This is a genomic window from Streptomyces sp. NPDC002032 (assembly GCF_042890765.1).
In the GTDB taxonomy this organism is placed as follows: Bacteria; Actinomycetota; Actinomycetes; order Streptomycetales; family Streptomycetaceae; genus Streptomyces.
Genome location: NZ_JBIASM010000015.1, coordinates 53,422 through 110,309 on the forward strand (window position 1 = coordinate 53,422; position 56,888 = coordinate 110,309).

At 72.9% G+C, this 56,888-nt stretch carries 48 protein-coding genes and 1 pseudogene (2 of these 49 only partly in view); 20 read left to right on the forward strand and 29 right to left on the reverse strand.

The features are described from left to right. Positions 1-1,605, forward strand: the 3' portion of a protein-coding gene (locus ACFYYT_RS28225; protein WP_351826819.1) for a methyltransferase. The gene continues 240 nt to the left of window position 1, outside the view; the window shows 1,605 of its 1,845 coding nt (coding positions 241-1,845); its start codon lies beyond the left edge, outside the window; it ends in the stop codon at positions 1,603-1,605. A 23-nt stretch (positions 1,606-1,628) separates the two neighbouring features. Here the strand turns inward: ACFYYT_RS28225 and ACFYYT_RS28230 are convergent, their stop codons facing one another. From ACFYYT_RS28230 to ACFYYT_RS28240, 3 genes are all read right to left on the reverse strand, one after another. Beyond that, positions 1,629-3,206, reverse strand: a complete 1,578-nt coding sequence (locus ACFYYT_RS28230) for a carbohydrate binding domain-containing protein (protein WP_388609678.1) — start codon at positions 3,204-3,206, stop codon at positions 1,629-1,631. A gap of 237 nt (positions 3,207-3,443) precedes the next feature. Then, the gene (locus tag ACFYYT_RS28235) at positions 3,444-3,647 is read right to left on the reverse strand and encodes a hypothetical protein (RefSeq protein WP_351826820.1); all 204 of its coding nucleotides are present in this window, start codon (positions 3,645-3,647) and stop codon (positions 3,444-3,446) included. Positions 3,648-3,914: 267 nt separating this feature from the next. After that, positions 3,915-4,169, reverse strand: a complete 255-nt coding sequence (locus tag ACFYYT_RS28240; protein ID WP_351826821.1) for a hypothetical protein — start codon at positions 4,167-4,169, stop codon at positions 3,915-3,917. A 691-nt stretch (positions 4,170-4,860) separates the two neighbouring features. On the opposite strand from ACFYYT_RS28240, the gene ACFYYT_RS28245 reads away from it, so the two are divergent. Continuing rightward, complete coding sequence (locus ACFYYT_RS28245; RefSeq protein ID WP_351826822.1) at positions 4,861-5,466, forward strand: hypothetical protein; 606 nt, start codon at positions 4,861-4,863, stop codon at positions 5,464-5,466. 12 nt (positions 5,467-5,478) lie between these two features. Here ACFYYT_RS28245 and ACFYYT_RS28250 read toward each other — a convergent pair whose 3' ends face one another. Beyond that, positions 5,479-6,060 (reverse strand): TetR/AcrR family transcriptional regulator, encoded by a 582-nt coding sequence (locus ACFYYT_RS28250; protein WP_351826823.1) that lies wholly within the window; start codon positions 6,058-6,060, stop codon positions 5,479-5,481. An 87-nt stretch (positions 6,061-6,147) separates the two neighbouring features. On the opposite strand from ACFYYT_RS28250, the gene ACFYYT_RS28255 reads away from it, so the two are divergent. Further along, positions 6,148-7,062 (forward strand): hypothetical protein, encoded by a 915-nt coding sequence (locus ACFYYT_RS28255; RefSeq protein WP_351826824.1) that lies wholly within the window; start codon positions 6,148-6,150, stop codon positions 7,060-7,062. 30 nt (positions 7,063-7,092) lie between these two features. Here ACFYYT_RS28255 and ACFYYT_RS28260 read toward each other — a convergent pair whose 3' ends face one another. The 9 genes from ACFYYT_RS28260 to ACFYYT_RS28300 form a co-directional block, all read right to left on the reverse strand. Beyond that, positions 7,093-7,959 carry a hypothetical protein gene (locus ACFYYT_RS28260; RefSeq protein WP_351826825.1) on the reverse strand — a complete coding sequence of 289 codons (867 nt, stop codon included), beginning with the start codon at positions 7,957-7,959 and terminating at the stop codon, positions 7,093-7,095. Between the two features lie 124 nt (positions 7,960-8,083). After that, on the reverse strand, positions 8,084-10,714 hold the full coding sequence (locus tag ACFYYT_RS28265) for a DUF6493 family protein (RefSeq protein WP_351826826.1): 2,631 nt from the start codon (positions 10,712-10,714) through the stop codon (positions 8,084-8,086). Then, positions 10,711-12,138 carry an SWIM zinc finger family protein gene (locus ACFYYT_RS28270; protein ID WP_351826827.1) on the reverse strand — a complete coding sequence of 476 codons (1,428 nt, stop codon included), beginning with the start codon at positions 12,136-12,138 and terminating at the stop codon, positions 10,711-10,713. The genes ACFYYT_RS28265 and ACFYYT_RS28270 overlap by 4 nt, the downstream gene beginning before the upstream one ends. A gap of 156 nt (positions 12,139-12,294) precedes the next feature. Beyond that, complete coding sequence (locus tag ACFYYT_RS28275; RefSeq protein ID WP_351826828.1) at positions 12,295-12,813, reverse strand: hypothetical protein; 519 nt, start codon at positions 12,811-12,813, stop codon at positions 12,295-12,297. 52 nt (positions 12,814-12,865) lie between these two features. Beyond that, positions 12,866-13,693 (reverse strand): hypothetical protein, encoded by an 828-nt coding sequence (locus ACFYYT_RS28280; protein WP_351826829.1) that lies wholly within the window; start codon positions 13,691-13,693, stop codon positions 12,866-12,868. A 158-nt stretch (positions 13,694-13,851) separates the two neighbouring features. Beyond that, a complete protein-coding gene (locus ACFYYT_RS28285) occupies positions 13,852-14,514 on the reverse strand; it encodes a glyoxalase (RefSeq protein ID WP_351826830.1) in 663 nt (220 codons plus the stop codon). A gap of 5 nt (positions 14,515-14,519) precedes the next feature. Beyond that, complete coding sequence (locus ACFYYT_RS28290) at positions 14,520-15,029, reverse strand: helix-turn-helix transcriptional regulator (RefSeq protein WP_351826831.1); 510 nt, start codon at positions 15,027-15,029, stop codon at positions 14,520-14,522. A 91-nt stretch (positions 15,030-15,120) separates the two neighbouring features. Further along, positions 15,121-15,531, reverse strand: a complete 411-nt coding sequence (locus tag ACFYYT_RS28295; protein ID WP_351826832.1) for a VOC family protein — start codon at positions 15,529-15,531, stop codon at positions 15,121-15,123. Positions 15,532-15,618: 87 nt separating this feature from the next. Then, on the reverse strand, positions 15,619-15,825 hold the full coding sequence (locus ACFYYT_RS28300; RefSeq protein WP_351826833.1) for a hypothetical protein: 207 nt from the start codon (positions 15,823-15,825) through the stop codon (positions 15,619-15,621). A 202-nt stretch (positions 15,826-16,027) separates the two neighbouring features. On the opposite strand from ACFYYT_RS28300, the gene ACFYYT_RS28305 reads away from it, so the two are divergent. After that, the gene (locus ACFYYT_RS28305) at positions 16,028-16,327 is read left to right on the forward strand and encodes an antibiotic biosynthesis monooxygenase (protein WP_351826834.1); all 300 of its coding nucleotides are present in this window, start codon (positions 16,028-16,030) and stop codon (positions 16,325-16,327) included. 36 nt (positions 16,328-16,363) lie between these two features. On the opposite strand, the gene ACFYYT_RS28310 is transcribed toward ACFYYT_RS28305, so the two are convergent. Further along, positions 16,364-17,953, reverse strand: a complete 1,590-nt coding sequence (locus ACFYYT_RS28310; RefSeq protein ID WP_388609688.1) for a molybdopterin-dependent oxidoreductase — start codon at positions 17,951-17,953, stop codon at positions 16,364-16,366. Positions 17,954-18,320: 367 nt separating this feature from the next. Between ACFYYT_RS28310 and ACFYYT_RS28315 the strand changes: the two genes are divergently transcribed. The 5 genes from ACFYYT_RS28315 to ACFYYT_RS28335 all read left to right on the forward strand — a co-directional run bounded on the left by ACFYYT_RS28315 (position 18,321) and on the right by ACFYYT_RS28335 (position 25,077). Next, on the forward strand, positions 18,321-18,731 hold the full coding sequence (locus ACFYYT_RS28315) for an ATP-binding protein (RefSeq protein ID WP_351826835.1): 411 nt from the start codon (positions 18,321-18,323) through the stop codon (positions 18,729-18,731). Between the two features lie 739 nt (positions 18,732-19,470). Continuing rightward, on the forward strand, positions 19,471-20,058 hold the full coding sequence (gene sigK / locus ACFYYT_RS28320; RefSeq protein ID WP_385324564.1) for an ECF RNA polymerase sigma factor SigK: 588 nt from the start codon (positions 19,471-19,473) through the stop codon (positions 20,056-20,058). Next, positions 20,055-20,810: an anti-sigma factor gene (locus tag ACFYYT_RS28325; RefSeq protein ID WP_351826836.1), complete on the forward strand. Its 756-nt coding sequence runs from the start codon at positions 20,055-20,057 to the stop codon at positions 20,808-20,810. The genes sigK and ACFYYT_RS28325 overlap by 4 nt, the downstream gene beginning before the upstream one ends. A gap of 338 nt (positions 20,811-21,148) precedes the next feature. Beyond that, positions 21,149-22,615 (forward strand): RICIN domain-containing protein, encoded by a 1,467-nt coding sequence (locus ACFYYT_RS28330; protein WP_351826837.1) that lies wholly within the window; start codon positions 21,149-21,151, stop codon positions 22,613-22,615. A 239-nt stretch (positions 22,616-22,854) separates the two neighbouring features. Beyond that, complete coding sequence (locus tag ACFYYT_RS28335; protein WP_351826838.1) at positions 22,855-25,077, forward strand: helix-turn-helix domain-containing protein; 2,223 nt, start codon at positions 22,855-22,857, stop codon at positions 25,075-25,077. 49 nt (positions 25,078-25,126) lie between these two features. Here the strand turns inward: ACFYYT_RS28335 and ACFYYT_RS28340 are convergent, their stop codons facing one another. Beyond that, the gene (locus tag ACFYYT_RS28340) at positions 25,127-25,834 is read right to left on the reverse strand and encodes an ALF repeat-containing protein (protein WP_351831117.1); all 708 of its coding nucleotides are present in this window, start codon (positions 25,832-25,834) and stop codon (positions 25,127-25,129) included. 136 nt (positions 25,835-25,970) lie between these two features. On the opposite strand from ACFYYT_RS28340, the gene ACFYYT_RS28345 reads away from it, so the two are divergent. Beyond that, a complete protein-coding gene (locus tag ACFYYT_RS28345; protein WP_388609694.1) occupies positions 25,971-26,390 on the forward strand; it encodes a CAP domain-containing protein in 420 nt (139 codons plus the stop codon). Between the two features lie 12 nt (positions 26,391-26,402). Here the strand turns inward: ACFYYT_RS28345 and ACFYYT_RS28350 are convergent, their stop codons facing one another. The 5 genes from ACFYYT_RS28350 to ACFYYT_RS28370 form a co-directional block, all read right to left on the reverse strand. Beyond that, positions 26,403-28,106 carry a SpoIIE family protein phosphatase gene (locus ACFYYT_RS28350; RefSeq protein WP_351831120.1) on the reverse strand — a complete coding sequence of 568 codons (1,704 nt, stop codon included), beginning with the start codon at positions 28,104-28,106 and terminating at the stop codon, positions 26,403-26,405. Positions 28,107-28,308: 202 nt separating this feature from the next. Then, positions 28,309-30,246, reverse strand: a complete 1,938-nt coding sequence (locus ACFYYT_RS28355; protein WP_351831121.1) for a serine/threonine-protein kinase — start codon at positions 30,244-30,246, stop codon at positions 28,309-28,311. Positions 30,247-30,430: 184 nt separating this feature from the next. After that, positions 30,431-32,644 (reverse strand): serine/threonine-protein kinase, encoded by a 2,214-nt coding sequence (locus tag ACFYYT_RS28360; RefSeq protein ID WP_351831124.1) that lies wholly within the window; start codon positions 32,642-32,644, stop codon positions 30,431-30,433. Between the two features lie 5 nt (positions 32,645-32,649). Continuing rightward, the gene (locus ACFYYT_RS28365) at positions 32,650-34,917 is read right to left on the reverse strand and encodes a PQQ-binding-like beta-propeller repeat protein (RefSeq protein WP_388609699.1); all 2,268 of its coding nucleotides are present in this window, start codon (positions 34,915-34,917) and stop codon (positions 32,650-32,652) included. 124 nt (positions 34,918-35,041) lie between these two features. Further along, a complete protein-coding gene (locus ACFYYT_RS28370; RefSeq protein WP_351822059.1) occupies positions 35,042-37,042 on the reverse strand; it encodes a PQQ-binding-like beta-propeller repeat protein in 2,001 nt (666 codons plus the stop codon). Positions 37,043-37,291: 249 nt separating this feature from the next. On the opposite strand from ACFYYT_RS28370, the gene ACFYYT_RS28375 reads away from it, so the two are divergent. After that, a complete protein-coding gene (locus ACFYYT_RS28375; protein ID WP_351822057.1) occupies positions 37,292-38,326 on the forward strand; it encodes a helix-turn-helix domain-containing protein in 1,035 nt (344 codons plus the stop codon). A gap of 27 nt (positions 38,327-38,353) precedes the next feature. Here ACFYYT_RS28375 and ACFYYT_RS28380 read toward each other — a convergent pair whose 3' ends face one another. From ACFYYT_RS28380 to ACFYYT_RS28390, 3 genes are all read right to left on the reverse strand, one after another. Beyond that, entirely contained in the window at positions 38,354-38,950 is a 597-nt protein-coding gene (locus ACFYYT_RS28380) for an NAD(P)-binding domain-containing protein (RefSeq protein WP_351822054.1), read from the reverse strand. An 85-nt stretch (positions 38,951-39,035) separates the two neighbouring features. Next, complete coding sequence (locus tag ACFYYT_RS28385) at positions 39,036-39,854, reverse strand: 3'(2'),5'-bisphosphate nucleotidase CysQ (protein ID WP_351822051.1); 819 nt, start codon at positions 39,852-39,854, stop codon at positions 39,036-39,038. A 167-nt stretch (positions 39,855-40,021) separates the two neighbouring features. Beyond that, positions 40,022-41,530, reverse strand: coding sequence for a GMC family oxidoreductase N-terminal domain-containing protein (locus ACFYYT_RS28390; protein WP_351822048.1), 1,509 nt, complete (start codon positions 41,528-41,530; stop codon positions 40,022-40,024). A gap of 390 nt (positions 41,531-41,920) precedes the next feature. Here ACFYYT_RS28390 and ACFYYT_RS28395 point away from each other — a divergent pair, with 390 nt between their 5' ends. From ACFYYT_RS28395 to ACFYYT_RS28410, 4 genes are all read left to right on the forward strand, one after another. Further along, the gene (locus ACFYYT_RS28395; RefSeq protein WP_351822045.1) at positions 41,921-42,679 is read left to right on the forward strand and encodes an AAA family ATPase; all 759 of its coding nucleotides are present in this window, start codon (positions 41,921-41,923) and stop codon (positions 42,677-42,679) included. A 194-nt stretch (positions 42,680-42,873) separates the two neighbouring features. Further along, positions 42,874-43,377 (forward strand): N-acetyltransferase, encoded by a 504-nt coding sequence (locus ACFYYT_RS28400; protein WP_351822042.1) that lies wholly within the window; start codon positions 42,874-42,876, stop codon positions 43,375-43,377. A gap of 69 nt (positions 43,378-43,446) precedes the next feature. Continuing rightward, positions 43,447-43,905, forward strand: a complete 459-nt coding sequence (locus ACFYYT_RS28405; RefSeq protein ID WP_351822039.1) for a glutaredoxin domain-containing protein — start codon at positions 43,447-43,449, stop codon at positions 43,903-43,905. Between the two features lie 138 nt (positions 43,906-44,043). Continuing rightward, a complete protein-coding gene (locus tag ACFYYT_RS28410) occupies positions 44,044-44,649 on the forward strand; it encodes a hypothetical protein (protein WP_351822037.1) in 606 nt (201 codons plus the stop codon). A 113-nt stretch (positions 44,650-44,762) separates the two neighbouring features. Here the strand turns inward: ACFYYT_RS28410 and ACFYYT_RS28415 are convergent, their stop codons facing one another. The 3 genes from ACFYYT_RS28415 to ACFYYT_RS28425 form a co-directional block, all read right to left on the reverse strand. After that, on the reverse strand, positions 44,763-45,134 hold the full coding sequence (locus ACFYYT_RS28415) for an STAS domain-containing protein (protein WP_351822035.1): 372 nt from the start codon (positions 45,132-45,134) through the stop codon (positions 44,763-44,765). After that, positions 45,131-46,483, reverse strand: coding sequence for a GAF domain-containing SpoIIE family protein phosphatase (locus ACFYYT_RS28420; RefSeq protein ID WP_351822033.1), 1,353 nt, complete (start codon positions 46,481-46,483; stop codon positions 45,131-45,133). Before ACFYYT_RS28420 ends, ACFYYT_RS28415 begins: the two co-directional genes overlap by 4 nt. 435 nt (positions 46,484-46,918) lie before the next feature. Then, a complete protein-coding gene (locus ACFYYT_RS28425) occupies positions 46,919-47,221 on the reverse strand; it encodes a hypothetical protein (protein WP_351822030.1) in 303 nt (100 codons plus the stop codon). Between the two features lie 40 nt (positions 47,222-47,261). Here ACFYYT_RS28425 and ACFYYT_RS28430 point away from each other — a divergent pair, with 40 nt between their 5' ends. From ACFYYT_RS28430 to ACFYYT_RS28440, 3 genes and pseudogenes are all read left to right on the forward strand, one after another. Beyond that, positions 47,262-47,723, forward strand: coding sequence for a MarR family transcriptional regulator (locus ACFYYT_RS28430; RefSeq protein ID WP_351822028.1), 462 nt, complete (start codon positions 47,262-47,264; stop codon positions 47,721-47,723). Between the two features lie 79 nt (positions 47,724-47,802). Next, positions 47,803-49,161 (forward strand): annotated as a pseudogene (locus ACFYYT_RS28435) (MFS transporter); the annotation flags it as partial. 23 nt (positions 49,162-49,184) lie between these two features. After that, entirely contained in the window at positions 49,185-49,478 is a 294-nt protein-coding gene (locus ACFYYT_RS28440; RefSeq protein ID WP_351822025.1) for a DUF1330 domain-containing protein, read from the forward strand. A 1,484-nt stretch (positions 49,479-50,962) separates the two neighbouring features. Here the strand turns inward: ACFYYT_RS28440 and ACFYYT_RS28445 are convergent. Together ACFYYT_RS28445 and ACFYYT_RS28450 are read right to left on the reverse strand one after the other, a co-directional pair. Continuing rightward, positions 50,963-51,352 carry a hypothetical protein gene (locus tag ACFYYT_RS28445; protein WP_351822022.1) on the reverse strand — a complete coding sequence of 130 codons (390 nt, stop codon included), beginning with the start codon at positions 51,350-51,352 and terminating at the stop codon, positions 50,963-50,965. A 585-nt stretch (positions 51,353-51,937) separates the two neighbouring features. Further along, complete coding sequence (locus tag ACFYYT_RS28450) at positions 51,938-52,666, reverse strand: peptidylprolyl isomerase (RefSeq protein WP_351822019.1); 729 nt, start codon at positions 52,664-52,666, stop codon at positions 51,938-51,940. A 221-nt stretch (positions 52,667-52,887) separates the two neighbouring features. Here ACFYYT_RS28450 and ACFYYT_RS28455 point away from each other — a divergent pair, with 221 nt between their 5' ends. After that, entirely contained in the window at positions 52,888-53,316 is a 429-nt protein-coding gene (locus ACFYYT_RS28455) for a hypothetical protein (RefSeq protein ID WP_351822016.1), read from the forward strand. A 769-nt stretch (positions 53,317-54,085) separates the two neighbouring features. Continuing rightward, the gene (locus ACFYYT_RS28460; RefSeq protein ID WP_351822013.1) at positions 54,086-55,408 is read left to right on the forward strand and encodes a hypothetical protein; all 1,323 of its coding nucleotides are present in this window, start codon (positions 54,086-54,088) and stop codon (positions 55,406-55,408) included. Between the two features lie 16 nt (positions 55,409-55,424). Here the strand turns inward: ACFYYT_RS28460 and ACFYYT_RS28465 are convergent, their stop codons facing one another. Next, on the reverse strand, positions 55,425-56,888 hold the 3' portion of the coding sequence (locus ACFYYT_RS28465) for an MFS transporter (RefSeq protein WP_351822010.1). It continues 153 nt past the right edge of the window; the window shows 1,464 of its 1,617 coding nt (coding positions 154-1,617); the start codon falls outside the window, past its right edge — the gene reads right to left on this strand; its stop codon occupies positions 55,425-55,427.

Genomic DNA, 56,888 nt, shown 5'->3' on the forward strand with positions numbered 1-56,888 from the left:
CTCGCCGCGCACTGCCGGTTCGCCCACGTGGGCATCCTGCTCTTCCCGCCGGACGCACGGCACCTGCGAGGTCAGCTCGCCGACTGCGCGCTGGCCGCGGACACCCCCTCCCACCCCAGCGTCGTCGTACGGGACCGGCTGGCCCGGCGGCACCGCCGCGACCCGGCCGAGCTCGACGTCCGCATCCTGCGCCCCCGCGTCCACGGACGGGCGGGGGAGCGCCGCGCCGTGGAGGTGTTCGCCCTCATGGTGCCCGACCGGTCCGACCTGGAGCCGGTCGCGGCGCACGAGCGCGCCCTCGGCCACGAGGCCCATGTGGCCTTCGAACTGGAACGCCCGGACCCCCTGGTACTGCGCGGCCTGTGCGCGGTCCTCACCCGATACGGGGCGCGGCCCGACGGCGGCGGCTACAACCCGCACGAGGACGGCACCGTCCTGTACTTCACCACCCCCGCGGACGCGACGTGCGGTTACCGGCGCCTGGAGCTCTACGCGCCCGGCGACCACCGCGACGCCCTCGCCGCCCACACCGAACGCCCGGCCGTGAACCGGCCCGCCGAAACGCTCCTTCACCTGCTCACCGGTGCCTGGACCACCCAGGCCATCGCCACGTTCGCGCACCTGCGCGTGCCCGAAGCCATGGAGACCGCCGACGTCACGGACACCCGGGAGCTGGCCCGGCGCACCGCCACCCACCCCGACGGCCTCGCCGCGCTCCTGCGCTACCTCACGATGCTCGGCATCGTCGCCGAGGACGATGATGCCGCCGTCGGCCAGGACGGCTTCCGCCTCACCCCGCTCGGCGCCCTGCTCCGCGCCGACCACCCGGACACGATGCGCCCCCTGGCCCTGATGTACGCGGGCCCCTTCTACCGTTCCTTCGCCGCCCTCGACCACACCGTACGGACCGGGCAGCCGGCCTTCGACCACCTCTTCGGCGAGAACCACTTCGACCACTTCGCACGCGACCCGGCACTCGCCGACCTCTTCGACCGGTCCATGGCGGCGAGTTCGCGCATGTTCCGTCCGGTCCCGGCCCACCCGGTGATCACCGCGGCGGCCCAGGCACCCACCACCCGGACCGTCGTCGACGTGGCGGGCGGGAACGGGGAACTCCTCGGACGCATCCTCACCGCGCACTCCGGGCTGCGCGGGGTGCTCCTGGAACGCCCCCACGCGATCGAGGCCGCCCGCCGCGCGCTCGACGCCTTGGGCTGTGGTGCCCGCTGCGACTACCGCGGCGGCGATTTCGCCGACGTACCCCACGGCGGTGACGTCTACCTCCTCTCCCGCGTCCTGCACGACTGGGACGACGACCGGTGCGGCGAGATCCTGCGGTACTGCGCCCGCGCGATGCCGGACCACGCCGATCTGCTGATCGTCGAGCGGCTCCTGCCCACGGACGGTTCCCCCTCCCTGGCCACGGCCTGGGACCTCCACATGAGGTGCAATGTCGGCGGCCGTGAACGCGGCGCCGAGCACTACGCCCGACTGCTCGCCGACGCCGGACTGGAGCTCCTCGACCGCACGCCCCTGCCCCTGGAAGCCCACGTCCTGCACGCCCGCAAGGCGCCTGCCGGACGGGTACCGGCCGGCCGGCCGTGATCCGGTAGCCGGCCGGTGGAACGTCAGCGCCCCTGGAGGGACCTGACACCGTCGCCGAAGGACCAGCCCTTCGAGCCGTCCCAGTTGACCGACCAGGTCATGAGGCCCTTGAGCGAGCCGCCGAACGCGTTCCACGACTGGCCGATGAGGCCGGGCGCCATGTAGCCGCCACCCGCGCCGGGCTGGGCGGGCAGGCCGGGCACCTGCTTGTCGTAGGGCACCTTGACGGTGGTGCCCTGGATGGTCAGACCGTTGTTGAGGCAGGCGGTCTGCGCGGTGAAGCCCTGCACCGTGCCGGCCTCGTAGGAGTCGCCGGAGCAGCCGTACATGCTGCCGTTGTAGTACTGCATGTTGAGCCACCACAGCCTGCCGTTGTCGGCGTACTTCTTGATGATCGGCAGGTAGGAGCCCCAGATGGATCCGTAGGTGACGCTTCCGCCGGTCACGTAGGCGGTCTCGGGAGCCATGGTGAGACCGAAGCCCGCGGGCATCTGGGCGAGGACTCCGTCGATGATGCGGATCAGGTTGGACTGGGACGCGGACAGGGTGTTGATGTTGCCGCTGCCGGAGAGTCCGGTCTCGATGTCGATGTCGATCCCGTCGAAGTTGTACTTCTTGAGGATCGGGACGACGGTCGCCACGAACTTGTCGGCGACGGCGCTGGAGCTCAGGTCGATCCCCGCGGCGGCCCCGCCGATCGACATCAGGACGGTCGCTCCGGCCGCCTTGGCCCGGCACATCTCGGCGGGGGTGGCTACCTTGACGCCGGCGTCCATGCCGTCCTGCCACAGGACCGTGCCGTCCGAAAGGATCACGGGGAAGGCGGCGTTGATCACGTTGTACCCGTGTGCGGCGATCCGGCTGTCCGTGATGGGGATCCAGCCCATGCCGGGGTGGACGCCGTTCGATGCGCCGTCCCAGTTCTCCCAGTAGCCCTGGAGGACCTTGCCCGTCGGCCTGGGCTTCGTGGGACAGGTCTCACCGGTCGGAGGCGGCGTGGTGGGCGGTGGCGTGGTCGGGGGAGTGGCGGTCGGCGTGGGAGTCGGGGTCGGGGTCGGGGTGGGCGTCGGAGTCTGGGTGGGCGTCGGGGTCGGCGTGGGGGTGCCGCCGCCGGGCCCGGCGAGCGACACGTCGTCCGCGTAGTAGGCGGGCTGTCCGTACCACCCGTGCAGGTAGACGGTCACCGAGGTGGTGCTCGGACCGGTGGTGAAGCCGACGCTCAGGCGGCTGTACGACGGGCTGCTCGCCGTCCAGGTGGACTGGGCACCGCCGAGGCCCGTACCGGACGCCCCGAGGTAGACGTAGCTGCCCTGGACGTAAGCACTCAGCGTGTACGAGGAGTTGGGCTGCACGCTCAGGGTCTGGGAACACTGGGCGTTGTCGGAGCCGCTCGGCGTGGCCTTGAGCGCGCCGGCGCCGGAATGGACCGGACTGCCGACGGCGGCGCCGGAGCCGCCGGAACACGTCCAGCCGGACAGCCCGTTCTCGAAGCCGGAGTTGGCCACCGGCTCGGCGGCGGCGGCGCCGGCCGACCCGGTGCCGGACACCGCCATCCCGGCCGCGATGAGGGCGGCGGTCCCGACCCCGGCCAGGGAACGCACCAGGGCGGAGGCCCCGCGGCCGGAAACCTCGGGTGGACGGGGATCGCCCGTGGGGCGTGGAGTGCGTGAGCGCCGACGGAGCATGTGGTGCTCCCTTCCCGCTGGGCGTCATGGGCATGACGGACGCATGGGGATGCGACGCCCGGCTCCGGGTGAGGTGAGGTGGGGGGACAGGTGGGGCTGTGCCGGTCCGGATCGTATGAGGGGCGGAGGGGGCGGTCAATAGGTATGGACCAATCACCGCGAGGGCGGACCGGCGGGCGCGGCGGTGACCGCCGGCCGCACCTGGGTCAGCAGCAAGTCCAGGAACCGCTCGGGCCGTCGGAATGCCGCGAAGTGGCTGCAGTCCTGGAAGAGGAAGAAGGGGATCTCGAACCGCGTGCCGTCCGCCCAGTCGTCGAACCCGGTGGCGCCCTCGGTGATCTGCTCCGAGAAGGTCATGCCCGCGACGAAGCGCCTCGGTTCACGCAGCGAGTGCAGCGGCGAGAACCACAGGGACCCCGATGACGACCTTCGTCGTCGTCTCCGGCAGCTTGGTGTGCGTCGCGCGGTCGCGGGCGGTCCACTGCTCCTTGCCGGGGCCGAGCGCCTGCACCGCCTCCAGGTCCCCGCGCTTTCCGGCCGTGCGCAGCCGGGTGAGCAGGGCCTGGTGTACGGAGTCGTCGCGGTCGGAGACCTAGATGGCGTCGGCGTGTATCCGGTCGAAGGTCATCGCGCCCTGCCCCTGCGCACCGCTCGGCCGAGCGTTTTGAGGGTCCCGCGCATGTCCCAGCGGACGACGGTGAAGTGCTTCTCCCATGATCTGGTGCGCGGCCCGAAGAACGCGGTCGAGGCCCCGGGGCCGCCGTGCAGTTCCAGAGCGACCGGGTTGGCCAGGTCCTCGCCGCGCACCGAGATCCACTGCTCGACGCCGATGCGGACGAAGCCCTGCTCGTCCACGCCCTGCGGGCTGTCGATCTTCATCAGGGAGGCGTTCGGCGTCACCGCGATGGCGCTCTACCGGTACGTTCCCGGCAAGACGGAGCTCCTCGACCCGATGGTCGACCTCGCGATCGGCCCGCCGCCCTCGATCGCCGGCATCCCCGGCGGCTGGCGCCCCCAGCTGACGGAATGGGCACGGCAGTGTCTGGCGAGGTACCGCCGCCACCCCTGGATCCCGACGGCCACCGCATGCGCCGCCAGATCATGGGCCCCCATCAGCTGGGATGGCTCGACGCGGCACTGGCGGCGCTCGCCGGGACGGGACTGCCGGCCTCCCGGCAGCACGACACGTTCCTGCTGCTCGTCGGTCATATCCACAACACCGCCCAGCAGTACGCCGACCATGACGACGCGGCGAGCGCCGACTGGGCGCAGCTCACGGCCGGGATCCTGGAGCGTCACGCGGAACGCTTTCCCGCCGTCGCGGCGGCGGTCGCCGCAGGCGCCTTCGCCCCCGCAGGACCGCGATCCGCTGGACCACGGCCTGGAGCGGATCCTGGACGGGGTCGCGGCCCTCGGGCCGTCATGACGCCCGCGCCCGTCGAAGCCAACCGGCAGGGGAGTTGGGTAGCTCTTCCGTGGATTTCGGCCCGCGCTCAGGTGCGGCTGCGGCATGGTCGGAGCCGGGCGCGTCCAGTGGGACCCGCCGGCGATCGGGTGGCGGGAGGGTGTCGTGGACGGTCGGGATACGTGGACGACGGAAGAGTTCGGCGCCTCGCACGAGGGCTGGGTCGGTGTGCTCCTGGAGGACGGGAGCGTCCCGGGCCCGGTGTACTTCGACACCGGCTCGGCTTCGGCCGGCCACTCGGTGACGCAGTGGAGCGTCTACGACGGCCGCTCCCCGCGCATCCCCCGGGCCGCCGCGCTGCGCGCCGTGTGCTCCTGCGGCTGGACGGGGCCGGAGCACCGTCTCGACTGGGCGTTGATCGGTGGCGAGGACCTGGAGGAGGCCGGGGACGAGCAGGCGGACTCCTGTGACCGGGACTGGGACGGCCACACCGCCCGGGTCGAGGCGGGCGCGGTCCCGCTGCCGGAGTCGGTGACGGTGCTCCTCGAACAGCTGGAGCAGGAGATCGACAGGCTGACCGGCACCTCCCCGGTCGCCGCGGTGCGCGCGGCCCGCCGGTTGGAGGTCACCGCGGAGCGGGCCGGGTACTGGGCCGCCCGGGGCACCCGCGCCGACCTGACCACCACCCAGGCCGCGGCCGCGCTCGGCCTGGACGAGAAGGCCGCGATCCGGCTGATGGCCCGCTTCGGCCGGTGGAGCCCGTACTCCTGAGCCCGAGGTGGCCTACGGGCCCCCCGCGCCGGTGTGGTCGTCGACGAGCGCGCGGAAGGTGTCGACGGGATCGGCTTCGAGCGGCGGGAGGCTGCCGCTGAGCTGGAGGGTGGCGAAGCCGTGGGCCAGCGACCAGGCGGCCAGCGCGGTGCGCGGGGCATCGGGGCCGCGCCTGGCGGCCGGGAGGCCGTCGACGCCCGAGTGGAGCGCGCGCGAGGCGCGTTCCTTGGCGGCGGCGAGTTCCGGATCGTCGCGGTGGAGCAGCCCGGGCTGGAACATCACCTCGAAGTGGGCCGGATGGCCCAGGGCGAACTCCACGTACCGCGCGCCCATTTCGCGCAGTCGGTGCGCGTCGCCGGCCGGCACCGTGGTCACGGCGGCGGCCAGCAGGTCGAACCCCTCCGTGGCGATCGCGGTCAACAGCCCTGCCTTGTCCTTGAAATGGTGCGCCGGGGCGGCGTGCGAAACCTCGGCGCGGCGGGCGAGGTCGCGCAGGCTGATCGCGGCGACACCGTCGCTCCGGATGACCTCGATCGCCGCCGAGAGGACGGCTCGGCGCAGATCTCCGTGGTGGTAAGTGCGTGGGGTGGCCATGAACAGCAGGCTACCCCGGATCTTGTCAATGCCAAGTAGTCATTGACAAGATGATCGGGGTGACGGAATCTTGTCACTGTCAGGTTCATGGGGAACGCGCGCCGCGACAGCGAGGGAAACAACGTGAAGCACGACCTGAGCACGGTCCGGCAGATGTGGCAGTTGCTGGAGCCGGTGCATGCCACGCTCTACTACGCGACGGAGGCTTCCGAGGAGGCCGCGAGCCTCGGCTACGCCACCCACGAGCGCTGGCCGAGCTACTTCGCCTACCGCGCCGCGCCACTCGGCCCGGTCGGCACGCAGGTGGTGAACGCCCTCTTCTACAGCTTCAGCCCGCAGATGGTGCGGCACCACGCCACGCCGGCCTGGCGGACCGCCGCGCCCGAACGGGTCCTGACGGCCCGGAGCACGGCGGTGGACCGCGCACTGCGCAGGCTCCTCGGCCACCGGATCGGCTCGCCCGAGCTGCGCGAGGCCGCGGAGCTGAGCCGTCGCACCGCCGAAGCCGCGGACACCGCGGGCCGCCCCATGGCCGCTGCCAACGCCGCCCTGCCCTGGCCCGACGAGCCCCACATGGTGCTCTGGCAGGCCGCCACGATCCTGCGCGAGCATCGCGGCGACGGTCACATCGCCGCCCTCCAGGCCCATGGCCTCGGCCCCGCCGAGTCCCTGGTCTCGCACGCCGCCGTCGGCGCCGCACCGGAAGAGGTCTTCGGCAGCAGGCAGTGGACCGGCGAGGACTGGACGGCCGCCCGCGAACGCCTCGCCGCCCGAGGCCTGGTGGAAGCCGGCGGCAGGGCCACCCCGCAAGGGCTCCGGGTCCGTAGCGCGGTCGAGAAGCTCACCGACGAGCTCGCGGCCGGCCCCTGGGACGCGCTCACTCCCGATGAGACGGCCCGGCTGGCCGAACTGCTCGTACCGCCGGTCCTCGACATCGTCGCCACCGGGCTCCTTCCGTCGCAGAGCACCCTCGGCATCGGCCTGGAGTACGACCACGGGTGAGGGCCCGGGGACAGGGCGCCGGCCCGACGGTCAATCACACCGCCACGTACCGTGGCGCACGTCGAGCGTCACCGTCACGTCCCGCCGCGCCGGGAACGCCACGTCAAGCCGCCACCGCTCGGGGAGGGCGGCCAGCTCGATCGTCACCAGCTCCTCGGTGACCGTGCCCAGGGCTCCCATCCAGTGGGGCGAAGCAGAGATCAGTCGCTCGGTCAGCCATCCACCGGGCTCGGGGACCTCCACGGAGTCAGCTCCGTCACCGCGTTCGGTCAAGGCCGAACCGGCCAACAGGGCCAGCAGGCGGGCCAGGACCGCGCCCGGCAGGGAGGGGTCTCGGGTTTCCAGCCACAGATAGCAGTCGTCGTGGCCGGAGAACCAGATCCGGGACGAGCCCCCCAGGCGGCCGAGGAGCGGCTCGTCGTGGCTCGTGCTCATGCTCGTTCCGATGGTGAGCGCGAGCTCGTCGAGCTGCTCCGGGCCCGTGTCGGCGGGCACATCGATCAGTGCCAGTTCGTAGGGCGTCCAGGTGCCGTCGAGCAGATCGGACAAGCGGTCGCGGTCGACCACGATCAGCTCCTCCCCGAGGCCGTGGGTGCCGGACACCCAGGAGCCGAGGGGGTGGATGCCGCACGGCACGCCGAGCTCGGCCGCGATCAGCGACGGCCGCAGCGTCTGCCAGTCCTCGGTGAGGAAGGAGTTCGACTCCAACGACACCACCGCGACAGCGTCGTTCGCCACCGCCACGAGGAGGTCTGTCAGTTCGGCGGCCTGAGCCGCGCCGCCGGTCACGCTGAAGACGCCCTCGGCTTCGCCGACGCTGAAGCTCAACGGGAACGGCCGGCCCTCCAGACCGACGCTGTTGACGCTGAAAGCGCCGTCACACTTCACCTCGACCACTGCCCGCCCCCGACGCCCCACGGGGCGCCGCCACGGCGCCCGCACCCCATTGTCGCCGCCCAGCGCAGCGGCCGCCGCCACGGCCGGCGGCCCCGGGCCGGGACAGCGCCGGGAGCTGCGGCTCTCACCGCGCGGCCGCGGCCATCGCCTCCCGGTTGCGGTGCAGGGCGTCGCGCAGCCGGGCCGCCTGGGTGATGAGCCGGGAGCGGCCGGGGCGGGAGGCGGCGGCGTCGAGTCCGGCGGGCGGCTCCTGTGTCACCGCCCGGGAGTGCTCGGCGCACACGGCGGCGGTCTCCAGCAGTTCCCCCGTACCGCGTGGGTCCGCGGAGCCGGTGAGCAGGGCGGGCAGGACCTGGGCGAGGACGGCCCAGGTCGTGGCGTGGGCTCCGGTCGCGGCCGCCGTACGCAGCGCGTCGGCGAGCCGGCTGGGCTTGAGCGTGCCCAGCTCCAGCAGCTCGGCGAGGTCCGCTCCGAGACGTACGGTGTCCAGCTCGCCGCGCCCCGCCAGGGTGAGCAGCGCGTCGACCGACCGGAGCCGGTCCTGGGCGTGCCGGGCACCGAGGCCGGTGGCGATGGCGAGGTGCAGGGCGGGTCCGCCGGGGCCTGCGGCGGCGAGTCCGGGCAGGATGTCGGTCCCGCCGCGCTCGTCGTCGAGGGCGCAGGCGATGACGGCCGGCAGTGACCAGGCGGCGAGGGCGTCGCGGTCCTGGGGCAGCAGCGCGATCAGGGTCTCGGGTGCCCCCGCGTCCCAGCAGCGGCCGACAGCCTTCCGGGCCTGCCCGAGCTCGCGGAAGGCGGCGGGGAACTCCGCCAGGAGTACGGGCCGCTCGCCGGTGTCCAGGACGGGGCGGTCGGGGTGGCCGCCGTAACGGTGGTGCTCGGCCGGGGCGGTGCGGCGGGTGACGGCCGCGGGCCGGCCGGCCCCGCCGATCCACGCCACCAGCCGATCGCCCTCCCGGGTGCCCAGGGCGGCCGCCCCGGGCAGGACGGACGGATCGCGGTGGACCCGGAGCAGGGCCTGAGCGAAGTCCACCGGGCCGGGGGTGACACCCAGGCGGGCGTACGCGCCGAGCCGGCTGACGAGGACGTGCGGGTCCAGGGAGCCGTCGGTCAGCGTGGGGGTGGCGAGCAGGAAGGGCGGCGGGCCGGCCGTGATGCCGCGGGCCGCTTCGGCCACGCGGGCGTGGCGGGCGGCGGCGGCGTCGCTGTGGTGGCAGTCGCTGCGCCAGCTCACCAGCGCCTGCGGCTTCGGCCCGGACGGCCGGACGTCCAGGACGGCGGCGGCGACGTGCTCCAGGCCCGGCAGGTCGTCGTGGTGGAGGTGGCTGCGGGCCGGGTCGAGCCAGTAGCGGTCCGCCAGGGCGGGGCGCAGGGCCGCGGCCAGCGTGGCGCGGTCCCGGTGGGCGTGGCGGACCAGCCCGTCGAGGGCCCGTTCGAAGTCCTCGACGGACTCGGTACGGGAGTTGACGGCGGCCGCGACGAGCTCGACGGTCTCCTCGACCGACTCCGGGGACGGGCCGAGCGGCGTGGACGGCGGGGGCGGCGGCAGCATCTCCCGGTACGGGCCGGTGTCTTCCTCGGGGGCGGCGTCCGCACCGAGCAGGGCCACGGCCCGCGCGCGGTGTACGGGGCTGAGCAGATGGGCGCGGTCGGCGAGTTCGGCGCGCAGGGCCCGGTCGTCGCCGAGGTGGGCGGCAGCCAGTTTCAAGGCCCGCTCCTGGATATCGGTGTCCGGATGCCCGAAGGCCTCCCCGAGCACCGGCAGCAGCTCCGGCGCGGCGTCCGGATCGCGGGCGAGCACCTTGCCGAGGAGCGCCAGCTGGGCCCGTACGAGCTTCTTCTCGGGGCGGAAGAACACCGCGGCGGACATCTCCGCCAGCAGCGCGGGGGTGAGGTGACCGGCCGTGGCGAGGCGGGCCAGCACCTCCTGTGCGTGCCCGGCGACCGGGGACGCCGCGTCGGCGGTGAGCGCGATCCAGTCGGCGGTCCGCTCCCGCTCCTCCTCCAGGGTCGGGCGCAGGGCTTCCAGCACGGAACGGTACGGCTTCAGGTGGAGGGCCGTGCCGCCGCGCACGAGGCGGGCCGTGCAGGCGTCGAGGAGCGCGGTGCGCTCGAGCAGCCCGTCGGCCGCGAGACGGGCCAGTGTGGAGGGCCAGTGGTGCTGCGCCTGCGGCTCGCTGTGCCAGGCGAAGGTGGTCACCGGTTCCGGCGTCTCGAACAGGCGGGGCACGAACACGGCGAGGTGGGGGTCGCGGCGCAGCGCGTCGGTGAGCGTGCCACGTTCGGACCATACGGCCGTGGCCCAGCCCTCGACACAGCCGTCGCTGGTGGGCATCGGGCAGCCGGCCCGGCGGACGAGTTCCTCGATGAGCGGGTAGTCCTCCTGGGCGGTGGCGGGGCGGGCCGCGAGCCGGTGGGCGAGGTCGCCGAGCCACCGGGGTTCGCGGTGCGCGAGCACCTCGACGAGGTCGCTGTCGAGGGCGGCCCGCCGGCGGCGCATGTCACGGCCGCCGATCCAGGAGGCCGCGGCGGCGGCGCCGGTCTGACAGGCGGCGCCGGCGACGAGCAGGGCCGGGCTCACCATCTCGCGCTCCTGCCAGCGTTCCCAGCCGGAGGCCCGCAGTCCGGCGCGCAGTTCCTTCAGTCCGGCCAGCAGCTCGCTCCGCTGCGCGCGGTCCAGCGGAGCCAGCAGGGCGGGCAGCCGGCGGGTGTGTCCGGCGCGGACGGCGGTGAGGACGTCGAGCGGGCTGGTCATCGTGCGTCTCCGGTGGCGGTGGCGGTGGCGGTGGCGTGAGCAGGGGCGGGGGCCGGGACCGGAGCGGCGCCGCGGGCCATGCGGGTGGCGAGGGCGTGTTTGCAGGGGCCGCGCCGCCCGCGGTAGTCGGCCCACCACTGGCAGGTGCAGCTGAACGCGCCGCCCGACTCCCGGACCCGGTAGCGCCGTTCGCCGGAGGCCACGTACGCGGTGGCCGGGCCGTCGAAGGTGACGGCGCCTTCGGCCAGGAGGGCGCGGGCGGCTGTCAGCCGGGGGTTGTGCCGCTCGGCGCTCCGGGCGTCGTAAGGCAGCTCGCGGTGGAAGTAGGCGGCCTCCGACAGGTCGTAGCCGACCTTGCCGGCCGTGCCCAGGCGGGTGAGGGCGGCGCGCACCCGCTGGACGGGGAGGCCCGACTGCTCGGCGAGGTCGCCGGGGTCGATGCGCGGCTCCCAGGCGAGCAGGACGGAGACCAGATCGGCGTCATCGGCCGCCGTGTCCGTGGCGAGGGCCTCCAGCACGCTGCCTTCGCCGGAGAACCCGCGGTCGGCCTCGGGGGAGAGGGTGAGCGTCAGCCGCATGCCGGGCAGCGCGATCTCCCACGCCGAGGCGGTGGGAGCGGCGCCGTCCGGTACGGGCCCGTACACGCGCAGGGCCGTGGCCTGGCGCAGCACGCGCTGGAAAGCGGCGAGCCGTTCGGGGCCGGGCAGGCACACGGCCCCGGGCACCGGTCGGGTGGTGGGGCGCAGGGTCCGGCCCGCGGGGACCACCCACATCGGGCCGCCGGCCGCGCCGCCGACGCCGGGGCTGCGGGGCAGGGAGCGCAGGAACCGGACGGCTTCGGCGGCGGTCAGTTCCGCACGGAGGTCGAAACCGGCGGTGATGGCCTGGGATTCGGCGAACCCGCGCAGCCAGCGGTCGGGCAGCGGCACCTTCTTCTCGACGACCGGCCCGTCCAGGGTGGTCACCGCGAGCTCCTCGGGTCCGACCCGCAGATGCAGCGGGTCGTCGTCGGTGAGCCGCGAAAGTGCCCCGCGCAGCGGGTTGTTGACGTCGACATTGGTGGTGCCGTGGCCGGTGTCGGCCCCGCGGAGGCCTTCGGGCAGGACGTCCAGGCGGGCGTAGACCCCACAGCATCCGGAGAAGGACTCGAAGCGCAGCCGGTCGCCGTTGGCGGTGACCACGGGGTCGAGGGACGCCCCCTGGGTCCGCCGGAAATAGCGGGCCCCGGCCACGTCGGCGACGGCCAGCAGGCCGCGCGCGGCGGCCTGAGGGGCGCTCAGGAACCCTGAGAAGAAGTGCGGGTGGGCCTCGACGCCGGTCGGGGTCAGGCCGCCGGAGGTCTCCAGGCCGAGGCTGCGGCCGGTGCCGGAGCCCGCCAGCGCGGAGGAGCCCGCATAGGCGAAAGTGTGTGCGGTTCGCGTCATGCAAGGGACGTTACGAGGCCCCACTGACAACGGCGTTCCGACGCCGGAGCGCCCATCCCGAACCCAAGCCCGCGCCGCCGCCGGCCCCCGCGGCGCCGCCCGCCCCCGCGCCGCCGCCGGCCCGGATGGCCACCGCCGGGCCCAGCCCGCCCGCCGTCAGCCGTGCCCGTCCGCCATGGAGTCGAACGTCTCCCGCATCATCCGGTCGATGACCCCGGGCCGGCCGGCCAGGGAGTCGAAGAGGTCGGCGAGCAAGCACAGCACGAAACCGTGCACCAGCGCCTCTTCAGCCGGGACCGCTCCGAACCGGTCGCGCCACGCCACGGTGTCCATGCCCATCGCGGCGGCCATCAGGACCCCGGTGACCATCGGCACCTGAGCCGGATCGGCCGTCTCGAAAGTGGGGAGCCTGCGGATCACCGAGGGGATCAGATCGCCGAGCGGATCGAGGCGGTCCGCACCACCGGCCCGCTCGGCGATCAGATATCCGGTCAGCACACCCACGAGGAAGACGGTGCCCCGCGACACCTCCGCACGCCCGTACGCCTCCACCGCGGCCTCGACCCGCTGCCGAGCCACCTCACGGTCCTCGGCGGACGTCCGCTTCTCCAGGACCCGGTACGAGTCCCAGGCCGCCCGGATCGCCCCGTCCACCACTACGCCACTCCTGCTCATGGTGCGACCGTAGACGACGCGGCGACGCCGTGGGACGGCGCCCCGAGCGGGACTACCGCAGGTCGAGCAGGGCCACGGCCTCGGCGAGATCGGTGTGCGCGGGCTCGAAGGTCCGTGCGGCGAGGAAGAACATCGAGCGGTCGGTCAGGGCGCGGGCGAGGCGTGCGGGGTCGTCGGGCTGGCGGCGGGCGAGCGCCAGGCCCTCGTCGAAGTACGGTGCGAGCCGCTCCGCGAACCGATGGGGGTGGCCGCCCTCGCGGAGCGCGACGCGGACGCTGATCCTGCGCTGGACGTCGACCAGTTCGGCCAGCCGGCCGGCCTCGCGCAGATCCGACGCCTCCGCTTCGAGCCCCGGCAGGGTGCCGAGGAAGGCTTCCCGCGTGTCGCCCGACCACCCGAGGTCGCTGCCGAACGGCGGCATCGGGGACTCGGGCGTCGCAGCCGGTTCGTCGCCCCGCCCAGACAGGACGTACAGGGCGACCCACCACGAGAGGATGCAGCTCCAGTTCTTCGGCTCGCCCGTCGTCGCCAGCTCCTCCAGGACGGTCAGGGCCTCCCGCCGGCCGGCCGCAGCCTCCCTTCCGTGCCCGGCGGCCTCGCGCATCCGGGAGTGGTGGACCAGTTCCCAGCCGAGGATGGACAGCGCCGTCCGCTGCTCGGCGGTCTTGCGCCGGGTCTCGTCGAGAAGCTCGCCCACCCCCGGGGCCCGGCTGCGGTGGCTCATCGCGAGGAGCGCGTCGACCAGCTTCGGCAGATACGCCCTCGGGCTCACCTCCGCCAGAACCCGGTACGCCTGGAGCGCTTCGGGCAGGCTCGGCTGCCGCGAACCCAACAGCAGTAGGCGGGCCCGCAGTACCGCGTCGTGATCGTTCTTCCCCATGTTCCCCCTGTCGCCGGCTGACTCGAGAAGGAGATTCTGGGCGTGGGGGAGTGGATCGGACAAGGCTCGCGAACTGTGCTTTCCGCCCTACGGAAAACGCCGCTGACCTGTCATGATGGAGACGATTACCGGCAACCCGCGGCGGGCCGGGCCGCGCGTCAGGACGGCGTGGGGGCGAGCGGTGCGGCGGCCTCCCAGACGAACCCGTCCGGATCGGTGAAGGCGTCGTCCTCTGCGCCGCCGAGGACGACGCGGTGCGAGCCGGCGCCGTCGGCGGGGACGCCGAGGTCCTTGGCCAGGGCGCGGCGCTTGTACAGCGCCAGCTTGAGGGGGCTGTGCTGACCGGCGGCGAACTCGACGTACTTGCCGCCGAAGCTCTTGGCCACGGTCAGGCCCCGGTCGGCGTAGAACTTCTTCGTTGCCTTCACGGCCTCGACGCCGAGCAGCAGGACGACGTCGTCGATCTCGCGGGTGTCGGGGCCGGTGTCCTTCTTCGCCGAGGTCGCGATCTTCCAGATCGTCCCGTCCGGGGCCCGGACGACGCCGCCGTAGCCCCACAGCGACTTCGCGGCGGGCTTCAGGACCGTGGCGCCGGCCTCCACGGCGGCGCCGAAGAAGCCGTCGACGGTGGCCGGCCCGGACACCGTCAGCCCCAGGGTGAACCCGCGGAACCCGGTGGAGTGCGCCTCGGAGGCCCGTAGGCGGATGTACGTGTCCACGCCGAAGGCGCCGTAGAAGCGGGCTGCGGCCTCGGGGTCGGCCACCTCAAGGGTGACGGACGCGAGGGAGGCGCGGGCTGTGGTGGAAGGGGTGGTTGCCATGACACTCACGCTAGGGGCTGTCCGCCGGCCGGGGCTTCTCGATTCCTGACCGGTCTGGAGACTTGCTTCGCCACGCAGGCGGGCATCCCCTCCACCCTGATCGCCGACCCCGCGGCGCGGGCCGTACCCGCCCCGTCCTCCCCGTCCGCCTCATGCCGCCGGAAGGCCCCCGGCGGCATGCCGACCAGCTCGGTGAAACGAGTGGTGAACGTTCCCAGCGACGCGCAGCCGACCGCGAAACAGACCTCGGTGACGCTGAGATCGCCCCGCCGCAGCAGCGCCGCCGCCCGCTCGATGCGACGCGTCATCAGGTACGAGTACGGCGACTCACCGTAGGCGGCCCGGAATTGCCGACTCAGGTGCCCCGCGGACATGTGCACGTCCTGGGCGAGCGCCTCCACGTTCAGCGGCTGCGCGTATTCCCTGTCGATCCGGTCGCGGACGCGGCGAAGCCGCGCCAGATCGGCCAGGCGCTGCGCCTCGACGCGTGCGCGCCGCCATTCGGGCTTACACACGAGAACCCTCCCCTGCGTCTTCCATCGAGGACCCGGACGCCCCCCGGGCGGGCGGGCGACGGACAGTCGGGCACTTCGATCCCCGCACGGCTCAGCGCAGCTCCTGGATGCGGACCAGGTTGCCCGCGGGGTCGCGGAACGCGCAGTCGCGGATGCCGTACGGCTGCTCGGTCGGCTCCTGGACGACCTCGGTATCACCGGCCTGCACCTTCTCGAACGTGGCGTCGAGGTCAGGGGTGGCCAGCAGGATCCAGCCGTAGGTCCCCTTGGCCATCATCTCGGTGATCGTGCGGCGCTCTTCCTCGGTGACGCCGGGATCGGCGGCGGGCGGCGCCAGAAGGATCGACGTGCCCGGCTGCCCGGCCGGTCCGACCGTGATCCAGCGCATCCTGCCCTGCCCGACGTCGCTGCGGACCTCGAAGCCGAGGACGTCGCGGTAGAAGGCGAGCGACGCGTCCGGGTCGTCGTGCGGAAGAGACGTCGTGTGAATGGTGATGTCCATGGGGAGCAGGCTAGGGGCGGCTCAGAGAATACGCTTCTCGATTCCTGATCGATCCGGGCGCACCCGGAGGTTCACGTGCACCGCGGGTCACCCCGTGCCTGACGCGGCGCGCAGGGTGAGGCCGAGGATGACCAGGAGGGCGGTGGCGGCGGGTCCGGTGCGGGCCACGGCGCGCAACAGCGCGTTGGCGCGCAGCGCGCGGATCCGGTGGTGGATTTCGATGCGCTCGCGCAGGCGGACGAGCAGGAGTCCGGCGGCGGGAGGCCAGCGAGGGCTGAACCGGAGCGGAGCCACGGCGGTCCGCGCGCTGGGCCGTTCGGCGGACCGGCCCGGCGCACCCCCGCGCAGGCACGTACCGTCGGTCGCGGATCGTCCGTCCCGGCGGCGGTGCGCGCCACCGCGGCCCCGGACGCCCCGCGACCCGTTCCGGCCACGGCTTTTCGGGGAAGCCGCGCCGGTCCTCACGCGCACACCGAGACACCACGGAGAGAAGCTCATGACCCAGACCGGTCTTCTGGCCCGTATCGAGGCCAAGCCCGAGCACGCGGCGCAGGTCCAGGAACTCCTGGAGAACGCCCTGGAACTGGCCCGTCAGGAAACCCAGACCGTGACCTGGTACTCCTTCAGGCTCGGCCCCACGAGCTTCGGGGTCTTCGACACGTTCGACGACGAAGCCGGACGCCAAGCCCACCTGAACGGCAAGATCGCGGCTGCCCTGACGGAGATCACGCCCACCCTGCTCGCCGGCGCTCCCGACATCCAGAAGGTCGACGTCCTGGCTGCCAAACTGCCGTGAACCCGCCCGCGTCTCGCGGCAGGGCGGGCCGGAGCTCTAGGGGACGGTGACGAAGACGCTGTGCCAGCCGCTCGCACCGTCCGGGATGGTGCGAGCGCGTTCCTCGGTCTGCACGGCTCCACTGCCGTCCGTCGCGCGGACGGTGATGTTGTGTCCGCCGGGGGCCGCGTTCCAGCGGTAGGACCACTGGCGCCAGGTGTCGACGCTGTCCTGTGCGGCGAGGTCGGCGTCCTGCCAGGGGCCCTCGTCGATACGGACCTCGACGCGGGTGATGCCGCGCCGCTGGGCCCAGGCGACACCGGCGACCGTGACGGTGCCGGAATCGGGGCGGCCGAACGGCTTGGGCGTGTCGATGCGGGTCTGGGTCTTGATCGGCGCGCGGCGGGCCCACTTCCGCTTCACCCAGTACGGGTCGTAGGCGTCGAAGGTGGTCAGTTCGATGTCGGTGATCCACTTGCAGGCCGAGACGTAGCCGTACAGGCCCGGGACGAGCATGCGGACGGGGAAGCCGTGCTCGAAGGGGAGGGGCGCGCCGTTCATGCCGACGGCCAGCATCGCGTCCCGTCCGTCCATCACGTCCTCGACGGGGGAGCCGAGGGTCATGCCATCCACGGACCGGGCCACCAGCTGGTCGGCCCCGCCGCCCTTGGAGGGGGGCCGGACCCCGGCTTCGCGCAGGAGCGCGGCCAGGGGGACTCCGAGCCAGCGGGCGGTGCCCGTGTAGGGGCCGCCGACCTCGTTGGACACGCAGGTCAGGGTGATGTCGCGCTCGATGAGGGGCCGGGCGAGGAGGTCGGCCAGGGTGTAGGTGCGGGGGCGGGCGACGCCCTTGCCGTGGACCCGCAGCCGCCAGGTGCCGGCGTCGATCTTGGGGACGACGAGAGCGGTGTCGACCCGGTAGAAGTCCCGGTTGGGCGTGGTGAACGGGCTGACGCCGGCCACCTTCAGCTGGGCTCCCGCGGGGACGGCAGGAGCCGGGGAGGCCGGCCGGGGCAGGGTGAGACCGCCGCGGGAGGCGACGGCGCCCTGGCCGCGCCGGCCCGTGAGGTAGCGGCCCAGTACCCCGGCTGACGCGGCGCCGGCGGTCGTGACGGCTGCCGCGACGAGGAACCCGCGCCGGTTCCAGACGCCCGTCGCCTGCACCCCCGGTGCGGTGGCGGGGCGGGCCGCCCTGCCGGCGAGGACGTAGAGCGTGAGCGCGCCTGCGGCGGCGCCGGCGCAGGAGGGCAGTGAGTCCGCGATCCCGGCGGAGTCGGGCCTGCTGAGGGCCGCGGCCGTGCCGACGATCCCGAACAGCAGCACCCCGGCGGCACCGGTACGCCGATATCTCAGGGCCAGGACGCCCAGGGCGAGGGCGATGAGCACGAGGACACCGAGGATGCCCAGCTGGAGAACGGTCTTGTCGTTCTCCCCGAAGGTGCGGATCGCGAAGTCCTTCACCGCGGCGGGGGTCCGGTCGATCACCGCGCCGCCCACGACCGTGACCGGTCCGGCGGCGGGCCGGACGAGACCGGCGACGAGTTCGGCCACGGCGAGCGCCGTGAAGCCGGCCAGAAGCCCGGCCAGGGCGCCGAGGGCGGCGCGGGCCAGGGTGGTGCGGGAGAGGGTAGTGCGGGAGCTGCTCACACTCCGGATTCGGCGGCGCCCGCCCGATGGATTGGTCCGGCACCGGAAGGAGTGAGCCGCCGGGATCCGCAGCCGTAGCCGTACGGGCCGGGGAAGGAAACGAGCGGGTTTGCAATCCATCACCCCATTGGTCACGAATCCTTCGCGAGGCTCCCGATGAGAGGCAGCCGGACAGAAAGAGGTGGGACAAGGGCCACGGGGAGCGGCACTGGGTCGCCGGCCATCAGACCGGCCATCAGACCGGTCACCGGGTTCCGGGCCACTGGAACTGTCACGACATGGGGCAGCGCCGGTTGTCCCGGGCCGGGATTCCAAGGCCCACCCCTCGGAGCCCCGTGACGGCCGCGTGCAACAGGGAGGAACCGCCATGAACGCCACCATCGCCCCGGGCCGATGTCCGGTGACGGTGCACCTTGACCTGCCACCGGCAGCTGAAGCGGCACGGCTGGCTCGCCAGAGGGTCGCGCTGATGCTCGCCACCGACGCCGCCGGATGCCCCCGCGGCATCGCCGAGGACATCGTACTCATCGCCTCCGAGCTGGTCACCAATGCCGTCCGACACGCCGACGGGCCCTACGCGCTGACGCTGAGCGTCGACCACAGGCGCGTCGGCGTGGCCGTCAGCGACGCCTCGTCCGAACTGCCGCGCCGCCGCGCCGGGCACGCGGGGGCCGGGCCGGGTGGGCGCGGACTGCAGATCATTCAGGGTCTGGGGGCGGACCTCTTCGTCAGCCCGTCGGGCACCGGCAAGCAGGTCATCGCCGTCCTCACCTGGTAGCCCGGCTCACCCCGGAGTGCTGCGGGCGGCTGTGCCGACAGCCGCCCGCAGCCGACCTGCCCGACCGCCCAAGGGCCAAGGCATCCCTGAGGACGGCCTTCGCCCGATGCCGGGCAGGTCACCGGTCCGAAGCCACCCCGTCCTCGGCGTCGGCCCGGAGTCTGGGGTGGCCGTCAGGCGCTGACGCAGGACGGGTTGAGCAGCCCGAAGGCGCTGCTGCTGCCGCCGGCCACAGCCCCGGCGGCCACTGCCACCGCCAGGCCGCGTCGCACACCAACCATGTGGACCACCTGCGAACCACCTCCATGGGGCTGCCCGGCCCCGTGGAAGTCCCGCGTGGCCGGCGAGGAAACCGCCGCACACCTCCGGCGCCCTCACCCACGCATTCGCCGCCGCTCACCCGCCGGCTGGGCCGGCGGGCCCCGGTTCCCCCGTACGGAGTCACCGAGGTCGTGCGGGTGACGAAATCCGCCCGCCCGAAGGCCCACCCGAAGGCCCGCCCGAAGGCCCAGCCGAACTCTCACCCGAACGCCCACCCGCACACCCATCCGCACGGCCGCCCGCTACGAAGAACCACTGACACACCCCCACGTTCCGGTGGCCGGGCCGCCCTTTCACGGGCGGCCCGGCCCCGTTCAGGCAACCAGGACAAAAGGACCGGCATGCGATGGACGCCCCGCCCCCCGACGGCCCCCCGCGGCCGCCCCTACGCCTCCTCGCCCCAGCCGGTGCCCGGCCGGTGAACCAACCGCTTTCCTTCAGCACGAGCTCCAGCCCGGGACCGGGTGACCTGACCGAGGCCATGGAAGCGGTCGCCCAAGGCGACAAGCAGGCCTTCTCCGCCCTCTACGACGCCCTCGCCCCCATGGTCTTCGGCATCGTGATCAAGGTCGTACGCGACCGCGCCCAGTCCGAGGAGGTCGCCCAGGAGGCCATGATCGACCTGTGGCGGCAGGCCGCCCGCTACCGCCCGGACGCCGGCAGCGTCGCCAGCTGGGCCGCGACGATCGCCCACCGTCGGGCGGTGGACCGGGTCCGCTCCGCCCAGGCGGCCGCCGACCGTGAGCAGGCTCAGGCCGCACGGGAGCACACCACCGCGTTCGACGAGGTCGCCGAACAGGTCGAGACCCGACTGGACAGCGAACAGGTCCGCCGCTGCCTCCGCGGCCTGACCGAGCTCCAGCGCCAGGCAGTGACCCTGGCCTACTACCGGGGGCTGACCTACCGCGAAGTCGCCGAAACCCTGCGCACACCGCTTCCTACCATCAAGACACGCATGCGCGACGGCCTGATCCGGCTCCGCGACTGCATGGGGGTGACCACATGAAACACCACGCATCCGACGCCCACACCCTTGCCGCCGCCTACGCCCTGGGTGCGCTCGAGGACGGTGAACGCAAGGCCTTCGACGCCCACATGGAGGCGTGCGAGGCCTGCCGTCAGGAGGCCGCGGAATTCGAGGAGACCACGGCACGTCTGGCGGCAGCGGTCGCCCAACCCCCGCCTGCGGCGGTCAAGGCACAGGTCATGGCCGCCATCGACGGCGTCCGCCAGCTGCCGCCCCGCATCCCCACCACCGCATCCGCGTCCGTACCCGCGCTCGGCGGCATGCTGCGCCGCAGGACCCTGCCGCTGGCGCTGGCCGCCTGCGTGGTGGCCGCCGCGCTCGGCGGCGTCGCCGTATGGCAGGAGCAGAACGGACGGGACCTCCAGCAGCAGGCCCGTCAGGTCCAGCGGCAGCTGGACGCGGTCAGCAGCGTCCTGGCGGCACCCGACGCCCGTACCGTCCACGGACGGGCCGCCAACGGAGCCGTGACCACCGTCGTCGCCTCCGAGCGGCAGAACAAGGCCGTCTTCACCGCCGGGAACCTGCCCGCACCCGGGGCGGGGAAGACCTACCAGCTGTGGCTCGACCACGGCGGGACCATGCGGCCGGCCGGATTCATCGACCACGACGGCGCCGTCGTCCTCACCGGCAGCCCCGCCGACGCGGGCGCGGTCGGCCTCACCCTCGAACCCGCCGGAGGATCCCCCCAGCCCACCACCGCCCCCCTGATGCTGATGACCCTGCCCGCCTGATCCCGGGCACCCGCAACCGCACCCACCGCCGAGCCCCCAGCGGCCCTCCACCCCGCCCGTTCCCCGGACCGCATCGCCCGGCCTCCGGACCCGCACCGGCAGAAGTATCCGGACCGTACTTCTGCCGGTGGAATTGCCTGGTCCACCCCCTCCCCGCCCGGTTGGCTGGTGGCAACCCGGACGGGGGCCGACCAGCCCCAACCGGGCCGGTCCGTCGCTCAGCGCCACCCCCCGTGGGCGGCTGCGCGACGGACCGGGGCGAACGTCCAGACTTCAGGTCCCCGGCGCACCGCGCCCCATGGGCGTCGGCGACCGCTTTCCACCAGGGGAAATTCACAATGAGAACCAGTGGTGCCGTGCTCCGCCCGGGCTCCGGCCGCCGTGCCCGTCTGCTGCGCCTGTTCGCCCTGCCCGTGCTCCCGCTCCTCGTCCTCGCCTCGATGCTGACGGCGCCGACGGCCGCGGTCGCGGCGGACACCGGCAAATACGGCTACGCCCGCTACGACCAGTGGTCCTGGGTGACCTCGCACAACGCGTTCGCCACCAGCTGGATGCAGGCACCCCTCCCGCCGAACCAGTCCCAGAGCATCAAGGACCAGCTCGACGGCGGGGTGCGCGCGCTGATGCTCGACACCTACGACCCCAACGGCTCCGGGCCCGTCCGGTTGTGCCACACCAGCCGCTTCGCCTGCTACGACGACTTCAAGGCCGCGCTGCTGACCATCGTCAACTTCCTGCAGAAGAACCCGCAGGAAGTGGTGACGATCTTCCTGGAGAACTACGCAAGCCAGCCGACGCTCAGCAGGGACATCACCACGATGCTCGACGCCAAGGGCGCCGGCAAACTGCTGTTCAACCAGAACAAGTACGGCATCTTCAGCAACAACTGGCCGCAGCTGCGCGACATGGTCGCCGACAACCAGCGTCTGCTGATCTTCCAGGACAGCTGGGACGACGTGGCCGTCGGCTCCGGCACCTTGATGAACACGTGGTCGCACACGGTGGAGAACAAGTACGGCTACGGCACGGGCAACGCCCCGTGGGGCTGCGAGGTCCGGGACCACAGCCTGCCGCTGACCACCAAGACGATGCCGGGCACGAAGATGACCGCGCTGTTCACGATGAACCAGTTCAATTCGGACGCCATCAACCCGCAGGACCTCGCGGCGGGCGACAACGGCAAGGACCTCAAGAAGCGCATCGAGACATGCCGGGGCGTCACCGACCGGGCCCCGAACTTCGTGGCGGTCAACTTCTACCAGGAGAGCGACACCCCTGGAGTCACCCCCGTGTCGGTGGTCGAAGGGCTCAACAAGGATGCTTACGTCTACCCGCCGGACCCGGCGGTGTGGCTGGTCAACGGGAAGCAGTACCGCAGCACCTACGGTTCGAACCGGTGCATGGTGCGCGGGGACGAGTTCGCGGACGGCAGCGGCGGCATGGTGACGCAGCGCGCCTGCGCCGACCCGGTGCCCAGCAGCCACCAGTGGACGGCCACCAAGCCGGACTACGACGGCAAGGGCTACTACTGGATCAAGGCGGCCAACGGCAACTGCCTCACCGTCCCGTACAACAACGGCACGCCGCCCGGCGACGGCACGCAGCTCTTCTGGTGGCCCTGCGAGACCAAGTGGTCCTCCGGCAGCCAGCTGTGGAACGTCATCCCGGTCAAGCTCGGCGCCGGCGGACAGGACCGCGGCTACTACTTCGTCAACCAGTGGACCGGCAAGTGCCTGACGCTGGACCCCTCGACGTCGACCGCGAAGGCCGGCAAGGTCACCCAGGCCTCCTGCCCCTCGCACTGACGACCGGCAGAAGCACGACCCACGGACCCGGTCCGGCACCGCTCACGGCGGTGCCGGACCGGGTCTTTCCCTTGCGCGGAACACCCTCGACCGGTCCGTCGACAAGCCCCGCCCGCCCGGCCAGGGCCGCCCTCCTTCACCCCTCCACCCCCTCCACCCGCAAAAGTAATCTCGTGCATACTTTTGCGGGCGAGGTACGGCGTTCCGGCTGGGCCGCACTGACCAGGGGAAATCGAGACATGGGCACCGGTACACCGGCCACCGGCGGCTTCGGCGCGCTTCTGCACGTTCTGCGGACGGGGGCCGGGCTGAGCCAGGAGGAGCTGGCGCATGCCGCGGGAGTGAGCGTCCGGGCGCTGTCGTACATGGAGCGCGGACACTCCCGGGGGCCGCAGCGCCGCACCGTGCAGGCGTTGGCCGCGGCCCTGGGCCTGGACGCGGCCGCCGCCGGGGAGCTGGAGCACACCGCGAGCCTGGGGCGCTCCCGCCGGGCCACCACCACCGATGCTCCGCGCCCCGCCGCCGCACCGGACGCCGTCGCGCAGACGGACGCGCCCGATCTGCTGCCGCGCGCGCCGCGCGGCTTCCACGGGCGGGCGGCGGAGCTCGCCGCTCTGTCCCGGGCCGCCGAGGGAGAGGCGCCCGTCTGTCTGGTCATCGGGCCCGCCGGGGTCGGCAAGACGGCCCTCGTGCTGCATTGGGCCCACCACGGCCGGGCCGGCTTCCCCGACGGGCGGCTCTACGCCGACCTGCGCGGCTTCGGCGACACGGGCGAGCCGGCCCTCATGGAGGTGCTGCGCGAGTTCCTCCCGGCCCTCGGTGTGCCGCACGACCGCATGCCGGAATCGGCGAACGCGGCGGCCGCCCTGTTCCGGTCGCTCGCCGCCGACCGGCGGCTCCTCGTGGTGCTCGACAACGCGCGGGACTCCGAGCAGGTCAGGCCCCTCCTGCCGGGCGGTCGCCGCTGTGTCACCGTCGTCACGAGCAGACACCGGCTGCCGGGGCTGATCGTCACCGACAACGCCCTGCCCGTTGCCGTGGACGTGCTCGGCCCGCAGGACGGCACGACGCTCCTCGCCGGGGTACTCGGCACGGAACGGGTGCGCGCGGAGCCGGACGCCGCGCGCCGCCTGGCCGAGCTGTGCGGCGGGCTGCCCCTGGCGCTGCGGGTGGCAGCTGCCCGGCTGGCGCAGCGGCCGGACTGGTCACTGGGTGCCATGGCCGCCGAGCTGTCCGACGAGACGCGCCGGCTGGGTCTGCTCGACGTGGAGGACACCGGCGTGCGAGCGGCGCTGCGCGTCACGCTGCAACAGCTCCCGTCTGAGGTCTCACGTCAGTTCGCCCATCTCGGCCGCCATCCCGGTACGCACGTCGACCGGTATGCGGCGGCGGCCCTGGCGGGCACGGACCCGGCGGCCGCCGAGAGCGCCCTGGAACGGCTGGCCGTCGCGCACCTCGTCACGGAGACGGCGCCGGGCCGCTGGACGATGCACGATCTCGTGCGGCTCTACGCACGCAGCCTGGACGTCGGCCCCGACGCACTCAAGCGCGTGCTCGACCACCACATCGCCACGGCCCTCGCGGCCGTGGCGGCGGCCGAGCCCGGCAACGAGGACTGCTTCCCGCTGCCGGCGGACTACCTGCCGCCCGCCGCGGTACGCGACATCGCCGACCGGTCCGCCGCCGTCGCCTGGTACGCGGCCGAGAGGGACGACCTCACGCTGGCGGTGGCCGCGGCGCACGCCGCCGGACTGCACGGCAGGACCTGGCGGATCGTCCTGACGCTGTGGCCCCTGATCGTGTGGCGGGTACGGGACGGCTGGGTCCCGCTCCTGGAGACCGCGCTGGAGGCGGCACGGGCCGACGCCGACCAGCACGGCGAGTCACGGGTGCTGAACGTGCTCGGCTGGGTGCTGATCGAGGAGGGGCGCATCCCGGAGGCGCTGACCCACCTGGGAGCCGCCTCCGAGCTCGCCTCCCGGGCGGGTGACGCGGTGGCCGAGGCCAACGCCCTGATCGTCCTGGCCCAGGCACAAGCGGCGCTCGGCGGCCTGGACCAGGCGGCGGAGGGGTGTGAGCGGGCGGTGGAGCTGGCGCGCCGGGCCGGCGACCGGACCATGGAAAGACTGGCCATGCAGCACCTCGCCCGCCATTGGGCCGACGCCGGGAAATGGCGCCAGGCCCTCGACACGGCGACCGGGGCCCTGGCGTTCGACGACCGGTCGGACACGGCCGACATCCCTCGCGTCCTGCTGCTGATGGTGAAGGGGGAGGCCCTGCTCGGCCTCGGGAACGAGGCCGAGGGCATCGGCCAACTCGACCTGGCGGCCCGGGAGGCGGAGGCCTCCGGCTACGAGGACGGCGCGGTACGGGCCCTCGGCGCACTGCTGCGCGTATCGGCGGACGCGGAACTCCAGGCCCGCTACGACGCGGCAGTCGCCCGCCTCACCACCCGCCCCTGAAGCCCCGGGCCGTGGCAGCCCCCCCCCGGCGGGGGCTGCCACGAGGGGGTCAGTACTGGTACTGGCCGACGGTGATGAAGTACCGCAGCTCCTCCGGCGTGCCGCTCAACGCCTTCTCGGCCGCGGCGCGCAGTCCGACGCTGATGCCCGGACGGCCCAGGATCCGAGCGACCTCGACACGGTCGTCCTCGGCCCGGGCAAGGCGCAGCCCGGTCTTGAGGAAGGCGGTCCGGTCGGCGGGGGTGCCGTCGAGGGCCTTGTTGGCTTCGCGCGTGACGCCCCTGCCGATGGTCGGGTCGGCGAGGATCTTGGCGATGGCGAAGCGGTTGTCCTCATCCTGGGCCTTCGCGAGGCCGGTCGCCAGGAAGGCGGTCCGGTCGGCGGGGGTGCCGTCGAGGGCCTTGTTGGCTTCGCGCGTGACGCCCCTGCCGATGGTCGGGTCGGCGAGGATCTTGACTATCGCGAAACGGTTGTCCTCGTCCTGGGCCTTCGCGAGGCCGGTCTCCAAGAAGGCGATCCGGTCGGCGGGCGTGCCGTCGAGGGCCTTGTTGGCCTCGCGCTTGACGCCCTTCCCGCTGGCCGGATCGGCGAGGATCTTGGCGATGGCGGCCGCGTTCTCCGTGTCGGAGCCCGTCACCGCGCTCGCGGACGCCGATGCGGTGACGGGCGCGGCGGCGGCGAGTGACGGGGTGGCGAGCAGGAGGGCCGGAGCCAGGGCGACGGCGGTCAGGGCCAGTGTGGCTCGGGTCAGTTTCATGGTTCCCCCATGGTCGGATGCCATCCGGTGATCGGTGGCCCCAAGATCATCGCAACCCTGTCCGCCTCGTACAACTCCGTTAACCGGCAAGCGCGCCACCCCGAACATGGGAGGGTTCATACGTTGCGCCGGTCAGGTGGGGACTTCGGCCGCCATCACCCGCGCCGTGCAGCAGTCCTCCGCGAGCGAGATCCTTTCCCTGGTCAACGCCGAACGCGCCAAGGCCGGTTGTGAGCCGCTCAAGGAAGACCCGCGCCTCATGCAGGCCGCCCAGGCCCACGCCGACGACATGGCCGCGAACCACCTCACCGAGCACACCGGCTCCGACGGTTCCAGCGACCTGATGCGGATGGAGCGGGCAGGCTACTCGCCCGCCGGACCCTCCTCCGAGAACGTGTCCGGGCCGGGACACCACTCCTCGAAGTCCCACGTCGACGGCTGGATGGCCAGCAGCCGAGGCCACCGCGCCGCCATCTTGAACTGCACGTACAAGGAGACCGGGATCGGGACGAGCGGCGAGTACGCCGTGGAGCTGTTCGCCGTCCAGTCGCGATAGCGGCGACCCGTCTCAGACCGACGAGGGCACGCGGACGGCGAGCAGCACCGCGTCGTCTTCGGGCTCGGCCGCCCCCGCCGTGTCCAGGAGGGAGCGCAGCAGGATCTCCAAGGGAAGGCCCTGCTGCGCGGCGGAGGCCAGGAGCCGGGCCAGGCGGCCGGTCTCCTCCTCGATGTCGGTGCCCCGCTGTTCGACGAGCCCGTCGGTGTACAGCAGCAGGGTGGCCCCGGGGGCGAGGAGACGGCTGTGCTGGGTGCGGGGCCCCGGCGGCAGCGCGGGGTGCAGCAGGATGTCGTGCCGTGTCAGGTGCTCGACCGTCCCGTCGGGGGCGGCCAGGAGCGGGGGCGGGTGTCCGGCGTTGCTCCACTTCAGCAGCCACCGTCCGTCGGCGGCGGGGGAGAGGTGGACGTGTACGGCCGTGCCGCTCGCGGGCAGCCGCAGGCGGCGGCAGGCACCTTCGAGGGCGCTGAGGGCCTCCTGCGGTCCCCGGCCGGGGTGGTCGAGGTCGGCTTGCCGCAGCATGCTGCGGGCCTGGCCCATCAGCGCGGCCGCCTGCATGTCATGGCCGGTGATGTCGCCGACGGTGACGGCAAGCGTGGACCCGTCGTCGCCGGACCCCTTGCCGCCGGGCAGGGGGTAGGCGTCGTACCAGTCGCCTCCGACCATGTCCTCCCGGGCGGCAGGCCGGTACAGGGCGGCCAGTTCCAGGCCCGCCACGGCGGGGAGCTCGGTGAGCATGGCCTGCTGGAGCTGGCGGGCGACCGTGATCCGGTCGTCCAGGTGCAGGGCCCGCTCGACGGCCTGCGCGGTGTAGCCGGCGAGCGTGGTCAGGACCAGCTTCTCGGGCGTGTCGATCACGTACGGGGCGGCCCACCCCAGGATGAGGGTGCCGAGGACGCCGCGCAGGCCGCGCAGCGGAAGACAGACCGCGGTACCCAGGCCCAGAGCGTCGAATCCGGCGGCCGCCTCCGGCCCGTACCGGGAGGCGATCTCGGACCGGTCGTCCACCACGATCATGCGGTTCTCGCGCACGGCCCGGGCGCTCGGCCAGTGGGAGCCGAGGGCGTAGGACTCGGGGACCCTCTCGAAGGGCTGGTCCCCGCCCACCGGGTCCGCGATGCGGTGCAGCGTTCCGCCGCGCAGCAGGACCAGGCCGATGTAGGACGGCTTGAGGTCTCCGCTGACCAGGTCCGCGACCCGGCGGCGGACCTCATCCAGTCCGCTGGTGTCGGCCAGGTCCTCGGAGGCCCGCAGCAGCAGCTGGGAACGGCTCAGCAGGGCGTGCATGCGGGCCGCCGCTCCCTGCGCCGCGTCCGCGGCCTCCTCACCGGCCTGACGCACCGTCTCCGCGCGTACCCGCAGCCGGATCTGAGCGCTACAGGCGGCGGCGAGATCCGACAGGTCCCGGACGGCGTCCTCGTCCCAGGAGCGGGCTCCACGGTCCACCACGGCCAGGACGCCCAACAGCTCCCCGGTACCGCCCACCAGCGGAACGCCCGCGAACGCACCGCCGGAATCACCCTGCGCGCGCGAGAGGAACAGGGGCTCGGCGAGTTCGGCCACACGCCGGCAGGCCGCCAGGGTGTGATCCGCCACGGGCGACCCGGCCGGCCAGCTCTCCACCTCCGCGCCGCCGGAGGTGCCGGGCGGCAGCAGCCAGACGATCCCCTGCGGAGCTGCCAGCAGGCGCGCGGCCAGCCGAGTGAACCGGTTCAAAGGGCTCCCCTCTCCCGCTGCACCGGGTGCGGCCCGTCCATGGCGGACTGCCGACCCGCACAGGCGGACATCCGGGCTCGGGCCGACCGCAGCCTGAGGATCAGCCCCATTTTATCCACCCGCCGACACCGCGGGCATGCGCGGCCCGGCGTCCGCGCCCCGCGGCGACGGGCCCGCATCCGGGCCCGGACCGGGGAGCGGGTCACAGGCGCTCACCCCCGGCGAGGTGGAAGGCGTACAGGGTCCTGTCGGCTCCGCCGCCGGCCCAGACCAGCGAGCGGGCGACAGCGGGCTGGGAGAAGGACGCCTCCTCGCCGAGGGCGGCCACCCATCGCTTCACCCCGGTGAGGGCGTCGACGGCGTGGAGGGTGTTGCCCAGGCCGATGAGGACGCTGCCGTCGGATTCCACGGGCGTCGAGGCTCCGTACGGGGCGCTCATGGGGTAGGCCCACTTCCGTGCTCCGGTCGAGGCGTCGAACGCGTAGAGGGCGTGCGTGCCCCCCACGAAGACCAGCCCGTGGGCAACGGTCGCGGAGCCGAAGAACTCGTTGTCGACGGTGGATGTCCATTTCCGGGCGCCGGTGGCGGCCTCGACGGCGAACAGGCGGCCGTGCCAGTCGCCGACGTAGACCACTCCCTCGGAGACGGCGGGCGCGGCCTGGGTGATCGCGTCGATGGGGAGCGACCACTTCTTGGCGCCGGTGGCGGCGTCGACCGCGTGGAGGGTCGAGTCGGTCGTCAGGACGCAACTGGCGAGGTGGACCACACCGTCCCCGAAGGCCGGCGGGCATTCGCTGCCCGCGTCGTAGGCCCACCGCTGGGTGCCGGTGGCCGCGTCCACGGCCTGGAGGCCGTTCCGGCCGGCGAGGAAGACGGCGCCGCCCCCGGCCACGGGCGGTGAGGGCGACGAGAGACCCGAGACGTGGTTCCACCGCGTCGAGCCCGTGGCGGTGTCCACGGCGTAGAGGCTGCCGTCCTCGTTGGCGGCGTACACCGCCGCATCGGCCACCGCGAGGCCGTACGGGGTCCGGCCGAGCTTCAGCGACCACTTCTCCTTGCCCGTGGCCGCGTCGAGGGCCAGCAGGACCCCGTCGCCGCGCCCCGTGTAGACCACGCCCCGCGCTTCCACCGGGGCGGCGGTGTAGACCCCGTCGCCGTGGACCGGCCATCGGACCCGGCCGGACAGCAGGGCGGGCACGACGGGGACGGCGAGGCCGGCCGCGGTGGCGGCGACACCCGCGGCGGCGAACTGGATGACCCGCCGCCGGGCGATGTGCGGGCGGCGGCGTCCGCCGTCCCGGTCCGGCCCGCTCCCGGCGCCGCCCCGCAGCGCCGGTTCGCGCAGCCGTCGCAGGGCCTCCCGGGCGTCGGCGGGCCGGTCGCCGGGTTCCTTGGCGAGCAGCGTCAGGACCAGGCGGTCCAGCGCCGCGGAGATGCCCGGGCGCCTGGCCGAGGGGGGTGTCGCGGGGGTGCGCAGATGGGCGTTCATCATCATGGCCGGCGCGTCGGCCTCGAACGGAACCCGGCCGGTGAGCAGTTCGTTCAGCACACAGCCGAGCGCGTACAGGTCGGACCGCGCGTCGCCCGGCTGCTGGCGGAACCGTTCCGGCGCCATGTAGGCGAGGGTTCCCATGACCTGGGTGGAGGTGCGGGTGGCTCCGACGAACCGCGCGATCCCGAAGTCCAGGATGACCACACGGTCGTGGGGGGTCAGCATGAGATTGGCCGGCTTGAGGTCGCGGTGCACGATGCCCGCGTCGTGGGCGGCGGCCAGGGCCGCCGCGGTCTGCTCGGTCCACGACAGCGCCGTCGCCACCGCGGGTACCCCGTCCTCGCGCAGCACCGCGCCCAGGTCCCGCCCGGGGAGGAGCTCCATGACCAGGAACAGCGTCCCGTCCGTGGGGTCCTGGCCCAGGTCGTGGACCGTCACCACCCCCGGATGGCGCAGCGCGCCGGCCGTACGGGCCTCCCGGAAGAACAGGGCCGCTCCGGCCGCGTCGCCGCGCTGGTGCGGCAGCAGCTTGACGGCCACCCGGCGTTGCAGCGTGCGGTCGTGCCCCGCCCAGACCTCGCCCATCCCGCCCTTGCCGACGAAGCGCACCAGCTCGTACCGGCCGGCGAGCACACGTAACGACGCCAACGACCCCACCCCCGAGCGGCTGCCGACGCGCCGCAAGCCGCACCCCTCGCGCGGACCGTCCTGGCCCTCGCGCATCATCCCACCCCTCGCTTGCCCGGTACATGGCCTACGGGACGGACCCCGCCGCCCGGCGTAGGTGTCCCTCCCCCCCCGGCGCGGGCGGGGCGAGTACCCCGCTGCCCCGCTACCCCCGCGCGGGGAGCGCGAGGACGTGCGTCCCGCAGGACAGGTGGAGGCGGTCGCCGGCGATGCGGAGTTCGGTGTAACCGGAGGTCGTCAGCGGGAGGTGACCGTCCTCGGTGAATCCGCTGCGGAACGTCCAGGGCGGGCGCCTGGCCGCGAGGTCGACCGCGAGGAGGGGCTGGGCCAGCTGCCCCGTGTCCAGGTAGAGCGTGCCCCCGTGCAGGAGGGGCGGCGGTTCGAAGCGGGCGCCGTCCGGGACGGCGTACGTCCACTGCAGCGCTCCGTCCGAGGCCCGCAGCGCCAGCAGCTCGTCGTGGGCACCGGGGCTCTTCGGGTCCGCGGGACGCAGCCCAATGACGTACACCATGCCGTCCACCGCCTTCGCGCTCCCGTAGGCGGTCTGGCCGCCCGGGTACGGCACCCGGTCCGCGCCGAAGCGCCAGACCACCTTCCCGGTGGCAGCCTCCAGGGCGCGGACCTCGCCGCCCCCCAGGTAAAGGCGGCCGTCGGCCAGGGAGGAGGGATGGACGGGTGCGACGACGAGGTTGCCCGGGGCGTAGAGATCGGTGCGCCAGCGTTCGCGCCCGTCGTCCCGTCCGAGGCCCACGACGTCTCCTGACGCGGAGTAGATCAGGACGTCCCCCGCGGCGACGACGCCGGGGTTCGGCGCGTAGGGCTCGTGTCCCGTCTTCTGCGTCCAGAGCAGCGCACCCCCGGCGGTGGCGTACGCGGCGATGAGCTGTTGGTCGCCGTCATAGCCGGAGAGGTACAGCCGGTCGTCGGTCCTTGCGATCAGACGGGGGCTGTCGATGCGGGGCCGCCCCAGTTCGCCGGGATACTCGGTCAGCCGCCCGTCGGCCGCGGAGAGGGCGAGCAGAGGATCCGGGGCGTGGAGGACCGTGGAGTTCTCGCGGACGACCAGCCCCTCCCCGGTCTCCTCGAAGACCACGGTCTTCGGGCTCCGCCACGCCACCTTGCCGGTGGCCGCGTCGAGGCCGACCACGGTCCGGCTGAAGCGGGTGTCTCCGACCGACACGACGACGATCCCGTCCCGGACCGCCTCGACCTGGCACAGCGACTCCGCGTCGTACGTCCACAGCGGCTCGGGCGCCAGCCCCGGCGGGCGGGGTGACGGGGAAGCGGCCTTCCGGTCCGCCGGGGGCGTACCGGAACCGCCGCGTGCCGCCCAGAGCGCGGCGCCCCCGCCGAGGGCGAGCAGCCCGCCGGTGCCAGCCACCAGGAGACGCCGGCGGGACGCCCACCCCCTGGACGGCGGTTCTTCGGCGGGCGGCGGCGGCCCGGGCAGCCGGGCCGGGCGCAGGTCCCACAGGCCGACCGCCCGCCGGCCGAGGTCGGCGAGGAGCGGGCCGGGCAGCAGGTCGGCGAAGTTCCCCTCCCCGTAACCCAGTTCGGCCGCTAGCTCCTCGCCGGCCGGGCGGTCTCCGGGCTCCTTGGCCAGGCATCGCAGCAGGACCGGGACCAGTCCCGCCGGCACCCCTGAGAGGTCCGGCGTGCCGTACCGCACCTCGTACAGCAGGTCGGCGGCGGCCACGCCGGCGAACGGGCCGTGGCCGGTCGCCGCGAACACGAGCACCCCGGCGAGGGCGAACACGTCGCCCGGTGGCTCGTGGTCCCGGCCGCCGGCCTGCTCGGGGGACATGTAGGCGGGGGTGCCCACCGCCTGCCCGGTGCGGGTCAGACGACGGGCGCCGAGCGCACGGGCGATGCCGAAGTCGATCACGCGCGGGCCCTCGGCGGTGACCAGGACGTTCGAGGGCTTGAGGTCCCGGTGCACCAGGCCCGAGCCGTGGATGTCGGCCAGCGCCACGGCGAGCCGGGAACCCAGGGCCCGCACCACGCTCCCGGACAGCGGCCCGTACCCCGCGACGGCCTCCGCGAGCGAGGGGCCGAGCAGGTACTCCGTCGCCAGCCAGGGCAGCGCCCCCTGGGTGTCGGCGGCGACGACCGTCGCCCCGTGCCGCGCGCCGATCGTCCGGGCCGCCTCCGCCTCCAGCCGGAACCTGAGCCTGAACTCCGGTTCCCGGGCCAGGTGTGCGTGCACCGTCTTCAGCGCGACCACCCGCCCGCCGGCGGACCGGCCGAGGAAGACCGTCCCCATGCCCCCGCCGCCCAGCCGGCCGAGCAGCGTGTAGCCGCCGATCCGCTCGGGGTCGCCCGGCAGCAGCGGTGTGGTGGGGCCGGCGTCCGGCTGCACGGCGCTCACCCGACGGGCAGGGCGAAGTAGTCGCGGCCGAACCTGCGGGCGAACACGGCGGTCCGCGTACCGCTCGCCACCTGCCAGAGCAGCCCTTCCTGCTCCTGCTGCTGCTCGGTCACCCCCTGGAACGCCCACAGGGTGCGCCCGTCCTCCGGGTCGATCGCGGTGACCGCCCCCCAGTCGACCCGGTACAGGGGGCTGCCGGACGGACCCGGAACGAGGGCCGTATCGCCCCTGGCGACAGCCCCGGTGGGGACCGCCGGAAACGTGGTCCGCTTGATCGTGCCGTCGCGCGGATCGACCAGATGCGTCCACCCGTTCGCGTCCACGACGAACAACGAGACGTCGTCCCGCAGCAGCACCCCGCGCGGGGAGCTGACCCGGTCGAGGCTCGTGCGGGCGTCTCCTCCCCACCGTTCGCCGCCGGTCTTCACGTCCCGCGCGTGGAGGGAGTGGCCCTCGTCCGTGTAGAGGGTGCCGTCGGCGGTCATCCAGGAGCGGGGTTCCTCGGGCAGGTCGGCCCAGGCCTCCTTCTCCCACCGCTCCCACCGCCGCGCCCCGGTTTCCGTGTCCAGGGCACTGAAGACGGCCGTGCCGAGGTCCTTCTCCTTCGCGTCCGCAGGATCGCGCAGCCGCTGTACGTACACCGACTCGCGGCCCGGCGTCACCCGTAGCGCTCCGCCGCGCCCCGGCGGGGTGCGCCCCATCGGGGTACGCCACACCGTGCTGCGCTGCGCGATGTCGTAGCAGACCAGGTGGGGCACGCCGTCCTTGTCCGGCGCGCGGAACCACACCCGCGTCCCGTTCTGCCCCGCGAACCCGTCGGTCTCCATGGCGTAGTCGGGGTCGGTGTCGCGCGCGGTCCCCGTCGTGGCGGAGAAGCGGACGAGTCCCCGGTTGAAGGTCGGGACGAAGAGGAGGTCTCCGGAGACGGGGACGGGTGTGGCATTGCACCATATGTCCTTGGTCCAGAGCGTCTTTCCGGTCCGCAGGTCCAGACCGACGGTGGCGCCGATCAGGGGGACCACCAGCACCTGGTCGTTCCAGACCAGCGCCTGCTTGCCGGTGGTCGCGGCCCGGTAGTGCCACAGGACCGCGGGCGGCGCGCCCTGCACGCGGGCGGGCGGCCCGCTCGCTGCGGCGGTCGCCACGGCGGGTGCCGGCGCGCGAGGGGCGTTCCGGCCGAGGGCGAAGCCGCCGGCCAGCCCGGCCGCGGTGCCTACGGCGCCCAGGATCAGGGCCCGGCGGGCGGGGAGGCCGCGGCGCGGGGGCTCCGGCGCGTCCGGAGCGGACGCGTCCCCCGGAGCGGACGCGTCCCCCGGAGTGGACGCGTCCACCTGCGTGGCGACCGCCGTCGCAGACGGGCCGTCATGTCCCGCCGCCTCCAGCGCCATCACGGCCGAAGCCTGTGCGGACAGCTCCGTCACCAGCGCTCCCGGCAGCCATTGCGCCGCGAGGAGCGCGGCGGCGCCGCCCGGGGCGAGTCCGGCGGCCACGGCGGCGGGCGCGGGGCGGCGGGCGGGGTCCTTGTCAAGGCAGCGGGAGAGGAGCGGACGCAGGCCCTCCGGCACACCGTCGAGGTCGGGGTCGGCCGTGGCGACGGCGTCCGGGGTGGCCACGGCGAACGGGCCCGCCCCGGTGGCCGCGTACACCAGGAGCAGCCCGAGCACGAAGACGTCGGAGGCCGGACCGGGCACCCGCCCGGCGACCTGCTCGGGCGTGAGGAAGCCGAGCGTGAGGCGCGCGGCGGCGCCGTCCGCCGCGGGATCGATCCCGGTGGCGGCGGCCAGGGGACCGAACCCGGTCAGGCGCGGTCCGTCGGCGCCGAGCAGCACCGTGTGCGGGGCGAGGCCCTGGTGGGCCTCGACGAGCGGGTGCAACCGTACGAGTACCTCCGCCAGCGCGGCGCCGAGGACGCGCAGGGCGTGCTCCGGCAGCGGGCCGTACCGGGCGACGGCCGGGCCGAGGGCGAGCGCGGGACGGTACGCGGTGACGAGGTGCCCGTCGGCCGACTCCCGCACCGCGGGCACCCACGGGCCGGCCGCCGCCACCGCGAGCCGCGCCTCCGCCGCGAACCTGCGGCGCAGCGCCGGGTCGCCGGCCGGCCGGGGACGCGGTACGAGGACGCTGACCTTGGCTCCCTCGCGGTCCACGGCCAGGTACTCCACCGCGCCGGCGCTCTCCCGCAACCGGGCCAGCAGGGTGTACTCCCCGATCCCGGCGGGGTCGCCCTCCGCCAGGGAATCCGGACCGTCCGCGCGCTCTGCCATGCCGGTTCAACCCCCGCCCACCAGCTGTCGTTCCGCTCCCCGTCGAACGCTGCGGGCACCTTATCCGCCGGGCACGGAGCAGCCGCGGGAGCTGATCAGTTCCGGCCACGCGGAGGTGGCGCGGTCAGAACCGGGGCAGCGCGTAGAGCCGTCCGCCGTTCTGGGCCGCCACCACCTGGCCGGCCGCCGCCACCGCCCACGGTTCGTCCCGTTCGGCTCCCGGGGAGAACCGGTAGCGCTCGGTGTCCCCGGCGAGCGGGAACGCCGCCACGCCGCCGGCCCCGGCCGACAGCGGGACGTACAGCCCGTCCGCCGCCACGACGGGCTGCGCCGGCGCGTACTGGCCGCCCTCGCCCGTCATCTCCCGTACGTCGCTGCCGTCCGCGAGCCGCAGGCAGCGCAGCCGGCCGCCCTCGGCCACGTACACCGACCCGGCCCGTACCAGGGGCGCGCCGAACGAGCCGGTCTGCGTCGTCGGCCTCGCCTCCCACCGCCGGGCCCCGTCCTTCGCGTCGAACCCGCGCAGTGTGGCCCCGCCGAGCACCACGAGCCCCTCGCCGACGGCTCCGGGCAGGCCCCGCGCGGCGTCGGCCGTGTCCCAAGCCGCCCCTCCCGAGGCCGGGTCGAGGACGTGTACCGCCCCGTCGGCCGCGGTGACGACCAGCCGCCCCTCCTGCGCCACGGCCACGGCCCCGTCAGAGGCCACCGCCTCCCGCGACCGCCACAGCGGCGTGGCCGCACCGCGCCGGACGGCGACGACGCGGCCGGCCGGGTCCCTCGCGTACAGGGTGTCGGAATCCGCGGCGAGCAGCCCGGAGAGCCCGCCCGGGCCGGTCCACGCCGGTTTCCCCGTACGGGGGTCGAGGGCGCGCAGGATGCCGTCCGGACCGACGAGGACCGCAGCGGCCGCCCCGGGGACGGGCGGGCGGCCGCCCTCGTACGACCAGAGCCGGCGGCCGGTGCGCTGGTCGAGCGCGGACACCCTCCCGGGATCAGCGACCAGCAGGACGTCGCCCGCCCGCACGGGACCGAAGGGCATGCGCGGGTCCAGGTCCGCCACGGACCACACCGGAGCGGGCCGCTCGCCCGGTGCCCCGTGCCACAGCGGGACCTCGCCGCTGCTCTCCCCGCCGGTTCCGTACCACCGCCACCCGGCGGCCCCCGCGCCGGCCCCGAGCAGGACGGCCGCGGCCGCCCCGATCCCGAACACCCGCCGCCGGGACGGCCCGGGCGGACCCGCCAGCTCCCGCGCGCGCAGGCCCTGCCGCTCGATCTCCCCGAGGACGTGGGCGGGCAGCCAGCCCGCGGGCGCGCCCCGGCCGGACTCCTCCCACAGGGCTGCCAACTCAGCCGCCCGGGGACGCTGTCGGGCCGCCTTGACCAGGCAGCCGGCGAGCGCGGGCCGCAGGGACGGGGGCACCCGGGAGAGGTCCGGCTCCTCGTGCGCGATGCCGTAGTCGGCGAAGGCGAGGCCGTCACCGGCGAAGAGGTGGTGCCCCGTGCACGCGTACGCCAGCAGGGCGCCGAGGGTGAACACGTCGCTGGGCGGCCCGAGTTCCAGGCCGAAGACCTGCTCCGGGGACATGTATCCGGCCGAGCCGGGGCGCTGTCCCGTGAGCGTGACCTTCGTCGCCGCGGGCATGCGGGCGATGCCGAAGTCGAGCAGGCGGGGCCCGTCGGCGGCGAGCAGCACGTTGGACGGCTTGAGGTCCCGGTGCACGACTCCGGCCGTGTGGAGGGTGGCCAGGGCGGTGGCGAGCATGGCTCCCAGCGCCCGGACGGTGTCGGCGCCCAGGGGTCCGTACTCCTCGACGCACCGCTCCAGGGTCGGCCCCGGCACGTACGCGGTGGCGATCCACGGCACGGGGGCGCCGAGATCGGCCCCGAGGTGCCCGGGCACGTACCGGCTGTGCACGGCCTCGGCGGCCTCCCGCTCCCGGCGGAAGCGGACGGCGAGGTGCGGGTCGCCGAGCAGCTCGCGCCGGAGCGTCTTGACCGCGGCGACGCGTCGGCCGTCCCGACCCAGGTAGACGGTCCCCATGCCGCCCTCACCGAGCACGCCGTGCAGTCGCCAGGGTCCGAGCGCCGCCGGATCGCCCGGCCGGATCGGCGAGGGTGCGGTCACCGTGCGGACGCGACGTGGGGGGTGCGCATGGACGGGTCCCTTCCTCGCGGCGGCGCTGCTGCACGGTACCTCTTCGGGCCGCGCCGGCCGGTACCCGTAACAGGGCTTTCCACAGCACGAGTTGTCCGGAACCCGCCCCCGCCCGCCACCGGAGGGGATCGGGATCGGCGCAACGCCCCTGCACCTCCTACGGATTACGATCACCGCAGGATGGCGTCGAAGCCATGAACACGAGGGGATCGGAGAGGGATGCACGGCACTGGAGCGGAGGTCGACCGCGCGCGCGGAGTGTTCGCGGTGGACTCGACCGCACCGGGCGCGGCACCGCGGGGGCTCGACGTCTTCCGGCGTGGATGGGAGACGCAGATCGGCGACAACGTCTTTCAGCTTCCGGCCTTCAGCCCGGACACGATCGGCGACTTCCGGGTCAAGGGCAACGTGACCAAGGTGCACGGCGCGGCGATCGCCGATCTGCACGCCGCGTCGGCGACCCGGACCGCGGACGTCCCGGGAGGCGATCAGGATCTGGTCGCCATGTACGTGGTGCGGCGCGGCGCGTGGACCCTGGGCGGCCCGCCCGGCTACGGCGACCAGACCGTGTCGGCCGGGCAGTTCCTCGTCCGGCACCTCGGGCGCCTGACGGCCTTCGAGACGAGCGCGCACCTCACGGCGAAGTTCCTCGTCCTGCCCCCCGACGAGCTCAAACCCCTGGTCGGGAGCCGGGCCATCACCGGGGCGGCGGACTCGGCCGAGATACGCCTGCTGACAGCCCTCACGGACATGATCCACACCACCGTGGCCGACCTCGGACCGGCCGGTGTGGAAGCGGCCCACGGCACCCTGATCGAGCTGGCCAAGGCGGTGGCGAAGGGCCGGTTCGACGACGTGGAACCCCGGCTGGCTCCCGCCCTCACCCAGGCCGCCAAGGACGTCGCGGACCGTCGGCTCACGGATCCCGGCCTTTCTCCGGCGATGCTCGCGCGTGAACTCAACGTCTCCGTCCGTACGCTGCACCGGGCGTTCGCCGCGGTGGGTGAGCAGGTGACCACCTACATCCGCCACCGGCGACTGCACGAGGCCCGGCTCGCCCTTGTCGCACCGTCAGGGCGCCTGAGCATCTCGGAACTCGCCGCGCACTGGCAGTTCGCGGACGGCAGCCACTTCACCCGGGCCTTCAAGAAGCACTACGGTCAGACTCCCACCGAGTACGCCCGTTCGGCCGGAGCGGTCCCGCTCCCGCCCGACCGGCACCCGCCCGGCCGGGGACCGGCCGAAGGCGTGTGACCCCGGCGGCGGTGCGGCGTAGGCGGATCAGCGGGCTATCGAGATCGCGAAGGGCGTGAATCCGCTGGACCGGATCACGTGCGGCACGAACAGGATCGCGGCCTCCGTGGCGCGGGCGGTCCGGATCCCGCCGAGATCGGTGATCCACTCCTCGCGCCAGCCGAGGTCGGTGAGGAGTGCGCGGACGGTCTGCTTGGCCTGCGGATCCTCGCCGGAGAGGAAGGCCTCGGGTGCCTGGGTGAGGCTCGCGGGCGCGGTCATCACCGGGAAGAGCATGGTGTTGAGCGTCTTGACGACATGCGTTTCGGGCAGCGCCTCCTGGAGTTGCTCGGCGAGGCTGGAGCCGGGGTAGAGGAGATCGGCGGGAAGTCCGTCCGGTCCGTCGAGGGTGGCGTTGGAGACGTCGACGAGGATCTTGCCGGACAGTTCGGCGCGCAGGGCGACGAGCCGGTCCAGCGAGCCGTCGCCCGGGGTGGCGTTGATGACGATCCGGGCCGTCCGGGCGGCGTCGGCGGCGGCGCCCGGAGCGCGGTCCGCCACGGTCACCTCGTGCCCGGCCCGGGTGAGGGCGGTGGCGAGGCTGCCGCCGACGCGGCCGTTCCCGAGAACTGCGATCTTGCTCATGGTGATCTGGTCCTTTCCGTACGTACGGGTTGTGGTGCGCGGGTGCGCGGGTGCGCGGGTGCGCGGGTGCGCGGGTGTGTGGGGGTCAGCGCGAGAGCGTGGCGACGGCTTCGGCGTGGACGCCGGGCGCGGCGGCCAGGAAGCTCTCGCTCTGCGGGGTCCAGGGCCGGCCCTCGGCGTCGGAGATCCGTCCGCCGGCTTCGGTGACGAGCAGCGCCCCGGGGAGCAGGTCCGCGCGGGCACCGGCGAACTGCCAGAAGGCGTCGATCCGGCCGGCGGCCACGTTCGTCAGGTGCAGGGTCGCGGGCACGGCGGTGCGGACGACGAGCGCGTCGAAGAGCATCGCGGTGATAGAGGAGCCGACGCGCCGCACGACCTTCTCGTCCTCGTCCGGCCGGGCCTGGCTGGTGGCCACGATGCTCAGGCCGAGGTCCGCGGTGGGGGAGACGTGCAGCGGCCGTCCGTCGAGGTGGGCGCCCGCGCCGGTGCGCGCGGTGTAGGTCTCGCCGGTCAGCGGCAGATGGACCACGGTGAGGACCGGCTGGTTGTCGCGCACGAGGGTGGCGGTGACCGCCCACTCGGGCAGGGCGTGCAGGTGGTTGACGTTGCCTTCGGCCGGGTCCACGACCCACCACTCGCCGGGCGGCAGCGCCCCGCCGTCCAGCTCGTCCTCCACCCAGCCGGCGTTCGGGCGCAGGCTCGTCAAGCGCGGCCGCAGGATGTCGAGGGCCGCGTCGTCGTTGCCGGCGAGCGCGCTCATCAGCTCTTCGCGCGTCCGGTAGCGAACCACCTCGCCGAAGCGCTCGCGCAGTGCCGACCCGGCCTCGCGCACGGCGATCTCGGTCCCGGCGAGCAGGTCGGCGTCGGAGGCGGCGACGTCTGTGGTCGGAAGGGTTTCGGACATGGTGGTGCTCCTGTCTGAGGAGGGGTGGGGAGGCCGGCCGGGGCCGAACTGCGCGTTGCCGCTTGCGCTTTCGTCTCGAAGGTATCCACCCCCATGGTTAACTTCAAATGCATGTCAAGCACGTCTGGGATTACTCACATGCAACTGACTGCTCGCGGCGCGGATGCTCAGCCGATCAGGCCGGCGGCCCGTTCGGCGATGGCGTAGACGGTCGCGTTGGTGTTGGCCGAGGGAATGGACGGCATCACCGAGGCATCGGCGACCCGCAGTCCCTCCATCCCGTACACGCGCAGGTTCGCGGGGTCGACGACGGCACCGGCGTCGGTTCCCATGCGGCAGGTGCCGGTGAAGTGGAAGTAGGGGCCGGTGGCCTGGCGAATGAACTCGTCCACGCCTGCCCCGCTCGTCCCGGAGCCCGGTACCGCTTCCCGCTTGCGCCAGTCGGCGAACGCGTCGGCCTCCCCGATACGGCGTGCCAGGGCCAGGCCCTTGCGCATGACCTCCAGGTCACGGTCGTCGCTCAGGTAGCCGGGGTCGACAACGGGGGCGCTGGCCGGATCGGCGTCCGCCAGGCGCACCGTGCCGCTGCTGTGCGGGGCCATCGCGGAGAAGGCGATGGAGTAGCCGTGGGCCGGCGGCCGGCCCCATGCCGAGGGGAGCGGCGCGGCGACCACGTAGATCTGAAGGTCCGGCCGGGCCGCGGCGGGGTCGCTGTACAGCAGGCCCATCATTTCGGCCGGGGGGTTGGCAGGAACGAACGGTACGGGCCGGAGCGCCTCGTACACCACGCCCGCCAGCGGATGGTCCTGCAGATGGGAGCCCACTCCCGGCAGATCGGCGACGACATCGATGCCGTGTTCGCCAAGATGCCCTGCCGGGCCGAGCCCTGACAGCATCAGGAGGTGCGCGGAACCGATGGCTCCCGCGGTCAGCACCACCTCGGCGCTCTCGACGGACACGCGCACGCCGCCCACGGTGTACTCGACGCCCGTGCAGCGCCCCGCAGCGGTGCGCAGCCGCTGCACGGTCGCGTCCGTGACGACGTCCAGGTTCGGCCGGTCGAGGAACGGACGGATGTAGGCGTCGGCCGCGCTCTGGCGGGCACCGCCGGGCAGATTCATGTCACTCCACCCGAACCCGGTCTCCAGCCCGCCGCCGATGTCCTCGGCTCGCGTGAACCCGGCCCGCACCGCGGCGTCGACGGCCGCCGTGGCCAGGGGATGGGGTTCGGGGACGGGGGCGACCACGACCGGACCGTCCGTGCCCCGTACGGAGGCGTCCCGCCCGCGAGTGCTCTCGGTGCGGCGGAAGAAGGGCAGCAGGTCGTCGAAACCCCAGCCCGGAGCCCCGAGTCCGGGCCATTCGTCGTAACCGGAGCGGTGCCCCCGCAGGTGGTAGAGGCCGTTGATGCTCGACGACCCGCCGAGCGCCCTGCCGCGCAGCACGTCGGCAGCCCTGCCCGTCCCGGCCTGCACGGTCGAGGTCCCCAGCCAGAGGGATGACGGGTCGAACCCCAGGAACCCCCACGGAGATGCCATGGCCTCGGTCGCGTCCGCGGCTCCCGCCTCCAGCAACAGCACCCGCACGCCGGGGCGTTCCGAAAGCCGCGAGGCGATCACGCACCCCGCTGTCCCCGCTCCCACCACGACATAGTCATAGGGACTCTTGGCGATCATGTCTCACTTCCCACGGCAGCACGGTCCGGCCACCGATTTCAGAAAAGCAGCTCCACGATGATCAAAGAGCTGATTGCGTTCATGTACGGGAGGGGCCGCACCCCCGCGGCCTCCCCTCTGCCTTCGAATCCTAAAAAGGCCGACCCAGCAGGCACTTGAACCACCGCGCCATCAGTCCGGAACCTCAGCGCCATACCGCGGACCACGGGTAGGACGGCGGGGAAGCTCCGTGCGGGATGCTGCTCGTGTACAGGGTGCCCGGGCCGCCCTGCACGCCGCCCACGAGGAGTTCCCGTGTTCGAAAGCATCCGGAGCCTTGCTCCAGAGCGTGCCGCGCGACTTGCCTACCTGGTCGAGCAGTGCGAGCCGTTGCTGGATCAAGGCGAGGGCATGGAGCATGTCCAGCGGCGGCTGCGGGACCTCGGGGCCGGGCTCCTCGACTCGATCGTCGTCACCCGGGAACTGCTGGGAGCCGGCTCTGGGGACCTCCGGGAAGCGAAGGAGACGGTCCTGTCGAGCGCCGCGCGGATCACCGAGCTGCCGGCGCATCAGCAACTCGTGGACGTGGCGGCGCAGGCGAAGGACGTTGCCGACGGCCTCAGGCAGCTGCCCCGGACCCAGGGGGCCACCACCAGGATCGTCGCGATCGACGGCACCGGAGGATCAGGCAAGTCGACGCTGGCTGCCGCGGTGGCCGGACACCTCGACGGCGCCGTCATCGTCCACGTCGACGACTTCTACCGTCCCATGCCCGACGGGGAGCGAGAGCAACTCGACGCGGAACAGGGCTACCACCGCTACTTCGACTGGGAACGACTCCGGGACCAGGTCCTGATACCGCTGCGGGACGGCCGAGCCACCCGCTACCAGGTTTACGACTGGACCACCGGACAACTCGGAGCCTGGCGAGAGCTCGCCCCTGGAACGGTGGTAATCGTCGAAGGGGTCTACTCCACCCGCCCGGAGCTGGCCCACTACTACCACTTCACCACGTACGTCGACACCCCGCGCAGCGTCTGCCTGCAGCGCGTGCGAGCACGGGGTGAGAATCCCGAGGAATGGATCGAACGTTGGCGCGCCGCCGAGGACCACTACCTGCACACCACATGGCCCCAGACCAGAGCCAAGCTCCTCGTCAGGGGCTGCTGAAGCAGGAAAGCGCATGATCAAGCAGCGAACGCCGACTCCGAGAAGCCGTTGCCCTACCGATCATGAAGTCTGTCGATCGAACGGGACCTCCGACCGGCTGATCGCGGGCCCTGCTCGGCATAAGAAGAGAGCCTGGCGGTATGCGGGGAAAATCCAGGGGAGCGGACGGCGGCGCGCTGCTACGGTCGGACGCCATGAGCTGGCTTCCCGATCACTTCGTCCACCCCGTCCTGGTACCGCTGCCCGGCGGGGGCCATCACCTGCGGCCGATCCGGGAGGCGGACACCCCGCTCGACTATCCGGCCGTGATGGGTTCGCGCGAGCGCCTGTGGACCATCTTCGGCCCGGCGTGGGGCTGGCCCGCGGCCACGATGACCTACGAGGCCGACCAGGCCGACCTCTTGCGGCACGAGAAGGAAATAGCCGCGCACCAGTCCTTCAACTACGCACTGTTCGACGCGGCGGAGACGGTTCTGCTCGGCTGTGTCTACATCGACCCGCCGGAGAAGGCCGGCGCGGACGGCGAGATCTCCTGGTGGGTGGTGGACGAGCTGGTGGGCAGCAAGGTCGAGCAGGCCCTCGACGCGCTGGTGCCGCAGTGGATCGCCGCCGACTGGCCGTTCGAACAGCCACGCTTCCTCGGCCGTGAGATCTCCTGGTCGGACTGGCTCGCCTTGCCGAAGCATCCCGACACGTAAGTGGTGTTGCCCGCAAGGCTGTCGGCCCAGTTCGAGGTCCATTTAGGCTCATCGGTAGTCTTCATCCTCATGATGCGCGCATGGATCCTGCCGATGCTGCTGGTGCTCTGCGGCTTGGTCCTTGCAGCTGGGCGGATCATCAGCGGGACCCCCGGTGCAGCCACCGCCCTCCTGCTGGTCTTTGTGCTGCTCGCAGGCATGAACTCGCCTCTGATTTTCCCGAGGTCGATCAGCGCGGTGGAGGCACAACACCGCAGCGCGGTCGACGGCCGACCGGTCGTCTTCTGGCGACCCGGCTGCAAGTACTGCATGCGGCTGCGCATCCGGTTGGGCCGCAGCGCCCGCCGGCTGCACTGGGTCGACATCTGGCGCGACCCCGCTGGAGCCGCAGCGGTGAGGGCAGCGAACAACGGCAACGAGACAGTGCCGACCGTCGTCGTGGCGGGTCAGCCGCACACCAATCCCGATCCTGCCTGGGTGCGCGAGCAACTCCCCCGCTCCGCGCGATCGGGACGCGACGGAGGTTGAAGAACAAGCTCAGTGCGTGTTCGTGCTCCACGCATGACATGAGGCGCGGAGCGCGCACGAAAGGTGGGAAACGCCTGCGCGGAAGTTGCGACGCAAATTCCTTGGAGGGCCGCGTCCAGCCGTCGTTACCATCGCGGCATGATCAAGAGTGAAGGTGCCCTGTTGGGGGCGGAAGCCGCCCGCCGATTGTCCCACCTCGGGCGTTTCGATATTTCGCCAGGCCTGTCAGAGGCAGAATTCGGGCGCATCGAAGAGGAATTCGGTTTCGAGTTCAGTGACGACCATCGCGCGTTCTTGGCGGCAGGCTTGCCCATCGGTCGTCCGTCCGGGCAGGGGCGCGTCTCGCCCACGTGGCCCGACTGGCGCAACGGTGATGCCGACGAGCTCCGTGACCGGCTTGCCTGGCCGGTTGACGGTGTGCTCTTCGACGTAGAAGAGAACGGCTTCTGGCCGGAAGACTGGGGAGCCAAGCCCGGAGTGCCGGCAGAGGCCCTGGCGCTGGCCCGTGAACGTCTGGCTGAGGTGCCGAAAATGGTGCCCATCTGCTCGCACCGGTACCTGCCTGCGGGTCGTGGTACCTATGGCCACCCCGTCTTGTCCATGTATCAGACCGACATCATCTACTACGGCGCCGACCTGATCGACTACGTCCACCAGGAGTTCGGCGGGCCCAGGCCGGATCGTCAGGGGGAGGCCTGCGCCCACCAGGCGACCGTCCCCTTCTGGCACGACCTCGTGGGATGAAGCCCCACCGCCTGTTCGTGAGGCCCAGGCGGCAGGGCCCGCCCTTTTGCAGCCCCCACCCTCCGTGTCGAGTCACGGTACGCCGTGACGGTCGCGGAGCCAGTCGGACGGGGTTACGTGGTGGCCGTGTCGTGCGTGCGGGTGTGCGCGGCGAGGGCGTGGGTGGCGGTGGGGTGAGTGGGCAGCAGGGTGCTCAGGCCGGTGAGGTCAAGCAGCCGCGCAAGGCGGTCGGGGACGGCGGCGAGGACCAGGCTGCCGCCGACGGTCTTGGCGCAGCGGAGGATGCCCACGAGGGCGTTGAAGCCGGAGGAGTCGCAGAAGGTGACGGCCCCGAGGTCCAGGATCAGGTGCCGGTGGCCTTGTTCGATCAGGGCCAGTGCCTGGGTGCGCAGGTGGGGGGCGGTGGCTATGTCGAGTTCCCCGGTGATGCGGGTCAGGGCGAGATCGCCGTCGGTGTGCCGTGCGGTGAGGCGGAAGTCGGTCACGTTCGGTTCTCCGGCGTCTCGCCGGCGGTGGCGACGGTATGGGCGGCTGCGGTTGCGACGAGGCCGGCTGCGGCGTCGTCAAGGGGGACGGACAAGGCCAGCAGGGCCACGTCGTCTGCGGCCCCGTGGGGAGTGGCGTCGATGAGGTCGATGGTGTCCCCTATCACCGCCGTGGCGCCGACGGGACCGGTGCGGGTGCGGAGGAAACGGGTCAGGCCGTCTTCGCCGATCATTCCTCCGCCCAGCGTGCGGGCCTCGGTCAGTCCGTCGGTGTAGAGGAGCAGTCCTTCGCCGGGTGCGAGGTGGAAGGTGTGGGAGGCGAAGCGCGCCTCGGGGAGGGCTCCGATGAGCATGCCGCCCTTGAGGCGCACCGCTTCCACTGCCCCCTCCGCGCGCAGGTGGTAGACCGGCGGGTGCCCGCCGGTGGCTACCACAACGGTGAACCCGGCCTTCTCGTGCGGTTCCAGGATGCCGAAGACGGCAGTGCAGAACCGGGTACCGACGGCCGGGTCGAGGAGCAGCGCCGTGTTCAGGGAGGTGAGGACTCGGTCGGGGTCCGGGTCGATCTGCGCGGCGGCGCGCAGGGTGTAGCGGGTCAGGGAGGTGACGGCGGCCGCTTCGGGGCCCTTGCCGCACACGTCGCCGAGGAAGAAGGCCCACCGTGTGCCGTCGAGGGGGAAGACGTCGTAGAAGTCGCCACCCACGTCCCGCGGGGAGGCGGTGGCGTAGTGGCATGCCAGCTCCAGCCCCGGCACCACCGGCAGTGCCGGCGGCAGCAGGGTGCGCTGGAGGGCGGAGGCGAATGCCTGGATGGCGGCCGTGTCGCGCTCCGCCCGCTCGCGGGCCTCCTCCTGCTCGATGCGCCGCTCCTGCTCTGCGCGCAGGGCGTTCAGGGCCGACAGGCGCAACTCCAGCTCGTCGAGCACGATCGCGGCCAGGTCGGCGAGGGTGGCGGTGTCGTCCTCGGTGATCAGGCGCGGCTTGGTGTCGAGGATGTTGACGGTGCCCAGCCGGTGCCCGTCGCTCGTGATGATCGGCGCGGCCGCATAGAAACGGACCGCCATCGCCCCGGTGACCAGGCCGTTATGGGAAGCAACGGGGTCACTGAGCGTGTCCGGGATCACCAGTGTTTCGTCGGCGAGGATCGCCGAGCCACACAGGCCCGGCTCCCGGCTGATCTCGCTCACGCCGTCCAGCCCGTGCGCGGCCTTGAACCAGATCCGGTCCTCGTCCACGATCGTCACGCTCGCCACCGGCACCTTGAACAGCCGCGCCGCCATCGCCGCGACGCGGTCGAAGGCGCCGTCCGGCGGGGTGTCGAGGATGTCGTATCGGCGCACCGCGCCCATACGGGCCGCTTCCTCTGCCGCACTGAGCGTCTGCCGGCCCCGCATGCCTGCCGGGCCGGTTGCATGTCCCGCTTGCGGCATCGTCTGCCTCTCCTTGCCGCGTCGGCCTGGATGGCTGACAACTGCGGCAGCCTAGACCAGCCTCCCGCCGCCAAGAAACCAAGGCGGGCTCAAGCGGTCAGTACATCACCGCTGTTCAGGGGGCAGCCCCGACTCCGCCGGGGCGGGGCGCAAGCCGGGACGCCGGGCTCAGCCGCCAGGCGGGACAGCCCGTGAACCCGGCCGGCCTCCAAGTCCACCCGCATGAGATCGGCGTCCCTTGCCACCGCGAAAGCACTTGGCGATCACGAGAAGCCCGCAACACCGGGCCACAAAAACCGGCGAAACCCGGAGCCGACACGCCCCAGGCGTCCCCCAGCGCTGAAGCGCGGCTACCTACGCTGGGGCCGCTGACTCCCGCTTGTCCTCAACGTGGACGACGTGAAGCTCGGTGCCGTCCCGGTGGCGCTTGGAACGTCCGAACAGCCCGACAGAGATCTGCGACTGATCCTGAGGCTCATCGAGGCCGACATAGGTGAGGACGTCGTTGTGCTGCCCCGTCACGACCCATCCCTCGACGTCCTTGACGTCGATCACCCCAAAGTCTCCTGCCGGAGATCCGGCACGCGCCGGGCCGAACTTCTTCAGGAGGTCGGTCGCCTGTTCGGCGATCACCGCCGCGCCAGTCGAGTCGGCCATTTTCCATAAGCCATGAATATAAAAGTGCTATGCTTCGAGCATGAGTCGTCAAGACGCCGCTCCTGGCGCGCCCGCCGCCGCCATCGGGGCTGCTCTCTACGGTCTGGCCACCAGGGCCGCGAGGCGCCTGCCCCGGGACATGAGCCTGACGTCCGCCGCCACCCTGGCCACCCTGGACCGGACCGGCCCGCGGCGGATCACCGATCTGGCCGCGGTCGAGGGCGTCACCCAGCCCGCGATGACCGCCCTGGTCCGTGTGATGGAGGAGTCCGGCATGGTCGAGCGGCGGGGCGACGCGTCCGACAAGCGGGTCACACTCGTGTGCCTGACCGAGGCCGGCGCCGCCTATGTCCGGACGCGGCGCCAGGCGGGCGTCCACGCGTTCGAGCGGCTGATCGGCGAGCTGACCGGCGCCGAGGTCGACGCACTGGTGGCGGCCCTTCCGGCGCTGAAGCATCTGGCAGAACTCGAAAACCAGGACCGCGAACGGCCGAGGCAGTGACCGGCCAGCCGGTCGGCGGGGCGCGGTGAAGGCGTTCCCGGTGGCGCGTTCCGAGGCGCGGCTGCTGGTCCCCGCCCTGATGTTCATCGCTCTGGTCGTGGCGGCGGTCGCCAGCCTCGGGACGCCGCTCATCACCAGCGTGGCGACCTCGTTCCACGTCTCGCTCGACACCGCGCAATGGACGCTGACCGTCGCACTGCTCAGCGGCGCAGTCGCCACGCCGGTCCTGGGCCGGCTCGGAGCCGGCCCGCACCGGCGGGCCACGATCCTCGCCACGCTGGCGGTCGTCGTCGCGGGCAGCGCGCTCACCGTGCTCCCGCTGCCGTTCGCGTGGCTGCTGGCCGGCAGGGCGGCCCAGGGCGTCGGGCTCGGGCTGACGGCGCTGATGATGGGCGTGGCCCGGGACCACCTCCCCGAGGAGCGCAGCGCGGCCGTGATCGCCCTGATCTCGGTGGTCTCGATCATCGGGGCCGGCGTCGGCTACCCGCTGGCCGCACTGCTCGCCGAGCTCGGCGGGGTACGGGCCGCCTACGGCCTCGGCCTGGTCGTCACCGCCGCCGCCCTCCTGGCCGCGTGGCGCTCCATGCCCGAAGCCCCCGAAGGCCGCTCCGCCGACGTGGACGTGACGGGCGCGGTCGTCCTGGCCGCTGCGCTGCTCCTGATGCTGTTCCTCGCCGGCGAACGGAACCTGTGGAGCCGGCACCTCGCCGTGGCGGCGGGCCTCGCCGTCGTCGCGGTGGTTCTGCTCTGCGTCTGGGTTGTCATCGAACTGCGCGGCACGACGCCCCTGGTCGATGTGCGGGCGGTGCGGCACCCGGCGGTCGCCGGGGCGAACCTCGCCATGTTCGTCGGCGGGATCGGCATGTACCTCCTGCTCACGCTCATCACCCGGTACGCGCAGACGCCCCACGGCGCCGGCGCTGACTACGGCTTCGGGCTGACGACCTTCGCCGCCGGGCTGGTCCTCATCCCCTTCTCGGTGCTGGGGTTCGTCGCCGGCAAGCTCACGCCGCGGCTCCGGACGCGGATCGCCGACCCCCTGCTCCTGGCCGGCAGCGCCGTCGTGGTCGGCGGCGGGTTCGTCCTGTTCGCGGCGGCCCGCTCGGACCTGGCCGAACTGTTCGCGGCGATGGGCGTGCTCGGCTTCGGCGTCGGCGGCTTCTCGGCCGCGATGCCCGGCGTCATCCTGGCCGTCACCCCCAAGAGCGAGACGTCGAGCGCCATGAGCTTCAACTACGTCGTCCGCAGCGTCGGGTACTCCCTGGGCAGCGCCATCGGCGGCCTCATCCTCGCCGCGGGCACCGGCCCCGGCCACCTCTTCCCCGACGACAGCGCCTACACCGCCGCGGCGCTGGTCGGCATCGGCGCCATGGCGATCACGACGCTGACCAGCCTCGCTGTCGCCCGCCGATACCCACCTGTAAGTCAGATGCACTCATCCCAACCAACACTGGAGGTTCCATGCCCAAGGGCTACTGGGTCAGCGTTTACCGCACCATTTCGGACCCTGAGAAGCTGGCTGCCTACAACAAGCTGGCCGGTCCGGCCGTCCAGCTCGGAGGCGGGCGCCCCCTCGTCCGTGGCGGACGGGTCGCCGCATACGACGCCGGAATCGCCGAGCGCACCGTCCTGATCGAGTTCGACAGCTTCGAACAGGCCGTCGCGGCACGCGAGAGCGCGGCCTACCAGGAGGCGCTGGTCGCCCTCTCCGACGGCGTCGAGCGCGACTTCCGCATCGTCGAAGGCATCGAGTGACCGAGGTCCAGCCGGATCTCCACTGAGCCTCAGTGGACGGCATAGTGCGGGAGTGGACGACATCGCCGGGGACGCCGCCGCCGCGTCGACCCCACCCGATGCGCGCGCCACTCCCGCGCGGCAGCCGCACCACCGCCCCCGAGTGGGCGGTGCCGCGCATCCGGTGTGTACCGGGCGGATGCACAACCTCACCGGTGCGCACCCACCCGCACGGGGGCGAGGTCACCGGTACCGAGCCACCACGTTCTCCGCCACCCACGGGCCCGTTCCACCCGCTTGCAGAGTCGGGACGACGTCCGTCGGCGCGTCGGCGAGTACCTGGCCGACGACGTGCGCGATCCCCGGCGCCGCAGCGGCCTGGCTGTCCGCGGCCGTTCCCGGAGCGGACCCGACAGCCGCTCCACCTCCACCTCCGGTGCCAGGCGCCCGGACATGGACACCTCCTGCCCACGCACTACACAGACCGGGCCGCCCCCGGCACAGGACGTAGGGCCGGGCCAGGGCAGCGTCGGCCCCCCGCGCGTGCCGACCGCCACGACCAGGCGTGCGCGCCGCCGTACCAGCGCCCTCCATCTCCAGCCAGACCTGGCAGCCGGACGCGGTCCGTCCCGCCGATCAGCAGCAGCACCACACCGCCGGCCCGGCCAGGGCAACGGACCCGGCCGCAGCCGGTGAGGGGATGCGCTCAACGTCCGGGACGGTCACACCCGAAGGGACATCGCCGGAGACGGCACCACCGGCTGCGTCGAGCACACGGTTGAAGCAGCCCGTCGGAGCATGGCTGACCCCGCCAGCCGCAGGATCCTCCTCGCCTCCATCCACCAGGACGAAGGCGTGGCCGTCCCGCGCCCTGACCGTCGCTGTCGGCGAGCTGGGCGAGGTAGGCAGCCAGGGCGCTCGGGCCTCCACCGCTGTAGCCGACGTTGTAACCGCGGCCCTCGCGCTGCGGGAGAACACGGCCGCCGGCGCCTCGTACGAGGAAGCGCACCCCGCCATCCGCGCCTGGGCCCAGGGCGGCGCGGCCAAGCGAGGCACGAACGAGCTGAGTCTGGGCGACCTCAAGGCCGTGCAGCAGACCTGAGCGACGCCTCCAGACGCCCACGGACCAGCCGTCCGTGGGCGTCCTCGGGGCCGCCTGTACCTCCACGCCCGCTTCGCGCCGTGGGACAGACGGAGAAGTCGCCGTGCCAGCTGTCGGGATACGGCCGCACCGGCCACGCCGCGCGCGGCCGTGACCGAGGCGGGTGCGGAGGACGGACCCACCCCATCACGGAGGCGCCGTCTCCGAAGCCGTCACCCCCGCGTCGCTCCCACTCCGCGACACCCCATGGAAAGCGACGACGTATCCGGCTGCGACATGGAGGCATCGTGACCGACCACCACGCTCATCTGCTCGCCGCCATCGTCGAGCTCGGCGGGTAGCTGGAGTTCCCGGCTACCCGTAACGGGCGCTTCAGGGGCGCGGTCGTCAGAAGGCTGCGCGGTCAGCGCCGGCCGCCGCCGATGCGGCGGTCGTCGGCCAGTGCGGTCAGCGGGCCGAACTCGCGGGCAAGCTCAGTCCACGACAGAACCTCGCCACAGCGGGCCGGGAACTCCTTCGGGTTGAACTCGGGCATGGTCCAGGTGCCAGTGCCCCGGTCCCGCAGCCACAGGTCCCCGTCACCGTCGACCACAGTCGGCGGGACCGGTACGGGCTCGGCCTGATCGGTGGGATCCCAGGTGACCCGGCCCGGGTGGGAAGCGCGGCGCAGCTCGGTGGTGGCCAGCCGAGCGGCCACGTCACGGGCGGACTCTTCGGCGACCCTGACCGACTCGAGTCGGAATGCGTCGTCGAGTACGGGCAGGGCTGGATTCTTGCTGCGCTTTGAGCTCATACGCTGACTACCTCCGGTGGGGGGCGTCACATCCGTTATGGCACCCCGTAGAGGAACACGGTATCCGAGGCGGGAGCCGGGACGGCCACAACCACGGTCCAGGTGGAGGCGCCGGCACATCGGGCGGTGGGGCTAGGGGGTGAGCTGGTCCCGGACGTGGCGCAACCCGTGGCGGTAGCGCTCAGGTATGGCGGTGCGGGTCTGAGACGGTGAGGCCGCCGGGGCGAGCGGACGTCGAGCCGGGGCGGGTACGGGCTCCGAACCGGGTTCAGGAACCTCCACGCCCGGACCCCGAGGCCGGCGCGTGCGCCCACACCCTCCCGACCTGGCCCCGGCCGCCCACTCGGTTCGACGGGTCCTCGCAACCGGCGAGGCGTACACCAGGCACCGGCAGCAGGCCGCACCTGCCAAAGGCGCGGGGCGTACCCGGTGACGGGGCGGCTCCCGTCACCGGACGGCGGGGCTTGCGGGCGTTGGCGGACCGTGTACGGGCGGCCTGGTGGACGCTGTCGGACCGGGATCGGATCGCTACGGCCGCCGACCCGCCCTGCGACTCCGACGGCGACCGGCTGGCCGCCCGACCGGTCAGTGCCGGTTGGACGGCCGGACGCACAGCAGCTCGGTCCGCAGCACGGGGGTGCCGTCGACCGGCGCGGGGTTCTCCGTGGTCGGCTGGATTCCGCCGGCGGCGACCTTGTCGAGTGTCGCCAGGCCGTCGGGGCCGACCGTGCCGAACACCGTGTAGTTCGGTCGCAGCGCGGAGTCGCCGTAGACGACGAAGAACTGTGAACCGTTCGTGTTCGGACCGGCGTTGGCCATCGCCAGCAGGCCGCGTCCGTAGAGGCGGCGCGCGCCGGTCGGGTCGGTGGGGGCGGGAGGCAGATCCAGCGGCAGCTCGTCCTTGTACTTGTACCCGGGCCCGCCCTCACCGCTGCCGGTCGGGTCGCCGCACTGCAGGACCTTCAGCGTCGGATACGCCGTCAGACGGTGGCACACCGTGCGGTCGTAGAAACCGTGCCGCGCCAGGTGCAGGAAGCTCTGGACCGTGCACGGCGCCTTGGCCTGGTCCAAGTGCAGCGGGAGCGGGCCCTGGCTGGTCGCAACGGTCACGTCGACCACGCCGCGGTGCGGGGTGCGCCGGGGGTCGGGCGGCAGCGGAACGGGGCGCGCGGGCGGTTCGTCCGGGGTCTGTGCGTACTGGCACGGGCCGTGCGTGGTGCGCGGCGGAGCGCCGCCGTCGGAAGCGGTGGCGGCACTTCCCCCGGACACGACTAACGCCACGGCCGCAAGTCCGCTGATCAGTGCTCGGTTCATCTTCCGCACCCTCCTGATGATCGCCAGGTCTTGGAGCGGTCGCAGTCTAGGGCGTGACGGGGGCGGCGGGAATGGGGCAAGTGGCAACCGGCAACCGGCAGCCCGCCGGGCAGGCCGCCAGGCTTCCTGGGCGATGTCGAGAAGGCAGCCAGTTGCGGGTAGGGGGTTCCAGGGGGAATGTGAAAAGAGGTGTGAGAAACGACTGCGATCGATGCCGGGACATGCCGCGCCTCATTTCGAGGTGTGCGAGGACGAACCCGGAGAGCGAGATCGAGATGACGAACGTCAAATTCAAGAGCGTTTTCGCTTCCGCCATGGCGAGTGGCGACCATGCACAGTTGATCATCTTGCGTGTGGAGGGCGAGGACGTCTGGGAGGGGGCCATCGCCCAAGGGGAGACCGTCGACGTCGACGTGAAAATGCCCATCACCACCTTGCACGTCGAGATGGGGACCAGGGGAGTAGATGCCCTGGGCCACCCAAGTGACTTCCTCGGCTTCGTGCACTTGGTGGAAAATCCGCCTCCCGTCGAGGAGGCGGTCTGGACAGTCACCGCTTTCGACAGCGGGGACAATCAGACCGTCTTCCGGAGCAAAGTCCCGGGCCACGAAGGAAGGTTCGAGGTCAGGTACGTTATTCCAAGTCCCTGATGCCGAAATCACCGCGTTGCCCGCGGTCCAAGACGCCTGACGAGAAGGACGTGACGGCATGCCTGACGAATCCGAGGTGAACGACCCGCAGGGAGGGGCCTTCGACGAGGTTCTCGCTGAGCTGGACGACGCCGAGGCTCGACTTCGAGAGGTGCACCGAAAGGCTCGTGCGCTGTGGGGGAACGAAGACGGGGGCACTCGCTGCTTGAGGTGCTTCGATCCCGTCTGCCCTTCCTACAAGGAACCTCACTCGGGGAACCTTTGTGCTCGCGACACCTGCCGTCATCATTTCGCCTCCCACGATTTCGGCTGAAGGATCCGGAGCCAGTACGGGCGGGCCGCGATCGGCAGGGCGATGCCGTGGACGGCGAAGGCGACGATCCCGATCCAGGGGACTGGACGCGCTGTCGGTCGGGAGCCTGTCGGGGGCCTGTTGGGGGCCTGCAACGGAGGGCCGACGCCCGCGCCCGGCCCGATCCGGCCCTGAACGGCGGCCTGCCCACGTTCTACGTCGCTTTCGACGCCCTCCAGGCCGACGGTGACGTGCTGCTCGCGCTGCCGTACCGGGAGCGCAGACGCCGCCTGGACGCGCACGGCGGTGGCGGGCGGTCCGGAGCCGGAGCCGGAGCCGACCTGTATCGACCCCGAACCGCCCGTGGACGTTGCTGCCCACGCGGGCGACCGCCCGCCTCACCTGATCGGACCTCCCCGCCTCGCGCGGTCACACCGCCCGATGTTTGTCTGAGGTCCGAACGGTAGGAGGCTGGTGATGTCCCAGGACAACGACCAGACGGAGCTGGCCGTACTGCGGGCGCGGATTGTGGCGCTGGAGGCGGCGGCCGCGCAGCGGCCACCGCGGCGGCACCGGATGCGTTCACTCCTGGCCGCCGTACTGATCGTCATCGGCTGTGTCCTGGCGCCCATCGGGATCGTGGCGGCCTGGACGTCCGACATCGCCGGGGACACCAACCGTTACGTCACGACCGTCGCGCCGCTCGCCTCCGACCCGGACGTCCAGGCGGCCGTGGCGAACCGGGTCACGGGCGCGGTCATGGAACACATCGATCTCCCCGCGCTCCTCGCGGACACGGCCCCCGACCAGCGTCCCCTGCTCGAAAAGGCACTGGGCCGGCTCGGCGGCTCCCTCGAAGGTGCGCTGACCAGCTTCGTCCGGGACAAGGCACAGGACGTCGTCGCCTCGGATGCCTTCGAGACGATCTGGACCAACGCCAACCGCACGGTCCACACCTCGTTCGTCCGCGCCCTGACCGGCAACGACGACGGCGCCGTACAGATCAAGAACGACTCGGTGACCCTCGACCTCGCCCCCGTGATCGAGCAGGTCAAGGACCGGCTCGTGAAGTCGGGGCTGAAGGTGGCGGGCAAGATCCCGGAGATCCACACCGACTTCACCGTCGTCCAGTCGAAGGACATCGGCCGGGTCAAGACCGGATTCCGGCTCCTGGAGCTCGCGGGCGTGTGGCTGCCCATCCTCGCCGTGCTCCTCGCCGTCGCCGGCGTCCTGCTCTCCGCGCACCGGCGCCGTGCCCTCATCGCCGCCGCCCTCGGCTTCGCCGCTGGGGCCCTGGTCCTCGGCGTCGTGCTGACGGTCTTCCGCACGGTGTACCTCAACGCCCTCCCGGACAGCGTCTCCCAGGCGGCCGCCGGCTCCGTCTACGACGCCCTGATCCGCCTCCTGCGCACCTCGGTCCGCACGGTGGCGGTCCTCGGCGTGGTACTCGCCCTCGGCGCCTGGCTATCCGGCCCGGGCCGGTGGGCCACGGCGGTCCGCCAGATGTGGCGCTCCGGCATCGGCGCCACCCGCGCCACGGCCGATCGTATGGGGCTTCGCACCGGTCCGGTCGGTCCGTTCGTCCACCGCTACCGCGGCTGGATCACGTGGATGCTGGTGGCGGCCGCCGTCGTGGGGTACGTCCTGTGGCCCCACCCCACCGGCTGGGTCGTCGTCGGATTCGCCCTCGCTCTGCTCTTCGTCCTCGCGGTGGCGGACTTCCTCGCCGAGGACACGGAGCCGGCCGGCGCGGCGGGTCCGGCCGGCACGGGTGCGGGAAGTCAGCGGCCCCCCGCATAGCTCTAGGGGTTCCGGATCACCGACGCGTCGCGGCGGGCTGGCTCGCGGGGATGCGCTGTGTGAAGAAGAGCGCGGTCAGTGCGGCCACGCCGAGGATGGCGAGCGCGGCGCGCAGGCCGGCGATCCGGGCGGTGGCGTTCGCGTCGACCGCTGCCTGGGTTTCGGCCGTGTCGGCGCCCGCCTTTTCGAGGGCGGCGGTGAGCTGCTCGTCCGACAGGAACGGGGCGCCACCGCTGAGGCTGATTCCGGCCTGCTGTTTGACGTCCGCGGGGATCGCCGGGCTCTGTTCGATGGTGGCCAGGAACGACGAGGTCAGCACCGCGATGAGCATCGATCCGGCGAGGGCGGTGCCGATCGACGCGCCGAGGTTGGTGACGGTGTTCTGGACGCCGCCGACCTCGGCGCTCTGCTCGTCCGGGACGGCCGAGACGGTCACCGATCCGAGCTGGGAGGCGAGCGCCCCCATCCCCAGCCCGATCAGCAGGAGCGGGACGATGACGACGGACGGGCCGGAATTCACGTCCAGGGCAGCCAGCAGGATGACGGCCCCGGCGAACATCGCCAGGATTCCGAGTTTCACGACGCGCCGCGGTGAGGCGTCCGGGAGGAGTTTGGGGATCCCGATCGCGGCGGCGAGCAGGGACAGGGAAAGCGGGAGGATCAGCACACCGGTGTGGAGGGCGGTCAGACCGAGGGAGACGGAGAGGTACAGCGGAACGACAAAGAACACGCCCATCTGGACGAGGTACTGGAAGAAGAACATGGTCAGGCCACCGGTGAGCTGACGGTTGCGCAGCAGCGCGGGGTCGATGAGCGGTTCGGTGCCCCGGGCGACCCGGCGTTCCTCCCAGCGGAAGAAGAGCCAGATCAGCAGGAGGCCGGCCAGCATCAGCCAGATGACGGGGGAAAGTCCGGCCCAGGAGGGCCCGGTGGCCTTGGGCTGGAACCAGCCCCACGTGCTCGTGCGCAGCACGCCGAACACGAACAGGCCGATACCCACGGCGGACAGGATCGCGCCCAGGACGTCGATGCGCGTGCGCTGCTCGGGGAGCGCGTCGTTGACGCGGCGGGCGAGCATGAGGATGGCCGCCACCACCAGGACCTCGCCGGCGAACACCCAGCGCCAGGAGAAGAAGGTGGTCGCCAGCCCGCCGATGAGCGGTCCGAGCGCGATCGCCACCGCTCCCGCAGCCGCGACCAGGCCGTAGGCGGCCGGGCGCCGCTCCACACCGAAGTTCGAGGCCACCAACGCCACGATCGCGGGCAGGATCAGCGCCGCTCCCACACCTTCGAGGAACGACCAGCCGAACATGAGGACCGGCAGGCTCGGTGCGAGTGCCGTCGTCAAGGACCCGCATCCGTAGATGACGCAGCCGATCATGAAGGCCCGTCTGCGGCCGATGAGCGCGCCGACCTTGCCGCCACAGACCATGAGCATGGCCATCACCAGCGTGTAGGCCGTGATCGCGCCCTGGATTCC

Coding starts and splice junctions, on each gene's coding strand:
- ACFYYT_RS28235 (WP_351826820.1), bottom strand. CDS start 3,647: ATGACCTTCTCGGAGCAGATCACCGAGGGCGCCACCGGGTTCGACGAC.
- ACFYYT_RS28240 (WP_351826821.1), bottom strand. CDS start 4,169: ATGAAGATCGACAGCCCGCAGGGCGTGGACGAGCAGGGCTTCGTCCGC.
- ACFYYT_RS28250 (WP_351826823.1), bottom strand. CDS start 6,060: ATGGCCACCCCACGCACTTACCACCACGGAGATCTGCGCCGAGCCGTC.
- ACFYYT_RS28255 (WP_351826824.1), top strand. CDS start 6,148: ATGGGGAACGCGCGCCGCGACAGCGAGGGAAACAACGTGAAGCACGAC.
- ACFYYT_RS28265 (WP_351826826.1), bottom strand. CDS start 10,714: ATGACCAGCCCGCTCGACGTCCTCACCGCCGTCCGCGCCGGACACACC.
- ACFYYT_RS28270 (WP_351826827.1), bottom strand. CDS start 12,138: ATGACGCGAACCGCACACACTTTCGCCTATGCGGGCTCCTCCGCGCTG.
- ACFYYT_RS28275 (WP_351826828.1), bottom strand. CDS start 12,813: ATGAGCAGGAGTGGCGTAGTGGTGGACGGGGCGATCCGGGCGGCCTGG.
- ACFYYT_RS28280 (WP_351826829.1), bottom strand. CDS start 13,693: ATGGGGAAGAACGATCACGACGCGGTACTGCGGGCCCGCCTACTGCTG.
- ACFYYT_RS28285 (WP_351826830.1), bottom strand. CDS start 14,514: ATGGCAACCACCCCTTCCACCACAGCCCGCGCCTCCCTCGCGTCCGTC.
- ACFYYT_RS28295 (WP_351826832.1), bottom strand. CDS start 15,531: ATGGACATCACCATTCACACGACGTCTCTTCCGCACGACGACCCGGAC.
- ACFYYT_RS28305 (WP_351826834.1), top strand. CDS start 16,028: ATGACCCAGACCGGTCTTCTGGCCCGTATCGAGGCCAAGCCCGAGCAC.
- ACFYYT_RS28315 (WP_351826835.1), top strand. CDS start 18,321: ATGAACGCCACCATCGCCCCGGGCCGATGTCCGGTGACGGTGCACCTT.
- ACFYYT_RS28325 (WP_351826836.1), top strand. CDS start 20,055: ATGAAACACCACGCATCCGACGCCCACACCCTTGCCGCCGCCTACGCC.
- ACFYYT_RS28330 (WP_351826837.1), top strand. CDS start 21,149: ATGAGAACCAGTGGTGCCGTGCTCCGCCCGGGCTCCGGCCGCCGTGCC.
- ACFYYT_RS28335 (WP_351826838.1), top strand. CDS start 22,855: ATGGGCACCGGTACACCGGCCACCGGCGGCTTCGGCGCGCTTCTGCAC.
- ACFYYT_RS28340 (WP_351831117.1), bottom strand. CDS start 25,834: ATGAAACTGACCCGAGCCACACTGGCCCTGACCGCCGTCGCCCTGGCT.
- ACFYYT_RS28365 (WP_388609699.1), bottom strand. CDS start 34,917: ATGGCAGAGCGCGCGGACGGTCCGGATTCCCTGGCGGAGGGCGACCCC.
- ACFYYT_RS28375 (WP_351822057.1), top strand. CDS start 37,292: ATGCACGGCACTGGAGCGGAGGTCGACCGCGCGCGCGGAGTGTTCGCG.
- ACFYYT_RS28380 (WP_351822054.1), bottom strand. CDS start 38,950: ATGAGCAAGATCGCAGTTCTCGGGAACGGCCGCGTCGGCGGCAGCCTC.
- ACFYYT_RS28385 (WP_351822051.1), bottom strand. CDS start 39,854: ATGTCCGAAACCCTTCCGACCACAGACGTCGCCGCCTCCGACGCCGAC.
- ACFYYT_RS28390 (WP_351822048.1), bottom strand. CDS start 41,530: ATGATCGCCAAGAGTCCCTATGACTATGTCGTGGTGGGAGCGGGGACA.
- ACFYYT_RS28395 (WP_351822045.1), top strand. CDS start 41,921: ATGGAGCATGTCCAGCGGCGGCTGCGGGACCTCGGGGCCGGGCTCCTC.
- ACFYYT_RS28400 (WP_351822042.1), top strand. CDS start 42,874: ATGAGCTGGCTTCCCGATCACTTCGTCCACCCCGTCCTGGTACCGCTG.
- ACFYYT_RS28405 (WP_351822039.1), top strand. CDS start 43,447: ATGATGCGCGCATGGATCCTGCCGATGCTGCTGGTGCTCTGCGGCTTG.
- ACFYYT_RS28410 (WP_351822037.1), top strand. CDS start 44,044: ATGATCAAGAGTGAAGGTGCCCTGTTGGGGGCGGAAGCCGCCCGCCGA.
- ACFYYT_RS28420 (WP_351822033.1), bottom strand. CDS start 46,483: ATGGGCGCGGTGCGCCGATACGACATCCTCGACACCCCGCCGGACGGC.
- ACFYYT_RS28425 (WP_351822030.1), bottom strand. CDS start 47,221: ATGGCCGACTCGACTGGCGCGGCGGTGATCGCCGAACAGGCGACCGAC.
- ACFYYT_RS28430 (WP_351822028.1), top strand. CDS start 47,262: ATGAGTCGTCAAGACGCCGCTCCTGGCGCGCCCGCCGCCGCCATCGGG.
- ACFYYT_RS28440 (WP_351822025.1), top strand. CDS start 49,185: ATGCCCAAGGGCTACTGGGTCAGCGTTTACCGCACCATTTCGGACCCT.
- ACFYYT_RS28445 (WP_351822022.1), bottom strand. CDS start 51,352: ATGAGCTCAAAGCGCAGCAAGAATCCAGCCCTGCCCGTACTCGACGAC.
- ACFYYT_RS28450 (WP_351822019.1), bottom strand. CDS start 52,666: ATGAACCGAGCACTGATCAGCGGACTTGCGGCCGTGGCGTTAGTCGTG.
- ACFYYT_RS28455 (WP_351822016.1), top strand. CDS start 52,888: ATGCCGCGCCTCATTTCGAGGTGTGCGAGGACGAACCCGGAGAGCGAG.
- ACFYYT_RS28460 (WP_351822013.1), top strand. CDS start 54,086: ATGTCCCAGGACAACGACCAGACGGAGCTGGCCGTACTGCGGGCGCGG.